Origin of the sequence: Tenacibaculum sp. 190524A02b (genome assembly GCF_964036645.1) — a bacterium.
In the GTDB taxonomy this organism is placed as follows: domain Bacteria; phylum Bacteroidota; class Bacteroidia; order Flavobacteriales; family Flavobacteriaceae; genus Polaribacter; species Polaribacter vairaonense.
The window spans coordinates 4883162-4938055 of record NZ_OZ038525.1 but is presented as its reverse complement, the minus strand read 5'-3'; the positions used below and the strand labels follow the sequence as shown (position 1 = coordinate 4938055).

Annotated in this window: 76 protein-coding genes and 1 tRNA gene (1 of these 77 running past the window's edge); 18 read left to right on the top strand and 59 right to left on the bottom strand. The window is 31.1% G+C overall.

What is annotated here, in order from left to right; genetic code table 11:
• The 4 genes from ABNT65_RS20475 to ABNT65_RS20460 all read left to right on the top strand — a co-directional run.
• Window positions 1-354, top strand: the 3' portion of a protein-coding gene (locus ABNT65_RS20475; RefSeq protein ID WP_348702698.1) for a hypothetical protein. The gene continues 738 nt to the left of window position 1, outside the view; 354 of the gene's 1092 nt are visible here — the last part of the coding sequence; the start codon falls outside the window, past its left edge; the stop codon is at window positions 352-354.
• Between the two features lie 72 nt (window positions 355-426).
• The gene (locus ABNT65_RS20470) at window positions 427-2451 is read left to right on the top strand and encodes a histidine kinase (protein WP_348702697.1); all 2025 of its coding nucleotides are present in this window, start codon (window positions 427-429) and stop codon (window positions 2449-2451) included.
• Between the two features lies 1 nt (window position 2452).
• On the top strand, window positions 2453-3205 hold the full coding sequence (locus tag ABNT65_RS20465; protein WP_348702696.1) for a LytTR family DNA-binding domain-containing protein: 753 nt from the start codon (window positions 2453-2455) through the stop codon (window positions 3203-3205).
• Window positions 3206-3272: 67 nt separating this feature from the next.
• Window positions 3273-3830, top strand: coding sequence for a YqgE/AlgH family protein (locus tag ABNT65_RS20460; RefSeq protein ID WP_348702695.1), 558 nt, complete (start codon window positions 3273-3275; stop codon window positions 3828-3830).
• Here ABNT65_RS20460 and ABNT65_RS20455 read toward each other — a convergent pair.
• Window positions 3827-4660 carry an aminotransferase class IV gene (locus ABNT65_RS20455; RefSeq protein WP_348738142.1) on the bottom strand — a complete coding sequence of 278 codons (834 nt, stop codon included), beginning with the start codon at window positions 4658-4660 and terminating at the stop codon, window positions 3827-3829. The genes ABNT65_RS20460 and ABNT65_RS20455 overlap by 4 nt on opposite strands.
• Before the next feature lie 99 nt (window positions 4661-4759).
• Window positions 4760-5143 (bottom strand): START-like domain-containing protein, encoded by a 384-nt coding sequence (locus ABNT65_RS20450; protein ID WP_348702693.1) that lies wholly within the window; start codon window positions 5141-5143, stop codon window positions 4760-4762.
• Between the two features lie 105 nt (window positions 5144-5248).
• Between ABNT65_RS20450 and ABNT65_RS20445 the strand changes: the two genes are divergently transcribed.
• Together ABNT65_RS20445 and ABNT65_RS20440 are read left to right on the top strand one after the other, a co-directional pair.
• Window positions 5249-5322, top strand: a tRNA-Met gene (locus ABNT65_RS20445).
• A 67-nt stretch (window positions 5323-5389) separates the two neighbouring features.
• The gene (locus ABNT65_RS20440; RefSeq protein WP_348746756.1) at window positions 5390-6694 is read left to right on the top strand and encodes a site-specific integrase; all 1305 of its coding nucleotides are present in this window, start codon (window positions 5390-5392) and stop codon (window positions 6692-6694) included.
• Between the two features lie 90 nt (window positions 6695-6784).
• On the opposite strand, the gene ABNT65_RS20435 is transcribed toward ABNT65_RS20440, so the two are convergent.
• From ABNT65_RS20435 to ABNT65_RS20205, 47 genes are all read right to left on the bottom strand, one after another.
• Entirely contained in the window at window positions 6785-7414 is a 630-nt protein-coding gene (locus ABNT65_RS20435; protein WP_348746755.1) for a hypothetical protein, read from the bottom strand.
• The gene (locus ABNT65_RS20430) at window positions 7411-7830 is read right to left on the bottom strand and encodes a TIGR02594 family protein (RefSeq protein WP_348746754.1); all 420 of its coding nucleotides are present in this window, start codon (window positions 7828-7830) and stop codon (window positions 7411-7413) included. The genes ABNT65_RS20435 and ABNT65_RS20430 overlap by 4 nt, the downstream gene beginning before the upstream one ends.
• The gene (locus ABNT65_RS20425) at window positions 7823-8182 is read right to left on the bottom strand and encodes a hypothetical protein (RefSeq protein WP_348746753.1); all 360 of its coding nucleotides are present in this window, start codon (window positions 8180-8182) and stop codon (window positions 7823-7825) included. The genes ABNT65_RS20430 and ABNT65_RS20425 overlap by 8 nt, the downstream gene beginning before the upstream one ends.
• Window positions 8183-8191: 9 nt before the next feature.
• Window positions 8192-9634, bottom strand: coding sequence for a hypothetical protein (locus ABNT65_RS20420; protein WP_348746752.1), 1443 nt, complete (start codon window positions 9632-9634; stop codon window positions 8192-8194).
• 138 nt (window positions 9635-9772) lie between these two features.
• Window positions 9773-12745, bottom strand: coding sequence for a hypothetical protein (locus ABNT65_RS20415; RefSeq protein ID WP_348746751.1), 2973 nt, complete (start codon window positions 12743-12745; stop codon window positions 9773-9775).
• A complete protein-coding gene (locus ABNT65_RS20410; RefSeq protein WP_348746750.1) occupies window positions 12745-14889 on the bottom strand; it encodes a phage tail length tape measure family protein in 2145 nt (714 codons plus the stop codon). The genes ABNT65_RS20415 and ABNT65_RS20410 overlap by 1 nt, the downstream gene beginning before the upstream one ends.
• On the bottom strand, window positions 14879-15046 hold the full coding sequence (locus tag ABNT65_RS20405; protein WP_348746749.1) for a hypothetical protein: 168 nt from the start codon (window positions 15044-15046) through the stop codon (window positions 14879-14881). Before ABNT65_RS20405 ends, ABNT65_RS20410 begins: the two co-directional genes overlap by 11 nt.
• Before the next feature lie 179 nt (window positions 15047-15225).
• Entirely contained in the window at window positions 15226-15561 is a 336-nt protein-coding gene (locus ABNT65_RS20400) for a hypothetical protein (protein ID WP_348702684.1), read from the bottom strand.
• Between the two features lies 1 nt (window position 15562).
• On the bottom strand, window positions 15563-15946 hold the full coding sequence (locus ABNT65_RS20395) for a phage tail tube protein (protein WP_348738128.1): 384 nt from the start codon (window positions 15944-15946) through the stop codon (window positions 15563-15565).
• Window positions 15947-15976: 30 nt separating this feature from the next.
• Window positions 15977-16339: a hypothetical protein gene (locus ABNT65_RS20390; RefSeq protein ID WP_348746748.1), complete on the bottom strand. Its 363-nt coding sequence runs from the start codon at window positions 16337-16339 to the stop codon at window positions 15977-15979.
• Window positions 16336-16806 (bottom strand): HK97-gp10 family putative phage morphogenesis protein, encoded by a 471-nt coding sequence (locus ABNT65_RS20385; protein ID WP_348746747.1) that lies wholly within the window; start codon window positions 16804-16806, stop codon window positions 16336-16338. Before ABNT65_RS20385 ends, ABNT65_RS20390 begins: the two co-directional genes overlap by 4 nt.
• Window positions 16799-17131: a phage head closure protein gene (locus ABNT65_RS20380; protein WP_348746746.1), complete on the bottom strand. Its 333-nt coding sequence runs from the start codon at window positions 17129-17131 to the stop codon at window positions 16799-16801. Before ABNT65_RS20380 ends, ABNT65_RS20385 begins: the two co-directional genes overlap by 8 nt.
• A complete protein-coding gene (locus ABNT65_RS20375) occupies window positions 17132-17680 on the bottom strand; it encodes a head-tail connector protein (RefSeq protein ID WP_348746745.1) in 549 nt (182 codons plus the stop codon).
• Window positions 17677-17838 carry a hypothetical protein gene (locus ABNT65_RS20370; protein WP_348746744.1) on the bottom strand — a complete coding sequence of 54 codons (162 nt, stop codon included), beginning with the start codon at window positions 17836-17838 and terminating at the stop codon, window positions 17677-17679. The genes ABNT65_RS20375 and ABNT65_RS20370 overlap by 4 nt, the downstream gene beginning before the upstream one ends.
• 1 nt (window position 17839) lies before the next feature.
• On the bottom strand, window positions 17840-19129 hold the full coding sequence (locus tag ABNT65_RS20365) for a phage major capsid protein (RefSeq protein ID WP_348746743.1): 1290 nt from the start codon (window positions 19127-19129) through the stop codon (window positions 17840-17842).
• Complete coding sequence (locus ABNT65_RS20360) at window positions 19129-19728, bottom strand: HK97 family phage prohead protease (RefSeq protein WP_348746742.1); 600 nt, start codon at window positions 19726-19728, stop codon at window positions 19129-19131. The genes ABNT65_RS20365 and ABNT65_RS20360 overlap by 1 nt, the downstream gene beginning before the upstream one ends.
• A complete protein-coding gene (locus ABNT65_RS20355; protein ID WP_348746741.1) occupies window positions 19721-20911 on the bottom strand; it encodes a phage portal protein in 1191 nt (396 codons plus the stop codon). The genes ABNT65_RS20360 and ABNT65_RS20355 overlap by 8 nt, the downstream gene beginning before the upstream one ends.
• A 266-nt stretch (window positions 20912-21177) precedes the next feature.
• A complete protein-coding gene (locus ABNT65_RS20350; RefSeq protein ID WP_348738117.1) occupies window positions 21178-21342 on the bottom strand; it encodes a helix-turn-helix domain-containing protein in 165 nt (54 codons plus the stop codon).
• An 11-nt stretch (window positions 21343-21353) separates the two neighbouring features.
• Complete coding sequence (locus tag ABNT65_RS20345) at window positions 21354-21593, bottom strand: hypothetical protein (RefSeq protein WP_348702673.1); 240 nt, start codon at window positions 21591-21593, stop codon at window positions 21354-21356.
• Window positions 21594-21635: 42 nt separating this feature from the next.
• Window positions 21636-21851, bottom strand: coding sequence for a hypothetical protein (locus tag ABNT65_RS20340; RefSeq protein ID WP_348702672.1), 216 nt, complete (start codon window positions 21849-21851; stop codon window positions 21636-21638).
• A 22-nt stretch (window positions 21852-21873) separates the two neighbouring features.
• Window positions 21874-22110 (bottom strand): hypothetical protein, encoded by a 237-nt coding sequence (locus tag ABNT65_RS20335; protein WP_348746740.1) that lies wholly within the window; start codon window positions 22108-22110, stop codon window positions 21874-21876.
• A gap of 18 nt (window positions 22111-22128) precedes the next feature.
• Window positions 22129-22332, bottom strand: a complete 204-nt coding sequence (locus ABNT65_RS20330; RefSeq protein WP_348738441.1) for a hypothetical protein — start codon at window positions 22330-22332, stop codon at window positions 22129-22131.
• A 56-nt stretch (window positions 22333-22388) separates the two neighbouring features.
• Window positions 22389-22661 carry a hypothetical protein gene (locus ABNT65_RS20325; RefSeq protein WP_348746739.1) on the bottom strand — a complete coding sequence of 91 codons (273 nt, stop codon included), beginning with the start codon at window positions 22659-22661 and terminating at the stop codon, window positions 22389-22391.
• Between the two features lie 16 nt (window positions 22662-22677).
• Complete coding sequence (locus ABNT65_RS20320) at window positions 22678-22941, bottom strand: hypothetical protein (RefSeq protein ID WP_348746738.1); 264 nt, start codon at window positions 22939-22941, stop codon at window positions 22678-22680.
• Complete coding sequence (locus ABNT65_RS20315; RefSeq protein WP_348746737.1) at window positions 22917-23066, bottom strand: hypothetical protein; 150 nt, start codon at window positions 23064-23066, stop codon at window positions 22917-22919. The genes ABNT65_RS20320 and ABNT65_RS20315 overlap by 25 nt, the downstream gene beginning before the upstream one ends.
• A 13-nt stretch (window positions 23067-23079) precedes the next feature.
• Window positions 23080-23340, bottom strand: a complete 261-nt coding sequence (locus tag ABNT65_RS20310) for a hypothetical protein (RefSeq protein WP_348746736.1) — start codon at window positions 23338-23340, stop codon at window positions 23080-23082.
• Between the two features lie 11 nt (window positions 23341-23351).
• Complete coding sequence (locus ABNT65_RS20305) at window positions 23352-23624, bottom strand: hypothetical protein (protein WP_348746735.1); 273 nt, start codon at window positions 23622-23624, stop codon at window positions 23352-23354.
• Window positions 23625-23629: 5 nt separating this feature from the next.
• Complete coding sequence (locus ABNT65_RS20300) at window positions 23630-24355, bottom strand: DUF2786 domain-containing protein (RefSeq protein ID WP_348746734.1); 726 nt, start codon at window positions 24353-24355, stop codon at window positions 23630-23632.
• Window positions 24356-24368: 13 nt separating this feature from the next.
• A complete protein-coding gene (locus tag ABNT65_RS20295) occupies window positions 24369-24497 on the bottom strand; it encodes a hypothetical protein (protein ID WP_348746733.1) in 129 nt (42 codons plus the stop codon).
• 298 nt (window positions 24498-24795) lie between these two features.
• Window positions 24796-25008, bottom strand: a complete 213-nt coding sequence (locus ABNT65_RS20290; RefSeq protein ID WP_348746729.1) for a hypothetical protein — start codon at window positions 25006-25008, stop codon at window positions 24796-24798.
• A 57-nt stretch (window positions 25009-25065) separates the two neighbouring features.
• Window positions 25066-25206: a hypothetical protein gene (locus ABNT65_RS20285; protein ID WP_348746732.1), complete on the bottom strand. Its 141-nt coding sequence runs from the start codon at window positions 25204-25206 to the stop codon at window positions 25066-25068.
• A gap of 1 nt (window position 25207) precedes the next feature.
• Window positions 25208-25375 carry a hypothetical protein gene (locus ABNT65_RS20280; RefSeq protein ID WP_348746731.1) on the bottom strand — a complete coding sequence of 56 codons (168 nt, stop codon included), beginning with the start codon at window positions 25373-25375 and terminating at the stop codon, window positions 25208-25210.
• Window positions 25376-25387: 12 nt separating this feature from the next.
• Complete coding sequence (locus ABNT65_RS20275; protein ID WP_348746730.1) at window positions 25388-25555, bottom strand: hypothetical protein; 168 nt, start codon at window positions 25553-25555, stop codon at window positions 25388-25390.
• Between the two features lie 37 nt (window positions 25556-25592).
• Window positions 25593-25805 carry a hypothetical protein gene (locus ABNT65_RS20270; RefSeq protein WP_348746729.1) on the bottom strand — a complete coding sequence of 71 codons (213 nt, stop codon included), beginning with the start codon at window positions 25803-25805 and terminating at the stop codon, window positions 25593-25595.
• A 67-nt stretch (window positions 25806-25872) separates the two neighbouring features.
• The gene (locus tag ABNT65_RS20265) at window positions 25873-26076 is read right to left on the bottom strand and encodes a hypothetical protein (RefSeq protein ID WP_348738441.1); all 204 of its coding nucleotides are present in this window, start codon (window positions 26074-26076) and stop codon (window positions 25873-25875) included.
• 50 nt (window positions 26077-26126) lie between these two features.
• Window positions 26127-26336, bottom strand: coding sequence for a hypothetical protein (locus ABNT65_RS20260; RefSeq protein WP_348738439.1), 210 nt, complete (start codon window positions 26334-26336; stop codon window positions 26127-26129).
• Between the two features lie 5 nt (window positions 26337-26341).
• Window positions 26342-26569 carry a hypothetical protein gene (locus tag ABNT65_RS20255; protein WP_348746728.1) on the bottom strand — a complete coding sequence of 76 codons (228 nt, stop codon included), beginning with the start codon at window positions 26567-26569 and terminating at the stop codon, window positions 26342-26344.
• A gap of 157 nt (window positions 26570-26726) precedes the next feature.
• Window positions 26727-27374 (bottom strand): recombinase family protein, encoded by a 648-nt coding sequence (locus ABNT65_RS20250; RefSeq protein WP_348704014.1) that lies wholly within the window; start codon window positions 27372-27374, stop codon window positions 26727-26729.
• 132 nt (window positions 27375-27506) lie between these two features.
• Window positions 27507-29246 (bottom strand): terminase large subunit, encoded by a 1740-nt coding sequence (locus ABNT65_RS20245; protein ID WP_348704012.1) that lies wholly within the window; start codon window positions 29244-29246, stop codon window positions 27507-27509.
• Complete coding sequence (locus tag ABNT65_RS20240; protein WP_348704009.1) at window positions 29247-29723, bottom strand: P27 family phage terminase small subunit; 477 nt, start codon at window positions 29721-29723, stop codon at window positions 29247-29249.
• Between the two features lie 113 nt (window positions 29724-29836).
• Complete coding sequence (locus ABNT65_RS20235) at window positions 29837-30151, bottom strand: HNH endonuclease signature motif containing protein (RefSeq protein ID WP_348746727.1); 315 nt, start codon at window positions 30149-30151, stop codon at window positions 29837-29839.
• On the bottom strand, window positions 30151-31530 hold the full coding sequence (locus tag ABNT65_RS20230) for a replicative DNA helicase (protein ID WP_348746726.1): 1380 nt from the start codon (window positions 31528-31530) through the stop codon (window positions 30151-30153). The genes ABNT65_RS20235 and ABNT65_RS20230 overlap by 1 nt, the downstream gene beginning before the upstream one ends.
• A gap of 2 nt (window positions 31531-31532) precedes the next feature.
• Window positions 31533-32279, bottom strand: a complete 747-nt coding sequence (locus ABNT65_RS20225; RefSeq protein ID WP_348746725.1) for a hypothetical protein — start codon at window positions 32277-32279, stop codon at window positions 31533-31535.
• Entirely contained in the window at window positions 32280-32423 is a 144-nt protein-coding gene (locus tag ABNT65_RS20220) for a hypothetical protein (protein ID WP_348746724.1), read from the bottom strand.
• 93 nt (window positions 32424-32516) lie between these two features.
• Window positions 32517-32660 (bottom strand): hypothetical protein, encoded by a 144-nt coding sequence (locus tag ABNT65_RS20215; RefSeq protein ID WP_348746723.1) that lies wholly within the window; start codon window positions 32658-32660, stop codon window positions 32517-32519.
• Window positions 32661-32879: 219 nt separating this feature from the next.
• Complete coding sequence (locus ABNT65_RS20210) at window positions 32880-33077, bottom strand: hypothetical protein (protein WP_348746722.1); 198 nt, start codon at window positions 33075-33077, stop codon at window positions 32880-32882.
• A gap of 139 nt (window positions 33078-33216) precedes the next feature.
• A complete protein-coding gene (locus ABNT65_RS20205) occupies window positions 33217-33435 on the bottom strand; it encodes a hypothetical protein (protein WP_348738421.1) in 219 nt (72 codons plus the stop codon).
• 174 nt (window positions 33436-33609) lie between these two features.
• Here ABNT65_RS20205 and ABNT65_RS20200 point away from each other — a divergent pair, with 174 nt between their 5' ends.
• The gene (locus ABNT65_RS20200; protein WP_348746721.1) at window positions 33610-34020 is read left to right on the top strand and encodes a hypothetical protein; all 411 of its coding nucleotides are present in this window, start codon (window positions 33610-33612) and stop codon (window positions 34018-34020) included.
• Between the two features lie 38 nt (window positions 34021-34058).
• On the opposite strand, the gene ABNT65_RS20195 is transcribed toward ABNT65_RS20200, so the two are convergent.
• The 7 genes from ABNT65_RS20195 to ABNT65_RS20165 all read right to left on the bottom strand — a co-directional run bounded on the left by ABNT65_RS20195 (window position 34059) and on the right by ABNT65_RS20165 (window position 38328).
• Window positions 34059-34226 (bottom strand): hypothetical protein, encoded by a 168-nt coding sequence (locus ABNT65_RS20195; RefSeq protein WP_348738418.1) that lies wholly within the window; start codon window positions 34224-34226, stop codon window positions 34059-34061.
• A complete protein-coding gene (locus ABNT65_RS20190) occupies window positions 34216-34911 on the bottom strand; it encodes a hypothetical protein (RefSeq protein WP_348746720.1) in 696 nt (231 codons plus the stop codon). The genes ABNT65_RS20195 and ABNT65_RS20190 overlap by 11 nt, the downstream gene beginning before the upstream one ends.
• A gap of 22 nt (window positions 34912-34933) precedes the next feature.
• A complete protein-coding gene (locus ABNT65_RS20185; RefSeq protein WP_348746719.1) occupies window positions 34934-35101 on the bottom strand; it encodes a hypothetical protein in 168 nt (55 codons plus the stop codon).
• A gap of 179 nt (window positions 35102-35280) precedes the next feature.
• Window positions 35281-36072, bottom strand: a complete 792-nt coding sequence (locus ABNT65_RS20180; protein ID WP_348746718.1) for a hypothetical protein — start codon at window positions 36070-36072, stop codon at window positions 35281-35283.
• A 141-nt stretch (window positions 36073-36213) separates the two neighbouring features.
• Window positions 36214-36864 carry a response regulator transcription factor gene (locus ABNT65_RS20175; RefSeq protein ID WP_348746717.1) on the bottom strand — a complete coding sequence of 217 codons (651 nt, stop codon included), beginning with the start codon at window positions 36862-36864 and terminating at the stop codon, window positions 36214-36216.
• A 211-nt stretch (window positions 36865-37075) separates the two neighbouring features.
• Window positions 37076-37957: an exonuclease domain-containing protein gene (locus ABNT65_RS20170; protein ID WP_348746716.1), complete on the bottom strand. Its 882-nt coding sequence runs from the start codon at window positions 37955-37957 to the stop codon at window positions 37076-37078.
• Window positions 37957-38328, bottom strand: a complete 372-nt coding sequence (locus ABNT65_RS20165; RefSeq protein WP_348703974.1) for a hypothetical protein — start codon at window positions 38326-38328, stop codon at window positions 37957-37959. The genes ABNT65_RS20170 and ABNT65_RS20165 overlap by 1 nt, the downstream gene beginning before the upstream one ends.
• A 688-nt stretch (window positions 38329-39016) precedes the next feature.
• Here ABNT65_RS20165 and ABNT65_RS20160 point away from each other — a divergent pair.
• On the top strand, window positions 39017-41053 hold the full coding sequence (locus ABNT65_RS20160; RefSeq protein WP_348746715.1) for a T9SS type A sorting domain-containing protein: 2037 nt from the start codon (window positions 39017-39019) through the stop codon (window positions 41051-41053).
• Window positions 41054-41279: 226 nt separating this feature from the next.
• Complete coding sequence (locus tag ABNT65_RS20155; protein ID WP_348746714.1) at window positions 41280-43304, top strand: T9SS type A sorting domain-containing protein; 2025 nt, start codon at window positions 41280-41282, stop codon at window positions 43302-43304.
• A gap of 81 nt (window positions 43305-43385) precedes the next feature.
• Here the strand turns inward: ABNT65_RS20155 and ABNT65_RS20150 are convergent, their stop codons facing one another.
• The 3 genes from ABNT65_RS20150 to ABNT65_RS20140 form a co-directional block, all read right to left on the bottom strand.
• Window positions 43386-44432 (bottom strand): lipid A-modifier LpxR family protein, encoded by a 1047-nt coding sequence (locus tag ABNT65_RS20150; RefSeq protein ID WP_348746713.1) that lies wholly within the window; start codon window positions 44430-44432, stop codon window positions 43386-43388.
• An 87-nt stretch (window positions 44433-44519) separates the two neighbouring features.
• On the bottom strand, window positions 44520-45257 hold the full coding sequence (locus tag ABNT65_RS20145; protein WP_348746712.1) for a head GIN domain-containing protein: 738 nt from the start codon (window positions 45255-45257) through the stop codon (window positions 44520-44522).
• 78 nt (window positions 45258-45335) lie between these two features.
• Window positions 45336-46463, bottom strand: coding sequence for a helix-turn-helix domain-containing protein (locus tag ABNT65_RS20140; RefSeq protein WP_348746711.1), 1128 nt, complete (start codon window positions 46461-46463; stop codon window positions 45336-45338).
• Window positions 46464-46719: 256 nt separating this feature from the next.
• On the opposite strand from ABNT65_RS20140, the gene ABNT65_RS20135 reads away from it, so the two are divergent.
• The 9 genes from ABNT65_RS20135 (at window position 46720) to ABNT65_RS20095 (ending at window position 53954) form a co-directional block, all read left to right on the top strand.
• Complete coding sequence (locus ABNT65_RS20135; RefSeq protein ID WP_348738403.1) at window positions 46720-46890, top strand: hypothetical protein; 171 nt, start codon at window positions 46720-46722, stop codon at window positions 46888-46890.
• A 110-nt stretch (window positions 46891-47000) separates the two neighbouring features.
• Complete coding sequence (locus tag ABNT65_RS20130; protein ID WP_348738402.1) at window positions 47001-49157, top strand: sensor histidine kinase; 2157 nt, start codon at window positions 47001-47003, stop codon at window positions 49155-49157.
• The gene (locus tag ABNT65_RS20125; protein ID WP_348738401.1) at window positions 49147-49791 is read left to right on the top strand and encodes a response regulator transcription factor; all 645 of its coding nucleotides are present in this window, start codon (window positions 49147-49149) and stop codon (window positions 49789-49791) included. Before ABNT65_RS20130 ends, ABNT65_RS20125 begins: the two co-directional genes overlap by 11 nt.
• Window positions 49792-50011: 220 nt before the next feature.
• Window positions 50012-50257: a hypothetical protein gene (locus ABNT65_RS20120; protein ID WP_348746710.1), complete on the top strand. Its 246-nt coding sequence runs from the start codon at window positions 50012-50014 to the stop codon at window positions 50255-50257.
• Window positions 50258-50747: 490 nt separating this feature from the next.
• Window positions 50748-51101, top strand: coding sequence for a hypothetical protein (locus tag ABNT65_RS20115; RefSeq protein WP_348738399.1), 354 nt, complete (start codon window positions 50748-50750; stop codon window positions 51099-51101).
• A 17-nt stretch (window positions 51102-51118) separates the two neighbouring features.
• Window positions 51119-51889, top strand: a complete 771-nt coding sequence (locus tag ABNT65_RS20110) for a hypothetical protein (protein ID WP_348738397.1) — start codon at window positions 51119-51121, stop codon at window positions 51887-51889.
• The gene (locus ABNT65_RS20105) at window positions 51870-52946 is read left to right on the top strand and encodes a hypothetical protein (protein ID WP_348738396.1); all 1077 of its coding nucleotides are present in this window, start codon (window positions 51870-51872) and stop codon (window positions 52944-52946) included. The genes ABNT65_RS20110 and ABNT65_RS20105 overlap by 20 nt, the downstream gene beginning before the upstream one ends.
• An 18-nt stretch (window positions 52947-52964) precedes the next feature.
• Window positions 52965-53513, top strand: a complete 549-nt coding sequence (locus tag ABNT65_RS20100) for a hypothetical protein (protein ID WP_348738394.1) — start codon at window positions 52965-52967, stop codon at window positions 53511-53513.
• Between the two features lie 3 nt (window positions 53514-53516).
• A complete protein-coding gene (locus ABNT65_RS20095) occupies window positions 53517-53954 on the top strand; it encodes a DUF6565 domain-containing protein (RefSeq protein WP_348738392.1) in 438 nt (145 codons plus the stop codon).
• The last annotated feature ends 940 nt before the right edge of the window (window positions 53955-54894 follow it).

Sequence of the window (54894 nt, the reverse complement as noted above, 5' to 3'; positions counted from 1 at the left end):
GCCTTAACTAATGAAAAAGAAAGATATATAGGTGAGCCATACACTACACAATTTAATGTTCCTATTAAATTTGAGTTTAACTATGATAATTCAGATGAAGAAATTCCTTCTTTTACCATGCAAGAAGAAGTCATGGATTGGATTGCTAATGATGAGGATTTAATGAAAAAGGTAAACGAATTAAAAATCCCTGTAGATAAATATAGATGGAATTGGAAAGTAAAAAATAACACCCTAGTTATAAAAGGATTATCAACTGTGTTATGTGTTTTAAAACCAATTACAAAACCATATGGCGATTTAGAACATGTAAAACCTGAAACTTCAAATAAACGTTTGTATGCAAGAATGTAAAATTTTAAAACCGTTATTAGAATAAGCTTCTCTTTTATTTCTAATAACGGTTAATTTAACTAAGTTTGTTTTATGAAGTTTTTGACATACTTTTTGCTATGCTTTGCTGTTTGTTCTTCTTCCTTATTAACAGCGCAAAATATTGTTGGACAGCATACTGTTAAAGAATATACAACACAACATTTTAATAAAAAAGAAGGTCTTTTAAGCAATACTATTAATGGTATTGTTCAAGATAGTGTAGGATATTTATGGTTTGCCTCTAATAAAGGAGTAATACGCTATGACGGTAATGATTTTAAATTGTTTGGTAAAAAACAGCAAATTCAAGCAAATTATATTACCAAACTATATGCTATTAAAGATAGCTTGATTATAGGTTCACCAAACACACTTTTTATAAAATCAAGTAATAAACTTACTTCTTTTGATAGTAAACGTGTTAACTGCATTTCAAAAATTAACAATCATATTTTTATAGGAACACAAAAAGGAATCTATCGTTTACGTGAAGATTTTATTTCTCCACTTCGCACTAACTTTCAAATAGATTTAACGGCTATTAATGATATTCAGTTTGATGGTAAATTCTATTGGGTTGCTACACAGAAAGCACTATGGAAAATAGATGATTTACTTAATCCTAAAAAATTAAAAAGAATAGGTACAGGTAATTATACCGCTATTTTAATAGATAACAACAGAGTTATTGCTACTACTTTAAATAATGGTATTAAAGTAATTACCAGTAATATGCTAAAAACCATTACTTCTTCTACACAGCATATTAAAGGGATTAAAAAAATTAAAAACATGTTTTGGATTTATTCCAATACCGATGGAATTGAAGTACTTAGCAATAATTTTTCTTTCTCTAAAAAAATTAACAAATACAATATCATAAGAAGTAATAAAATCACTGACATTTTTCAAGACCATCAACAAAATATTTGGATTGCTACTAATGATAATGGTATTTTTAAATTAAAAGATCAGCAACCTCCTACTCCATACAAACCATCTATTTCTTTTGAAGATATTGAAGTAGTTTATAAAACTATTGATAGTATTAACCTTAATAATTACAATAAAATACTACAATTACCTTCCGATAAAAACCACATTGCTTTTACTTATAAATCTGTGGATATAAACAACCCTAAAGAGGTTTTTTATCGTTATAAATTAAATGACAAGTACAGTCCATGGTCTAGTAACAACACTGTAAATCTAGCCAACTTAAAAGCAGGGAATTATACTTTTGCTGTACAATCAAAAGTTATTAACCAACAAGAAAGTAAACCCATTCAATTTCAATTTTATATTGATAAACCACTATATAAAAAAGCATGGTTTCAATGGACACTTGCTGGAATACTACTATCTATAATTGGACTCTATGCTTTTAATTACTTAAAACGTTTAAAAGCTAAAAATGCAGCAAAGATTGAAAAACTAGAGTTAGAAAACCATCTATTAACACTGGAACAAAAAGCCTTGCAATTGCAAATGAATCCGCATTTTATATTTAATGTGTTAAATGGTGTAAAAGCTTTAGGTAATTCTGGTAAAAGGGAAGAACTTAATAATACCATTAGTAAATTCTCTAATTTATTACGAGCTATTTTAAATACTTCTAGAAAAGATGAAGTAAGTTTATCTGAAGAAATAAATACCCTGAAGAATTACATTGAATTGGAACAGCAAATGAGTAGACTTGGTTTTTCTTATGAAATTAATACCGAGTTATCTTTTGATACCGAAGAAGTTTTAATTCCTCCAATGCTTATTCAACCTTTTGTTGAAAACAGTATTAAACATGGTATTAAAAACAAAGCTGATGGAAAAATTACTTTGAAGTTTTATAATAAAAAGGATTTTTTACATTGTGAAATAATTGATAACGGCGTAGGTATAAACTACGCTAAAAAAGATTCTAAAACAACGAAACACGATTCTTTAGCTATCACAGTAACGGAAGAACGTATAAAAAGTTTGCACACAAACTCTTCCTTAAAATTAGAAGAACTTTTAGAAAGTAAAATGGTAAAAGGAACTAAAGTTTGGTTTAAAATACCTTTAAAAACAGATTTTTAACATGCAAAAGTTAACCGCTATTTTAGTAGATGATATGCGTTCCGCGCTGGAAATGCTTGAAAATGATTTAACTGTAAATCACCCAGAAATTAACATCATAGGAACTGCTAAAAGTGTAGTAGAAGCTTCTAAACTTTTACGAAAAAAACAACCTGATATTTTATTTTTAGATATCATGCTTGGAGATGGTACTGGATTTGATGTATTAGAAATTCACCCTAACCTATCTTCTAAAGTTATTTTTGTTACTGCTAGTGATGAGTACGCTATAAAAGCATTCAAATTTGCTGCCATTGACTACGTTTTAAAACCATATTCAAATGATGATTTAGACAATGCTATTCACAAAGCAAAACAACAATTATCACCTAATCAAGAACAGTTATCTGTTTTACACGATTCTATTACCTACCCAAACCAACGTCCTAAAAAAATCTCTTTACATACTTCTGATAAAATCATGGTTGTAGATTTAGACGATATTATTCATTGTAAATCTGACAATAACTACACAGAGTTTTATATGAAAAACCAACAAAAATTATTAGTTGGTAAAACTCTAAAATATTTTTCTGACATTTTAAGTGAGTATGATTTTCTAAGAGTCCATCAAAGCCACCTAATTAACTTACAGTATGTCAAAGAGTTCATAAAATCAGATGGTGGTTATATTGTTTTAACTAATAATAGCTCAATTCCTGTCTCGGTTAGAAAAAGAAATGAGGTTATTGAAGCTCTTCAAAGCTTCAGATAAAATATTTCATTGTTAATGTTAAAATTTTATTAATTTTTCCTTATTTTAGTATTTTAAACATGATTTTATGAGTGCATTAACACCTAAAAGAGGCAGATTATTAATAGCTGAGCCTTCTATACTAAATGACAACTCATTTAAAAGAACAATTATTTTACTTACAGAACATTCAGACCAGAGCTCAGTTGGATTTATTTTAAACAGACCTTTACAATACACCTTAAAGGATTTAATACCTGATTTAGAATGTGACTTTAAAGTATATCAAGGAGGCCCCGTAGAACAAGACAATTTATACTTTATTCATAAAGTACCTGATTTACTTCCTAATAGTATTGAGGTTAGTAATGGGATTTATTGGGGAGGCAATTTTGAATGCTTAAAAGATCTTCTAATTAATAAAACAATTAAACCTAGTGATATTCGTTTTTTCTTAGGGTATTCTGGTTGGGATTCAGAGCAATTGGAAAGTGAAGTTGACACCAATTCATGGTTTATTTCTCAGAACAAATACCGAAATATTTTAAATATTAACGACGAATCTTTCTGGAAAAAACTACTCCTTGAAAAAGGAGGCGAATACAAAATATGGGCAAATGCCCCAAGTGATATTCAAATGAATTAACCTGTAATACTAGAAACTCTTAAGCTATTTTTAATTTTCTGAGTTATACTTTTTCCGAATTCTTTTTTACGGTAATGTGTAACTGATTGAATTCCTACTACTGCATTTGTTATAAAAACCTCATCAGCCTTTTGTAATTCAAAAGGAGATATAGTGGTTTCTTCTATTTCAAAATCAGGATGTTTAGAAACAATATCAATTACCTTTTTTCTAATGATTCCTTTTATACACCCTTCACTTAATGCTGGCGTTTTTATTGTATTACCTTTAATAATAAAAATATTTCCATTGGTTACTTCAGCAACTCCTTTACGTTCATTAAGTAAAATACAATTGTCAAAATCATTTTCATCTGCAAAGATAGACGCTAATGTATTTAGCATTCTATTCGTAGTTTTTACTGTAGATAACAATCCTGAGTAATTGTAAAAATCTTTATACAAATCTAATCGATATGTTTCTTTTTCAACAATTTCAATAGGTTTTACATCAATTAAGTAATCTATTTCATTAGTTTCTGGTTTATACAACCCACCATCTTTTCTAAACACCGTTAACTTTACTCTAAAAACACCGTTATTTGAAGTATTACTCGCAATTGTTTTTACTATTTCTTCTTCTAAAAATTCTAACGTAAACTTCATCGGAATTTTCATTCGTAACATTCTCATAGAAGCCATTAACCTAAAGTAATGATCTTCAAAAAACACTACTTTATTATTTTGAACTTTTATGGTTTCAAAAATTCCGTCTCCATATTTAAAAGCTCTGTTCTCGTGAGAAATTTGTAATTCTTTTGAAGAAACTATTTCTCCATTAAAGTTTACCATTGTTTTTGTTTTTAAAGAATGCAAACTTACTAATTTAAGTAGTTTTTAAGCATAAAAAAACTCGACAATTTTGTCGAGTTTTATGGTTAATGTTTTAGTTTATGCTCCTATGGTATGCTTTAACTCTTCAATTTGGTTTTCCCATAACATTTTAGCTTCTTGTACATCATCTTCACTATCTGCAAAATCTGTCACCAAAATAGCTACATCTTTCGTTAAAGGATCTACTTGGATTTTAAATTCAAAATAACTTTCATCTCCTTCACTTTCTGTCCACTTATATTTAATACGTTCATCAGCTTTATTAGCTACTATTTTAGCTTCTTCTTCTGAATCATCCCAAATAAAAGTTATTATTTTACCTCTTGAATTTACTCTATCTGCAAACCACTCTTCTAAACCTGCAGGGGTAGCTAGGTATTGATATAACATGCTAGGTGATGCATGTATTGGGATTTCCAATTCAAATTTAACTTTACTCATCTACTTTTTGTTTATGCGACAATATATATAATTATTCTTTTAAAAAAAAATTAGTTTTTTTTCTTGTTGAAAACAAAAAAACGTCTATATTTGCACCCGCAATCAGGCGAGGTAGCTCAGTTGGTTAGAGCGCAGGATTCATAACCCTGAGGTCACGGGTTCAAATCCCGTCTTCGCTACAAAGGTGTAAAACACCAAAAAGTCAATAACGATACGATTTAAGTGTACTTAAATCGTATTTTTTTTATGAAAAAATTATCATTACTTTTAACTACGGTACACGATTCGGTACACTATTTAGAAAAGATGAAAGAAAAGAAAAAATATTCTGATCCTGAGATTTACACTGGAGGAGTTGATATAAAAAAATGGAATAAACTTCCTCAAGAACAAAAGAAAAAAGCTTTAAAACGTCAATGGTATGTTAGATGGTCCTTTAGAAACCCAGAAACAGGAAACCTAGAACGCCAACCTAACATTAAAGCCGGAAACACATATAAAACAAAAGAAGAAAGACTTGAAATTCTAGAAACCATAAAAAGAAATTTATTTCGACTTCTAAAAGACGGCCTTATAAACCCATATGACGACACGTTAGATGATAAAACACATACAGTCAAAGAAGCTATTGAATACGCGTTAAAATTAAAAAAGAAAACACAAGACAAAACTTCTTTCGGCAATTATGAAACCCGAATTAATAGATTTAAAGATTACCTCTTAAAAAACGGATTCGAAAACAGATACATAACTTCAGTTAAAAAATCTCATGTTGTCGATTACTTAAATACCGTTCTTCTAAAAACAAGCGCCAGTAATCGAAATAACGATAGAGGAGACATATCATCCCTTTTTGGACTACTATATGATAATGAAATAATAAAAGACAATTTTGTTTCAAAAATACCTAACTTAAAATCTCAACCTAAAAAAAACAAAGCTTTTTCACAAGAAGAAGTAAAAGATATATTTGAAAAAGCAAAGGAAAAGGATATTTGGCTTTACTACTTTTTAGCTCATGTTTACTATGGCCTATTCAGAAACATAGAAGTAGTAAGAATTGAGGTTTCACATATCAACATAGATAAAAAAATAATAGAATCAAACACCAAAACAGGGCATTTTTACAAGCAAATTCCCCAAATATTAATTGATGAATTTTACTCAAAATATGATTTTTCAAACTACCCAAATAACTACTTCTTATTCACAAAAGACAATCAACCTAGCTTAAACCTCAATAGAAATAACGAATCTACTAGCGAAAGAGATAGAAGAGGTTACTGGGGTAAAAGATTTACAAAAACAATCAGAAAACCAATGGGATTCTCGCAAGATTATACCATTTACTCCATGAGACACGCAGCTATAGGTCGTTTATTCATTGAAACAATAACAGAATACAAAAAACAAGGAGTCAAAAACTTTGAAGAAAAAGCCTTAGACTTCATCCGATCCATAACTGCTCATACCAATAACGAAACCGTAAAGAAATACTTAAGAGAAATCGGATATTATTTAATAGAAGATTGGTCTACAAAATTAAAATAATTATATTTGAAGTGTCTTAGGAGACGTCCTAAGACTTTCTTTTTCATAGCAATTTTCCCACTCAATTTTTTGAGTGGGTTTTTATTTTATTTAATACTTACTAAAGATATTTTTTTTATAACCTATACTAAACTGGTTTTGAGTATTAGCACCAAATTCTATAATATTTCCTTTTTTATCTTGATAACCTAAATTAAATTCAAATGAAGCTTTTTCGAAATCGTATGAAGTATTTACCTTACCTCCTACTAAAATTGAAAATTTGGGCTTAATACTTTTTGTAACTGTTTTCTCATAGTATGAAACTTTTTGGGGCTTTAGTTTATAATCAAAATCTATCGATTTTAAATACCCTTTAGTTTCAGTAGTGACATTAGCACTAATTATAGAATCTTCAAAATGCTCTTTATAGGTTCTAACTTTAGTAGCCTGTAATAACTCTCGTAAAATAGTAAGAGAATCGGCTTTTTGATTGTATTTCTTTTCAATTTCATTAATTAACTTTTCGTAATTCTTATTTTCTGATATGTAATTGTGTATTACAATAGGTCTAGGCTGTTTAACACTAAAGCCTCCTTTTTTTTCAGGAAGCTTTAACGTAATCTTAGTACTATCTATTGTATCTTGGAAATATTTATTTTCATGACTTTGAAAATCACATTTAAAAAAAACAACTATAATTAATAGTATTACACCAATATATATTAAATCTTTTTTCATAATCTTCTGTACTGAAGTAATCTGTTTATAGGGTAAGCTATAATACAAACACTATTTCTTTGATTACCACCAAGAATATAAATGTGTCGATTTGTTTTCCTGATGAAAAAACCAACATGTCCCTTCCAGCTATTTGGCGATTCTCTCCATAAAACTACAACATCACCCATTTGCGGGCTTGTAACTAGTCTACCTACTTTTAACCAGCTTCTGGCGTTTAACTTTCCGCTGATAACTTTCCCTGCTTTTTTAGCAACCCAATTAGCAAAAGCACTACACCAAGCAGTTTCATCTTTTAGCTTTTCCCCATTGAAACCTATCTCAGTAAAATATTTTACTATTTGCGGATTGTCTTTTTTACCTTCAATTTCCTCAACCCCATATTGACTAAAAGCCACTTTCAAAATCTTATTCATTTTCTATATTTTTATTATTTTCAATTTCTTCATATTTGACAGGGACAGAATTAACATCTATTTTCATTCTATCTGTTATGATTGTTTCTTGCTCAACCTCTTCCTTACCCTTCTTAATCTCTTGGATATTCAATACATGTTGTTTCCATTCTTTAGAAACCCTTCCCAGAAGAATTACAACACCATAAACAATTCCTAGAATCATAGCTGTTTTACTAGGTATTGCGTTTAATATGGTTGTAAAAAAATCAACTTGCGTTAACTCCTGTTCTATAAAAGCTAATGAACTAATAGTCAATGAATATCCAAATGCATATTTTAAAATCGTACTATTCGTAATAAGTGTAATCATGGGGAATATTTAAATTAACACTCCTTGGTATTTAACCCACTGAGTATCTGTTATTTTTTGGTATAATTCAGGTTTAGCTTTGTTACATACAAGATCTCCAATTTGCGCATCAGGTCTATCACGATTTAAAAGATCTGACGTGATTTCTCTGGAGTTTTCGTAAACTTTTATCTGTTTATTTACCTTACTAAGTTCTGTTGCTAAAAACTCTTTATTCACCAAAGTTTTTTCAGAACCATTAACAATCTTAATAGCATCAACATTCATTTCTATTAACCCTGAAAATAAACTTGGAAGAGTTGTAAGAGATTTTATAAAATGAGCAGTGCCTTCTATTGGTGGTAAAGCATCATTCCCAGCTTGGATGTAAGCCAAATCACCTGTAACCTTACAATCACCTGTTGATTCATAATCTATATCTAGATAAAGTACATGGGAATCTTTTATAGTTCCATTTACATACTTGATAGTAGGGTGCATACCTTGTGCATTGTTAACTGTAATATTTGGATTGTCAATTAATAAGTGAGGTGATAGCCCCCTAGCATAATCAACCACACCAACTCCTGTTCCTTTAATTTCTAATTTATGAGATGTTGGCAACATAAAATCTATGTTTCCACTACCGTTATAGGTTGATTTAAAAAGTGATCCGTATAAATAATCAGCATTCCCACCACCCACGTGATTCGCCACATAATTTGCCGCAATCAAACCTTGGCTATCAAAATTAGATGCATTTTTTAAACGAACTACTGAACCATAGCAATCACTTGTTGCGTTAGTAGAAATGTTTCTATTTACATCTATAAAAGCCCCTACATCTATACCCGGTACCGTAGAATCTTTTTTAACAGTAAAAATAGAATTAGCTATTCCAGATAAACTTTTATTTTTATCAATCACCAATCCTTCTTCAAAACTTGATAATTTCTCAAAAAAAGCTGTATCTCCAAATCTCGCTTCAGCATCGTGATAGGAACCTCCATAAAATTCAACTTCATCGTCGAATTTCACTGTTCCATTAAATATTGATTCTCCCTCAAAAATCATATCCCCAGTAACTGTTCCTCCAGACAACTTCAAATACAACCCTAAAGCACTTAACAACCCATCTACCTGACTTATTGGCAACTGAGGTAGAAAACTTAATTTAATTTTACCTTCCCCATCAACACCAACAAAACCTATTTTTTCCCAATTACCTGACAAATCTGGAGCTTCACCTACCTTCGTTGTAGTTGGTAAAAAACCAACATAAATAAATAAAACCCCATTATACACTCTGTAGAACGGCGCTTTATCTTCATCTAAATACTCTTCAGGTTTCCACTGCCTTAACGAACCGTTCAAAAACTCAATAGCCTTATTTATTTTTTGCCCTGCGCCCCTTAAAGTATCTCCAGTACCATCATTTGGCTCAAACCCTAAATTTATCTTATCTAAACTCACTTTCTATCAAACTTTTTTATTGTTGAACTAAATCTAATTTTAGTAGAATCAAAAGTTACCTTACCAGAATCATCTTCAGAAACCACCCAAGACCTTTTTTTAAACCTCAAAACATGTATTACATTATCCTTTTCCATCCTACCAAAAAAATCCTACACTAATTTTATTAGACTCAACACCATCTGCAACCAACCAAACCTTATAACTACCTTCACTCAATGTAACCTTATGAGTAGAAAGCGAGCTATCTACATCTGTATAACTAGCTATTCCATCTGGAGTACCTATAAATGGTTTAAATTTTTTAACACCAATTTTTAAGCTATCAGGAATAAAACCAATATACTCTACATTAAACACAAGCTGTTTAGTTGAGTTGTTTATTGATTTTTTAGAAATTTTAACCTCACGAATATCTTTTATTGGATTAACTTCTAGGTACTCAACATTCGATTCAACACCATTTTGATGCATTACTACCTTATACCAACCTCGTTTTGAATCTTCCATTACAGACGGAAAGTAATACTCTTTAAAACCATCACTATCATCAATATTAATCTCAATTTTATATCCAGTTTCAACACCTCCATTTAAAACTGAATCATTGAGATGTCTTAATTCCAATTTTGCATCAATCAAACTAATATTAAAAACCTGATAGTTTACCCTAACCCCCCAATTTGGAGAAGGTATAAGCGCATTTGGACTATACAACACTGTTTGAATTTGTATACTCGGAGGATCTTCTATAGGAGAATCATCAACTTCAAAATCACGTATTTCAACACATGTTAATTCAGAAGTTCCTTCGGTTAAATCCAATACCAAATTAGATATGAAAAAATCATTGGCATTTTTATAGTCAAATAACACTAAATCAAGCGGCCAAACTAAAGACATTGCAATACCAGTTACCCTAAAAAAAGTACGCTTTTGCAACTCTTTATACATCAAACCTAAAGCCTTAGCATAAGTATTACTCTCTTTTTCATCAACACCAACTCTCACCCATTTATCAATCCAATAATCAACATAATCCACAACACCAGAAACAGAAGAACTAAGAATAAACAATTCATCTGATTGATTAATTAAAAAATCATCTGGAAAAGCATTAAAAGCTAATTGCCTTAGCTCATACCCAGTAGATGAACTTATTAAATTAAATTTTGAAGACTCAACCTCAATTAAACCTCCTAAACCGTTTATCTTTCGATATAATTTATATCCATCACGAAGCTTCCTATAATCATCCTTGAACAACCCTATAGACACATTTTGATACCAAGGATGAACTCCATTATAAATTTGAACTTTATTGTAGAACCTAATTTTAACCTCCTTAGAAGTTGTAATCAGCCCTCCAGAATCAAAAGACTCTTGTAAATTTTGGTTAAATACAAATCTTCTAGTAGATAAATTCATTCTTGATGTTGAATGAAACACCTCTAATTCTTTAGAGGTTGTAAAATCACTTTCATCATCAAACTCATACAATTCACCATCCACCTGATTTAAACACAAACCTAACTTTGTAAATGTTAAGTTTGACGCCAATAATGGATGGTATAAAAAAGGATACAATCTTAAATTATAATAACCATCATCTAAGAACATAAACTTCTCTATTTTCAAACTTCCTTTTACAACAGGTAAATCCTTTACTTTATCTACCGTAAACTCCAACTCATAAAACTCATCAGGAATTTTATCATCAAACAATGCAAAAACTTTCTTCTCTTCCTCTTGAGTTAAATGCTCTTTAAAATAAAGAGCCAGGTTAAACAAAGAATCAAATTCTTTATTTTCAATAGCCTTATTAACCCTACTCATCAAATCATCACTACCAACCTCTAACTTAACATTAATATAAAATTCAATTTCTAAAGTTGCATATTCATCTAAAGAACTACCCTCATAAGTAAAAAATGGCTGCTTTAAACTTAAATAGTTATCTTCATAATTACCTTTATCAATAAAACTATTCTCTAAAATACCTGCTCTATTTTCTACAATAGAACTAGACAACACTACAAAAGGACCATATATCAACTCATCGTACTTACTTTCACGTGGAAAAACTTTTACATTAAAAATATTACCCGGATCAGAAACTACATTCCCTTCAAAATTTGCTAGTGTAAAACCAATAAACCTTGAGTCATTTGAACTCACTTCCCAATATTTTAAAGGAAAAGAAGTTTTTGAATAAGTAGGAGGCACGAAGTCATCATTAAAAACATTTACAGCATCTTCAGGAATTAAATACTTATCAGAATCATTATCCCAACTAACTAACATTTTATCCAAATAAGGCAAAACATTTACAATTGGTGCTGATTCCCATTTTGGATTCACCCGCAATCGAACTAGATCATCCTCTCCCAAATACTCTAACGGATTAAAAATATCAAGATTATTATACAGATAAGAACCTCCAGATATTACCTCTTCATTAAAGCGATTTAAACCAATCAAACACCATTTACCATTATACTGAAACAATCTACAACCTAAACTCGTTATTAAATTAACCAACACATCATAAGCATTCATTTTATCACCATCATCAACATAACAACTACCATCAACATCTAAATCTTTATAATTTAATGTAAACCCAGAGTTTTGAAGAGAAGGAGCAAAAAACAATTTTAAATTTAAACCTGTCAGATTCAAACAATGCATTACTACCTCCAAAACACTTTTTTTTTGAACATAGTAATTAGGTGACATTTTTTTTTGCTTTAACCTACCAAAACCATCTGTAGAAATAAAATCAACAAAATAATTACCGCCATCCCAAGGTTCTTGAAATTGCTCAGGTAAAAGAAAACCCTGCCACAACAAAGACACAACACCATCATGCTCCCCTTCCAATAACACCTTATACCTTGTTTCACTACCTGTAAATAAATGATAAAAACTTTCACCTCCATGCTCTACCAAAAAATTAAAATGCAATTCGGAAGACATCAAATTTTTAAACTTCTCGTCACTACCATTCCATACTAACTTAGGTGAATTTATTTGAGTGTTTTCATTTATCAAAACCCTATCATTCTCGTGGGTATCTATTATTTTGATATTAAAAAAATCAACCTTCATCAGCCTCTTCTATTTTTTTTAGCTTTATCCTTCTCTAATAAAACATTCAACTTACCTGCATCAGTTGTCAATTTACCTTTTAAAACAACATTCACAGGAGCAGTATTTGGACTAGAAATCATACCAAATAAACTTCTTTGTTGTTGAGTGTTTAAAATCAACTCACCGGAATTTACTCTTGCCAAGATCTTATCACCATAAAAAGAACTACCACCAACAACACCACCAGTTTCAAACTTAGGTATTGCAGCAAAAGCAGCAACAACACCACTTACAGCAGTCGCTATAAATGCCGGTGTAGTAAATATCGCTGCTGGACCCGTAGACATTCCTGATTGTGTAGCTCCTGTTATGCTATTAGCTATTGAGTTAGCCAATAACATACTTATCAATTTTGTAACTGTTTTTCCTAAATTTTTAACAAATCCTTGAAAACCATTATCAGCTAAATCAAAGCTAGCTATCATATTATTCCCCATCGTTTCAAAAGCACCAGATATACTTGAAGTAATCTCCGCAGCCGCCTCTTGAAAAGCTGTTAGTTTTTTCCTAAGTCCATTTACAGTTTCATCTATTCCTGAACTAAAATCAGGCTTAACCGAACTACCTGTACCAAAACCTGATATTTCCTGACTTACCTCCCCGTTAACACCTCTTTTCCCATTTAATACATCAAACACTTGTTTACGTTTCTTTTTACCACCAAGTACCACAGGAATATTTAAAGGAGAAACACTTTCCACCTTCTTTAAAACACCACTTATATCAGTATTTTCTTTAAGAAATTTAATCTTTGCTCTTTTCTGAATCTTGTTAATTGCTTTTTCAGTATCATCAGAAATATTCAACAATAGTCCTGACCAGTTCTTCCTTAATCCTAAAGTAGTAGATGAAAAGCCGTTTTGCAATTCTTTTCCAAAACCCTTTATTAATTCTGGTATCTTACTAAACTCACCCGTTAACACTAACTTAAAAATAGAACCAAACAATTTAAACTTACTAACAAACGAATCAACAAAACTTAGAAACACCTCTTTTAAAGAACTAAATACGAATTTAGCAATCGACCACATATTTTTAAAAGCCAGCACCACTCCTTCAACACCCACCCTAAAAACCGTAGATTCATTATACAAGTCAACAAAATAATTTGCAATATTTACCAGCACCTTTTTTATTGGAACCCAATTTTTATAAACTACAACCCCTACCGAAGTCAAAGCTGCTAACACCAGACCTATCGGCCCCATTAAAAGTGTAAAACCAGCCGAAATAGCAGGTAACACTGTACCAGCTAAAGCCAATAAGGGACCAATAACCGCTGCCACCCCAGACAACAAAACAATAAATTTCTTCGTAACAGGACTTAAATTAGAAAAACCCCTTACCCATTCCTTTAAAACATCAACAAAAGGCAAAATTGCTTCGCTTATTATCTTACCAAACTCCTCTGACAAATCTCCTATAGAATTAGATAATTGTTTTAAAGCACCTGTACCCGCCTTAGCCGCCGCCGCCGCACTACCACCATACTGCTTTTCTAATTCATTTAAAATTAACGTTTGTGCCTCAGCCAACTTATTAGTTTCTACTAAGGTTCTTATTGTTTTTTTCTGAGCCTCAGAAAACTGAATCCCTGACTTACTTAACGCAGACAACCCCTTAACTGGGTCATTCAATGCTTTACCCAACTGAATACTAGCCCCCTTTAAATCACCATCTAATCTTGTAGCTAAATCCAAAGCTGCTTGCTGAGTTCTTTGAAATTGGACACCAGTAATATTTGTAAACGTTAATAGTTGAGAAGTAACACCTTTTAAAATTTCTTCATCTCCAAAAAGAGTATTGTTTTGCAAATCACTTGCCATCTTTTGCAATTGAGTTGATGTATACCCCACCGCATTCCCTGTAGAAATCAAACCAGCTTCCACTTGAGCTATTGCTTTTGCTTGAGTATCCCAATTCTTTAAAGATAATGCAGAAAACGCTAAAAAAGGAGCAGTAACACCTACCGACATAGTTTTACCTACATTCTCAAGCTTCTTCCCTACAACCTTAAGTTTTCTGCTAACTTTCTGCATTTGCGAAACAAACTCATCAAGCTTTACTGTAAACTTTATATTAATATTAGCACTACTCGCCATTTCTTAAATTATCTTTAAAATAATTTTCCAATTCTTCTCGACTACTTACACCAGAATCTCTACTCTTTTCATCTTCCCACGGAAACACAAATAAATCCTCTGGAGCTATTTGGTTATTTTTATCCAAATAAGGCAACACTGTAAAATACATCTGCATCCTTGACCTTTCCCAATCATCTTGATAAACCAACCTCTCTTTCTCCCTATAACCAGTTAGTGTATTAAAAAACTGTCGAGAAGTCAAAGAATAAAAATACTCTAAACTTAACCCCAACTCCCCCAGAGCCAACTGCTCCAACTCATCAAAACTAGGGTCGAAAACCTCAGTTTCCGACCCTACTGGTTTCCCTCCCCTTCAGTTTCTTTAGGAAAAGACTCTAATAAGAGATTCAATACACCAATAGTATCTATACCTCCTTTTAAAACTTCATCCAAAATATTATCAGAAGTTAAACTACAACCTTCATCTACTGACCTTATACCCGCCAATATGAGATTCCCTATAAAGTCCAATTGCTCAAAAGTTGGATCTTGGAGCGATGAAAAATTATGCTTTCGCATTAACTCATCAATACCTCCAAGTGTTTTATAACCATAAGACTCGCAAAGAAGCCTTAAACATTTAAAACCAAACTTTACTTGATACTCTACACCTAATACCGAAACTCTCATATTAACTAGCCACCTTAGTAAGTATCAATTTACCATCTCCTTTTAACGTATAATCAAAAGTCACCACTTCATCTGTGGTAGATTTAATTGAAAAATTTGAGATAAAAGCATTGCCCGAGTAAACCACATGCCCTATAGCCCCATCTGTAAAAGCCACAGACACTTTCTTTTTTAGTAAAGCTACATCTGTTAAAACTTTAATATCCAACTTGGTATCCTCAGTATTTTTCACATAAGCACTACTAGACAAACTCCAAGAATCTTTACCTGGTGAATTTTCAACACCATCTGTATCTTTAGATGCTATTTCTTTGAAATCCACATCATAACTAAGTGTAGCATCTGTTTCATGAAAAACATGATAGCCATCTATAGTTATTCTCATTTTACTACCGTTATAAAATCCCATTTTATATTATATTATTATGTTAAATTTTTGCTCTATATACAAGAAACCATCGCTAGTTCGATTTGGCTTCCCACCAAGAGGTTTATATTCATTTACCGAAGCTCTCAAAACATCTGTAACTGCATCAGCTACAACACAACACGAATCGTAATCCTCTGCAAAACTTAAAATATTTACACTCCAACCATTAGCCAAATCCCTTGTAGTCCCACCCAAATTTTCAATAAAATAAATAATGAAACTACCACCTTCAAGATCCGAGGGTTGTAGAGGGTAAATAGAATCTTCTTTACTAGACAACAACTCGATTAATTTTACCCCAGACTTTAAATCCCCATAAATCATAGATGAAAACTTACTAAAACTCATAAACTATCTATTCTTTTTTGAAAATAGCGAGCCACTCTTTTCTCTGCATCCTTTACAACACCTCCTTTAGTCTCCTGATATGCTTTATCCAAAAAAGGATTCGCTTTAATTTTTTTAGTACCTCTAAGTACAAATTGCCTTAAATACCAACCATCAGCTCTTTTTGTACTTGTTGGGCTTACATAAATCATTGGGTCACTCGCCCTTTTCATGGACTGTTTTCCCAACGACCTTTTCCCTGTTCCTGGTGATATAACCACCCCAAATATTTGCCCTTTTCGCTTTTGATAATGAGCTTTAGAACTAACAGGAGCTAACCTTCTAGCCGCTTTAAGAGTAGGATTAGCTACTTGACCAAGAATTTTAAGAACTTCTTTTCTCTTCGATTTATCTTTACCTAATCTTTTTATCTTTTTTTGAAGTACATCAAAACCCTCAACTTCAAACAGTGTTTTTGTTTTACTCACGATGAACTCCTTTCAATTTTAAATACCCTTTCCCTTGAGCCAAAACAGAAATAACTTCATAATTCAATCCTTTATACTCAATTTGCATTTCCTGTAAAGCACTGCCCAACCTAACATCATGCCTGATGATAAAATCTTTTACATTTACATAAACCACCTTACCATCCAACTTCTCACTGCTAGAAACATCCACTACTTTAGCCCAACACTCTTTAAAAACTATCAGTTTTTTAGTTGTTGAGCCACTTACATCCGACTTAACATCATTCTTTTTTTTAATAAAAATTCTTTGATTTAACTGACCTATAAATGTTTCTTTTTTCATTTAACAAGGTTTTCTATGAGTACTCAATAAGTTACTAACAGCATCATTAGATTTAACCATACGATTTGACCTAAACTCATAAAAATCACCCATCATTAATAAAATAGCCTGTTTAAATACTTTAGGTACTTTTTCTAACCCAACAGTACACTCAACAACTACAGCCTTATGACTACTAGCAACCTTAGGCAAATCATTCAAAAACTCAATTTTATTTTCAAACTTATCAACCTTTACCAAGCGATACATTTCATTACTCATTATTTCCTCTTCTCCCGACTCACTTAAATACCTAATACTTAAAATACTTCCTACTAATTCCCTTGAAAATTCTTCTACCTCTAAAAAACTAGAACTATATATAGTACAATTGTTTTTTAAAACCTTATACCCTAAAAAACTCTCTAAATAACTAACACAAGAATCTAAATACAGAAGAATTAAATCATCATCAATAGAAAAATCTTCTTCAATTTTTAAATGCTTTTTAGCTTGATTCAAAGAAATCAAAGTATTTTCTGCATTTTCATCAATTAAATAATGTGTCATTTTTTCACCTCCTCTGCGTACTTAGAATCAATCAATTCTAATCCTAAGTTATAATCTAAAGTAACCTCTTCCCCTACACTATAGGGAAGTAAGAACTTACCTGCAGGAGAAAGCAATATCTTTACCGTTATGGATTTTTTATCAGATTTTTTAGCCATATTATAAAACTTTAAACTTCTTATTAAACGCAAAAGCCTCAGGATGCACCACTTGCATATCAGCATAAGCATTTACAACTAATCTTATTTTCCCTGATGCAACTTGAGTTAAATTATCAACAGTAATTGAAATTCCACCCCATGACCCAGTAAAAACCTGAGACCAATCACCAAAAATCAAAGGATTCCCTCCAGATAAATCTGGTATTATATTTGTAGACACTAATTTACTCTCATTAAGAAGCTTACCATCTGAAAGCATTACACTATCTGTTCCTTTTACTTTAGCAGTCACCTTCAACTTCCCTTTTAAAGCTTTATTAGTAACATATGCCAAATTATTATCAGTAGCATTATTTGACTCTATTGCAGTTTCAAGAGCTACAATATCTACATACGAAGGATCTAATAAATCCGTAACCCCTCTACCCAAATCTAACACTCCTTCAAGATTAAGAATGCCTGTTGGAGCCTTACCCCCTGGTCCATTTAAAATTGCCGCAGCCAAAGATCTTCCGTAAGCATTATTCAGTAAATTAATTATAAACACCTCTATATTAACACTACTTTGAAACATCAATTGATGAGAAATATCTACTATAGCCACTATCCTTTTAGGTTTTAATACTGGCCCATCAAAATCCGCATCAGTACTTGTAGAAACTTTTTCATTTTCAGAAGCCCAATAAAACTCCACATCAGTATTAGACAACAATGGAACATTACCTTGCAAACCCGACAAATGAGTTACCCCCAATTCAGACAATGGATTATTAGGAAACAATGGAGCTACCATTCTTGGAGCTTCAGTCACTACTAACTTACCTCCTTTTTTTCCGTCATCACCAAAAACAGATTGACTCCTATCCTCAATCATTGAAGAAGGTATGCTTATTACATTTACCTGAGGAGCATCTAAACCCAGCCCTGTTAACTCATTCCTTGACTCTTGCCAAGCTTCTAATTCAACACCAGAAACCTTACCATCATTAACTACAGATCTCATTGCACGAGTTAAACTAAAAGTCCTATCTTCTTTTTTACCAGTATTAATATTTGGAGCGGAAATATTCTCACCTGTAGACCTAGCTTCCTCAGCCTCTATTTTTCCAATCAATTTAGCTCTTGCTATTTTAGGATCTAAAGCCTCTATTTGAGACTGATAATCATCAAACCTTTGCTCTTCTTCTGGGGTTAAATCTCTGTTTTCTTTTTTAGCTAAGTTTACCAAAGACTCTTGCTTACCCAACAAACCTCCACGCTCTTCTTTTAATTCTTTATATGTTTTCATTATTTAATTTTATTTTTATTAATAATTAACTCAAATTGCCTCAAATTCCTACCAGAAAAAGCTTTATCCTTTTCTCTTTGATCGTACGACCTTTTTGCCACACTTGTATCTTCATATGCAGGATAGGTTACTGGCGCAACATCATACAAAGCACCTACTTTCTTAATCTGCCTTATATCTAAATCATCTTCCTGTTCAATCCATATAACCTCCTCCGCTCTAAATGAAAATGAAGAACCAGAGACATCACCTGACTCAATTGCATCTTGTAAGTCTATTCCAAATGTTCTATTTGGGGTTAGGTATTTATATTTTAATCCTTCATCATCAACCCAAATATCAAGTGTCCCCGATTTTGTTCTTCCCAAAATTTGATCAGGATTATGATTCAATAAACATCTAACATCATCATCTAAAACCCCATCAAAAGCACCAGGTAAAATTTCTTCATAAAACCAATTTCCAATTTTGGTTCTTTTATTAAATTTCGCTGCTGTTCCTTGAATCTCTCCTCTAGAATCATCCTCCTCACTTCTATTTTCCACCTTCAAACTACCCCCTGAAAGCATTCTTCTTTCCTGCTCTACTGATTTACCCATCTTGTTTTTGTTTTAACAATGCATCTATTTGTTCTAAAATATTTGTATTTACCGGAGTTAAAGGAGAATCTAAACCTTCTAAAGCATTAAGTTCAAACAAAGCTCTAACTTCATTCCTAGTATACACTCCAGCATAAATCATTTTAGAAAAAAACTCAGATTGCGCCTTTAAGTCTGCCCTTAATAAGCTTTTAGTATTGAATTTTATATAATACCCTTCAATCTCTTCAGCTACAGAAAGTAACTTAACTGTATATTCGTTTTGAAACTTTAAAGACCAAGGCAAAACACTATCTGAAACATGCGCTATTTCTTGATGTTCTATATTACTAAAAGTGGCATTTTCTAAGGATTTCAACTTGTGCGGAGGCAAATTCAACCAACGAGCTACCTCTAACACACCGTTAGAATTGGTTTGTAGAAATTGACTTTCCTGAGGTGTTAATTTTATATGCTGAAATGTATTCGACTCATCTAAAACAGTTGCTTTAACCATTCCTTTTTGACTAAGCCTACTTGTTATTGCATTTGACAACCTAATTTTAGCGTCCGGATCCATAGACTTACTTGAAGTTACTACAGCTATACCTTCTCCTTTGGAATCATAATACTCATCTGCAAAGTTTTGTGATTTTAAATTAACCCCTAAACTTTTTGCAGCAAATGACACAACCCCGATCCCCGTAATTCCATCAAATGAAAACCCCGGAACATGAATAACATCATCTGAACTATACATCTCCCCATCAATCTCATAATATAATTTCCTGTTCTTCTTCCAAACAGTAACAGAGGTTTTATCTTGCTCTACCAAATGTAAAGCAACCACCTTCTCTTTATAATCACGTTCAATAATTGCGTAGGCATTTCCTTTCAAAATTGCATACTGAATCATCATTTTATCAAACATAAAAGACGTCATAAGTTTATTAGGACGTCTTGAAAGAATATAATTAATTGAATGATCTGGTTTTTTTTTACGATCACCCTCTATTTTTTGATAAAGAGACTTAGGAAGTTTAGCAAAATCATTGCTTATTATATCCACAGCGTTATAAAAAGCAGAAAGAGTTAATGCAGAATTAGTGTTAACAACCGAACTACTAGTAATACTTGGCCATAAACCAAAACCAGAGCTAACCGACTGTCCTTTAAATTCATTTTTTAATGCTTGGAATAACATTTTTTACATCTTTTACGATGTAAAAATCATAAGTTTTAGTAGTTATATTATTAACTATTGATTAACTATTGGTTTACTAGTTTTTTTTTAATAAATTTTTCACCAAAAGAAAACCAAAAAACAATTCTAAAATTATCAATAATACAACTAAAAAAAACCTAACCACATTCTGAAAGAGCTTTAACTCTAACAATAACGAGGTAACAAACGCTAATAAAAAAGTACTCAAAACTATCAACAATAGTTTCATATTTGGAGTTAAACTACTACTCATTAATCGTTAAATTTTTTATATACTTATTAATTACTCTAGACACTGTTCTTTCGTCAAATCCCAACTTTTTTGAAATTGCAGGAACTGTATTATTCTCATCATTTAGAAAAGCATCCAAAACCAAAGCTTCTCTTTCATTTTTTAAATCACCAACCATATTTAATACTTTTAAAACATCTTTTTTCTTTGATTGAGAAAAGAGTGATAACAATTATACCTAAACTCATCATAAATCAAGTAATGAATCTGATTAACCAACTCAAAAGCTTGCTTTTGAGAGTTACAACGAAGCACTATTTTAAAATAGTACTCAAAAAAACCATTACGGGTACCTATTTTTTTAGCTAAGTCATACACCCTCGACTTAACATTCCTTTCTTGCTGTTCCGCTATTAATACTTGACTCATTATTTTATCTTTTTTCACAAGAAGATTATTGTAGTTAAAATTTTAAAAACCATCGAAGTTTTCGAAACGTTCTAACCTCGACAAACTAATATCTTTTTCTTTTATTTTTAAATTAACATTATCAAAACAATCATTATCCAACCAATCATTGAACATTATTCTTAAATCCTCCTTATTTTTACTTAATACTATCTTTTTTCCATTTACATTAAAAACTATACATCTTTCAACCTCTTTATTTTTTGATTTTATCTTCATTTTTTTTATTATGTTATTTTAATTACTGTTTTAAAAGGTGTTTCGTTTGATTATAGATGTCCAGGACATCATTGTGTCCTAAACTTATTTTTAGATTTCTCTTATCCGTTTTTAAGTGAACCTTGCAATGAAGATGATCCGCCCATTCTGTAACTAATATCTTATCGGTTGTCAATTCCAAACTTTCGCGAATCGAAATAGATGGAGGATTAGCAACCTTCATATTTTCCCTCGGTGTTGTATTTTCAATTATTGCCATAACTACAGATTATTTAACCTATTCCAAATGAGATTGTAAAATCTTTCCTTCCTTGTCTTTTATTCCTTTGTCTTCTTGAAGAATTTCCAACCAACAATGTGCTTGTTCCAAAAGAGCTAACACATTTGATATTTCTTTTGGATTTTTCAAGTCATCTTTTGCTAAATTCACCTCTCTTATAGCGTCTGTTATTTTTTCTTCTACTTTTAATAATCTTGTCATTTTATTATTCTTTTTATTTCTCGATCACTTAAACAGGCTGATCGATCAACCTACAGTTATTCTTTGTGATTAATTGTTTCTCTTTTAGATCGACCGTCAATTAATCTGTTTACTTCATTAAAAATTTCATTTACACTTTTAGCTGTGAAATATTCTGATATTGGTTCTTTTGAAATATCATCGTATCCACCTCCTAAATGAACTGTAAAAGTGGTTTTATTGAAAATACTTTCTGCCTCCCATTTTACGTTTGCCCAATGTCTAGCACAATCTGGAAAAAGCAATTTTGATTTTTTCTCTAGTTCTTTTATTAATTTTTGAGTTGTCATAATTTCTACACTTTGTTTATAATTTATATTTAAGCCCTCTCAAAGCTTCAACTATGAAGTATGGTAATATTTCCCATTCTTTCAATCCATCTCTAACATCTCGTAAAATGTTTTTATAATACAAGTTTGGCCTATTCAATTTTAAAGCCCATGTAGAAGAAATTACTTCTATATGTTCATTTGTTATATGTTTAATTTCTTTCATTTTCTTAGTGTTTACGGTAGAGGCCAGAAAATCAATTCTTGGCCATTTAACTACAGGTTTAATTTGTTTAAGCATTTTTTACAACTAACAAAATCTTTATCGTCAGTTACGTTTTCACTTCCAGAACCACATATTGGTTCGCTATAAATTGGATTGAATGAGTTTTCTAAATCTTCAATCAAAGCAAAATGAGTTTTCATAATTTCTACAGGTTTAAAAAAAAGTGTAACTATCATAATCCCCATGACTAAATTTATTTGGTACAGGAATCATTCCTAGATATATTAAATATCTGGACTCTATGCCATTTACTACGTCTGCTTTGTTAAAAGGTTCTGGTAGATTTACTGTTTTAAATTCAAATTCACCATTTGAAAGATGATTTTCTAACTTTTCTTTGAGTTTTTTGAGACTTAGCTCGTTTAGATTTTCAAACGCTTTTATTGCTTTTGTTTTATATGTGTTTTGTGTCATGATTTCTACAGTTATTCTTTGTGATTAATTGTTTCTCTTTTAGATCGACCGTCAATCAATCTGTTTACTTCATTAAAAATTTCATTTACACTTTTAGCTGTGAAATATTCTGATATTGGTTCTTTTGAAATATCATCGTATCCACCTCCTAAATAAACTGTAAAAGTGGTTTTATTGAAAATACTTTCTGCCTCCCATTTTACGTTTGCCCAATGTCTAGCACAATCTGGAAAAAGCAATTTTGATTTTTTCTCTAGTTCTTTTATTAATTTTTGAGTTGTCATAATTTCTACAGGTTTAATGATAAGGTTGATTGCTTCTTACTTTGATTTACACCTTGAACCAGATTTATATTTTTCCCTATTTTCTTTCCTTGGTTAAATGCTGATTCTTCAGCAATTATTTGCTTCATAGAAACACTCTTAATTTTCATATTCAAGCTTTCAAACTGATCCTTTACCTTTGTTTTTTTATCAATAACCATTAAACTATATTTTTCGCTTGATAGTTCCGTTTTTCTATCATTATACATTTTATTCATTTTGCTAGAAATCCCATTAATAAAACCTTTTATAAATGAAGCTGCTAGAGTTCGACCATGGTACAGTTGTTTTAAATAAGCATAATCTTTAGATTTCATATACTTTGCCTTTTCTTTAAGACACGTTTTAACTATGAAGTTGTAGAAGTAACCGCAAAGCTCTGTATCTTCTTCAAATCCAAAAAACGCAATCCTTTTACTATTGTAGTAATAATGACAATCAAACAACCTTGTTAAACTATTGTAAAAATTAGTTAAATCATAGCCTGATTTCACTAATGGAACTTCCTTCAAAACACATTTCTCAGCTATATAAGGGTCTTTTAAATCATGCTCCGATATAAAAAAACTAACCATTAATTGATTTGCTTTTGAAAGCGCTGCCTCCATTTCTTCTTTACTAGCTCCATTATCCGTGGTCTTAGCTAAAAGAGCTTTAATTTTTGCCTTTATTTTTTCTCTCTTACTGTTCATGGTAACTACAGTTTTAAAGTTCGTTTAACACCCACCTAAGTGAGTATATTTTAGTCATAATAATGTCTTTGGCTGAACCTTCATCTAAGAGCTTCTTTTCAAACTCTTTTACTTTAGATTCTATTTCTTGCTTTGTTTTCATTTTCTACAATTAGTTTTTAATTTGTTTGTTTAATTTTGCCTACAATGGAAATACTTATAGGTTTACTTTTACTTTTTGTCTTTGTTATTGGGATAATTTCATTAATTAAAATATTTATCTCATTTTTAACAGACTCCGAATTAGTGAGTAATTGGTTTGATGAATCTGAAATCCCTATAAAAGATCGACCAATGGTTAAAAACATTTTCATTTACACTATTATATTTCTTGTTATATGCTTAATTGCTCAGCTCTTTATTTAACTACTGTTAAAATGAACGCCCCGAAGGGCATTCGGTTAATTACAAACTTCCCATTTATCAGAAAACAATTCTATCATTGTTTCTTTCCATGGCACATTACCAAATCGACTTTCAACGTATAAATACGGAGCTGTCATTTTGCTGTTTTCGTCTGGGTACTGAGCTTTAATTTTCACATCTTCACTCCATTGTGGTAATCTCATTGATTTACCTTTTTTTACTTGCTCGAAAGCTTCTCCAAATACCATATATCTAGGTTTTAAATTAATATTTGCGTTAATACTTGCGTAAGTGAAAACCTACAATTAGTTTAATATTTGATTATCTGTAAATTCTTTTGCTAACATCATTAATTCTTCTTGAGTAACATTTTTTAAAAACTTCCTACTACTTTTTAGAGACTCTTTTTGTTCGTCAGAATACTCTATTTCTTCAATACTTTTCATACTACACTTTAAGTTTAATTCGTTTATCTTCTTTTACGTAGTATTGAGTATTGCATGTTTGACATACATCTTCCATTTCAGTACAATTGCCATCAGTTGCGCTTTTCAACTTCTCTAAGAAAATTCTGCGTTTTTCACATACTGGGCAATATTGTGAGTGGAATCTCATAACTACACTATTTTAAATACGTCCTATACACGTTGGTTCGTCTTCATCTAATGCTATCCAGCATAAGGTGTCCATTAACACACTTTCCCAAATTGTTAAATCGTCTCCGTCATCAATCTTTGCTTGTAATTGGTCAATGGTGTTTTCCATTGCTTCTAATTTTTCTGGTGATATTTCCATAATTACTGTTAAAATGAACGCCCCGAAGGGCATTCGGTTAATTACAAACTTCCCATTTATCAGAAAACAATTCTATCATTGTTTCTTTCCATGGCACATTACCAAATCGACTTTCAACGTATAAATACGGAGCTGTCATTTTGCTGTTTTCGTCTGGGTACTGAGCTTTAATTTTCACATCTTCACTCCATTGTGGTAATCTCATTGATTTACCTTTTTTTACTTGCTCGAAAGCTTCTCCAAATACCATATATCTAGGTTTTAAATTAATATTTGCGTTAATACTTGCGTAAGTGAAAACCTACAGATTATTTAACCTATTCCAAATGAGATTGTAAAATCTTTCCTTCCTTGTCTTTTATTCCTTTGTCTTCTTGAAGAATTTCCAACCAACAATGTGCTTGTTCCAAAAGAGCTAACACATTTGATATTTCTTTTGGATTTTTCAAGTCATCTTTTGCTAAATTCACCTCTCTTATAGCGTCTGTTATTTTTTCTTCTACTTTTAATAATCTTGTCATTTTATTATTCTTTTTATTTCTCGATCACTTAAACAGGCTGATCGATTAACCTACAGGTTTAATATTGATATAATTGTTCTTTTGATTGAATTGAAGTTGTACTTTTCAATTCCTTTTGCTTGCTCTAAAGCAAAAGCCATTTTACCTTCTAATTCTTCACAATGCTCAACTAATCTTCCAAAAAGGTCTCCTTCATCAATAAATCCGTTTTCTACACCTTCATCCCATTCTTGAACTATTTCTTGTAATTTTTGACTCATGATAATTACTGTTTGATTAATATATCCTTCTTTCTTGGTTTGAATGCTGTTGTTCTTATTGGTCTATTACTTAAATCTTCAAATACAAGTGAAGCTCCACCATAAACAAATGATCTTGGACCATAAACAACTACATCAATTACCTTTTTATATTGATAGTCCCCAGGAACTTTACAATATTTCCCTACCCACCACCTTTTGTATGTTTCCTTAGCTTTTTCTATACCATCCATAATTCCTACTATTTATTTAATATCTCCAAAGAAGGTAGGCTGTTAAAACTGTACTAGTTATTCCTAGTACAAATCCTATTACTAAGTATTTTTGTTTCTTCATTATTTATTCTGTTTTAATCACCACCCACCTAAAATGGGTGGCTTGTTATTATTTTTATTTCAGCTTATACGCTGCATTTTTATTCCCTTTGTTCTTGTGCTGTTTCTTGTAATCATAACCTTCATGTTCAAAACACCTATAAACAGAACCTTGTGAAATATGTAAAGCATTCATAATATCTTTAATTGACACGTCTGGATTCTTATGCATGATAACCGCTAAGGGAGCTTTCTCTTTTAATCTATCACTAATCCCTTTTGGACGCCCTCCAAACTTTCCTCTTGCCCGAGCGGCTGCTAATCCTGCTTTTACTTTCTCATTACTTGATTTCCTAAAGTACTGACCTAACGCCCCAAATATTAAGAATATCAATTCTCCTTCAGCTGTTCTGGTACTTTCTGTGTTGATAAACGGATTAGTTAAATCCTGAAAGTCAACACCCATTTCATAGAAATGCTCTACTAATGTGATTAAGTACTTTAAATTTCTTCCCAACCTTGTTAGATCATAAAAGATTACTTTATCTCCTTGCCTTAGTTTCCCCAAGAGTTTTTTTAACTCTTTACGATCGTCATTTTTCCCTGAATCTTTATCAATAAAAATGTTTTCATCTTTAGCACCTAATAACTTTACTCTGTCAAGCTGCATATCGACATTTTGGTTTTCGGTACTCACTCTTAAATAATAAAAATCTTGTCTCATAATTTTGGATTTTAAATGTTACGTAATCATTCAAATCCATGTCTTGAGACTTCTTTTATTATATTATTCTATGCATCATAAAATGTATTTTTCTAGTTTGATTTACCAATATTGTTTCTTAGAATTTGTTTTCTAAGCCCCTAATACTATTGAACTTTCAGGGTCGTTGTATTTGCTTTCCTCATCTTCTTTAACTGAGAGTGTACCAGCCAGCGCCATAATTGAAGCAATAATCGGATCAATCCTTTTCGTTGCTTTTGCTTTTGTTAACCTGACATTTTCATTATCATCATATTTAGGTACACACCCACTTAATGCGTACTTTAAAATTGGATTATTCCCTACTCTTAACTTCCCACTTCTTACCAATCTATCAAACTCTTTTGTTGGGGAACTAAAATTCATTATCGTTTGTGAAAATGGACTCATCTCAATATTCTTTTCAGTAAAATTATTTACAAGCCCTCCTGAAAATTTACGGTCATACTCTACCCAATCAGTTTTATACTTAAAATAAGCCTCACCAACCACCGAAGCCAAGACCGAATAATCAACCATGTTTCCTTCTGTAGCAATTAAGTAAGTATCATTTTCATCTTTTGCATCATCCCTAAGCATTGATGCCCAGTACCTATACGGAACACCATCCTCCTTACTCCTTTTATCAATGGTATCTTTGGGGCAAAAACACCATACTTTCAAATCTCTCACACCGTTTTCATCAGGATTAGAAATAATTGCGTAAGCTGTAATATCTGTTGTAGTGGATAAATCCAGCCCACCACAATTTCCATTTTTAGCAAAGTTTTCTTCAATTATTAAATCTGTACAAGCTTCCCAGTATTTTGAATCTATCCAAACTTCAGGCGCATCAACCCACATATTCAAATGCTTTGTTTTAAAGTTTGGAATTTTTGAGGGCTGATTTTTAGCCTTTTGATATTCTCCCATCAGATAATCCATTGAAACTGTAACACCTAAGTTTGGATTAGCTTTAACCCAAACTTTTGGATCCTCCCAATCATCATCTTCATCTAAGTCATGAATCATTATAAAGAAACTATCATCTTCATCTACTCCCTCTAGAATCCTCTCACAACTTTCTTCAAATTTTTTACAGACACCGTGCACATTAAAACCTGCTGTTGTAATAGTTTTAGTTAATGGCTGCTTTCTAGCTGCCGAAGAAGATTCTAAATTTTCTTTAACCGTATCATCTCTATGAGCATGATATTCATCTATAATAGTTCTGTGGGAATTAATACCATCCTGTGTTTTACTATCTCCCCCTAGAGGCTTCATAAATGAATTTGTAGGAATAAATCTTATTTCTTTTTGATAAACTACAAACCCTAACCTTTGAAGTAAAGTTGATTTATTTATAAATTCACCAGATTGACTAAAACACAACTTAGCCTGCTCTTCCTTGGTAGCTCCAATATAAACCTCTGCTCCTTCTTCTAAATCGAAGGACATTGCAAAAAGGCCGTCACCAGCTTCAACCGCAGTCTTCCCATTTTTTTTAGCTACCTTCTCATAAGTATTTTTAATTAACCTTATTGCCTCACCAAATTCATTACGCTTTTGCCAAGCGTAAATATTATACAACATAAACTGCTGATGAGGAGCTAAAATAAATTTTTGCCCTGCTGACTTTCCTTTTGTATGAACTAAAAAATTTTCAAAGAACTTAATAACGGCAAAACCCTTTTTATGGTCCAACCAATAACCTTTTTCATTTGCATTCTCAATTAACCTAAAGAATCTTTTTACAGCAAGTTTTATTTTTCTTCCTGTAACAATCTTTCCACTTTCAACATCATTAGCATATTGAAACGGAATTGAGTTCTTTATTTCTTTAGGTATTTTCATTTAACCATATATCTTTTTAACTACTTGATCAAACAATGATAATTGCTCCCCTGAACTATCATCTGTTTTTAATTTTTGCCTGTCTTTAAAAGACAAACCAAAATGTGCTGACACTTCATCTAAATGTTTATCTGCCTTTTCAATGACAGTAACATGAGCTGAAACATTTGAGGCTCCTGATTTAAACTCTTGAACCAATCCTCCAAAATACCCTCGTTCATTCACCTTCTTAATTGCCTTACATCTAGCATCCATCCAAAAGGCTGCTTTTTGCAAATGCGTTAAGTCTAATTTTGAAAATTGCCTAGTTTTTAAAAACTCATTTCCAAACCAATACCACCATATAACCTGGTCAGTACTTAATCCTGAAGCTTGAATTGGTTTTGGTAACTCCTTCAATGCTTCATATAAAGTTGATTCTTCTTTTGTTAATGGAAGAACCTTTGATTTTCCTACTTCGTTATGTTTAATTTCCATTTGATTTCTTTCTATTTTTACCCCCCCTACTCAAAATTATCCGTGAGTAAAATTCTCTCTAGGAGGCGATGTAGGGTTATAGACCGCCTCAGAGATTACACCCCATATCCCCTTTAATTTTCTTTGTAGCCATGAGCCTCGCGCCCAGACTTACTATTATGACATTTTACACATAAGGGCTGTGTATTTGAATCTAAATAAACTTCTCCTCCATCTTCTATCCTCACAATATGATCTAAAACCTTTGCCACAACTACCAACCCCTTCTCATCACATTTCCTACAAAGCGGCTCTTCAGCTAACCTTTTCTTCCTATACTTACGCCAGCTCCAACTATTATAAATAGTTGAATTATCTACTGTTCTCTCATGCATTTGCTTAGGTTTCACATGCCAAGGCTTTCTTTTAGTTACTGGTTTATTAGGCATTAGACTAAAGAGTTTGATTCAACAACACCATCTACATACTTGGTCTTATCTTCGATATACCTTAAACCTACAGTTCCTAGTGAACCATTCCTATTCTTCTCTACTAACAAACACGCATTCTCTTCTCCATACAACCCCAACTCTTCATACAAACCACTATAATCTTCTGGGTTATATCCGTAGTAACTAGGCCTATACAACATACCTATCACATCTGCTGCTTCTTCTATTGCAGAAGCTTCCTTTAAATGATACTTCTTAGGTAAATGATATTTACTCTTCCTAACTTCTCTACTTATTTGCGACAACGCAATCACTGGAATATCTAATTCTTTAGCCAAATTTTTACACTCTCTAGCCGCCTCACCTATATTCAACCTTAATTCTTTATCCCCTGAAAACATTTGTATAAAATCAATAACCAATATTTTAATACCATGTTTACGTTTTAACGACCTAGCCTTTCTTTTCATTTCAGCAACAGTTAAAGCTGGCTTGTCATCAATATGAATTGGATACTCCTTCATCTCATCTACTACCGAATACAATGATTGAAAATATTTATCCTTATCAAAACCTGTCCTCATCAACTGATTCATATGAAAATTAGAATTAACAGCCGCTGCTCTAATAGCAAGTTGCTTAACACTCATTTCCATACTAAACATCCCAACCGAATCTCCACGCTGCGCACAAGCCAACATTGTACACATCACAAAAGCAGTTTTACCCATTCCACTATCACCTCCAATAACTATAAAATCTTGCGGCTGCCAACCAGAAAAATGATTATCTAATGCTTTCAAACCAGTTGGCAAACCCGTAATTTCTCCATTACTATTCGACAATCTCTGAACATGCTCAGGTAAACTAACCATTGCTTCTCTCCAAGTTACAGCCGAAGACTCAACATTTAAAACATCATCTACACTAGACAATTCTTGCCCCATTAACTCTAAAAGTTCATTTGGTGAAACCTCCTCATTATAAGCTAATTTTGAAATCCTGTTTGAAACTTCTATTACTTTTCGTTTTACATACTTCTCTTTAAGAACCTCCGCATGAAATTTGATGTTAGCCGTTGAACCTACCGACTGTGTTAACTCAACCAACAACATCACCCCTGAGTCTTTTAACTTACCTAATGATTTCAGCTTTTCTGCAACTGTTTGAAGATCTATAGGGTAGTTACTTTCAAATAAACTTTTCATAGCCACAAATACCTCCTGATGTTCTGGGAGATAAAAAACCTCTTTAACCAATATACTTTCAACTTCCCCGAAAGCCTTGCTATCAATCAACAAAGCACCTAAAACTGTTTTTTCTAAACCTGTTGCTTGTGGAGGAATCAAAACCGAGTGAGAATTTTTTACGCTCATAACTAACCAATTCTTTTACGTCTAACTGACGGTGTTTCTGATTTTAAAACTTTAAACCTTGAACTATTCGTTATCCAATTTCTAGTATATTTTGACAACCTTGCCAATAATACCTTCCCATCATAAACCAACTGCTCAACATCAACCGTATCATTAAAATCACTTTTAAATTTTTCTATGTTTTCAATCTGAGTTTTATTTTGCATCTCCCAAACCTCCATTTCATATGTTTTTTTATCTTTTAAAAAATCCCACGCTCGCGCGTCTCTCTCTGATATATTGGTTAATTGATTATGATACGTCGACGTATTTGTCGAACCTTGAACAACACTTTCAGTAACAGCAACGGATACAGCCGTTTTTTGAGGTTCGTTGTTTTTGTCGAACCTTGTCGTTAAATTTGTCGAACCTTGGTGAGGTTCGTTATTTTTGTCGAACCTTAAAACCCTCTTACCTTTTGCAGATAATCGAACATAATTATGTTGAGTTCTCCCTACTTTAACTTGCTCAATAAAACCCTTCTTTTTTAACTCAAGAAACGCTCTGTACGCCTTATTTGAAGAAGAAAACACAATAGGCAACTCTTCTGAAATTTTTTCAAATGTTATATTGTAATAAATCTCCTTTTCATAAACTATTGAAGTAGCCCAAGTGCTAAGCTTTCCTAAAAACTCTAATTGAACACCTTGTTGAAAAGTTAAATTATACTTACAACACATAGCCTGATTTAAAAGAATTACAAATTCCATTTACAATATTTTTTTACAAATTTTACATTGCTCTAACACTCCAAAAAAACCAATAGGCGCGCACATTTTTTTCTCGGCGCAATCATCATTAAATGACACATTTTCTTTTGTTTCTTCTACCTTATTCCACTTTGAAGTATCCATTATTTTAATTTTATAATTAGCTTTAAAAAATATGCTGGGAAAGCAAAGGGAATCTACTTTACCCAGCATACAAATTAGAAAACCAACAAATCACTACATCTTAATATGTTTACGTAAAAACCTATTTTCTCTATAAGTTAAATAGAGAAAAAGCCCAGTAAAAAACCATCCTAAACCACTACCAACCATCAACATTGCCAATTCTGGAGCTTGTATATTTTCTAAAATTTCAATCATAATTCTTTCTTTTTAAAATGAGGGCAGCCTCCTTACAAAACCACCCTCAAAAAATCAACTAACCAAACTTCCTTAATTAAAAGAGTGGCGCAGGGAACCACTCCTATTGAGGGGAAAACTTTAAAAAATCAAATAAACAAATTACTTCCTGCCTTTTTTTAACCTATTACTAAGATGATTACCCCTAATCATCAAAACATAGTAACACATAAACACTAACTACCTTCTCCCTCTCCCAAACCTACTTAGCAAGTATTCTGTAGCATCAGCATCCGACAATAAAGGCTCTTTCTCCTCCTTCTTCTTTTCTTCTTTAACATCTACGCCTAAAATTTTATAAAGACGAGATAGTTCTTTACTAGAAAGAGCTTTTATTACATTATGTGCTGTTTCAGCTGTCATTTTTTTTACCTGCATGTACATAAGCCTTTTACAGACCTCACACACTAATTGTCAATTAATAATTTTACAAAATGAGGGAAGCGGTATAAAAACCCTCAATACTTTACGTTTTAAGAAAATAAACAACTTATAGCCTTAATACCGCTTTTTAATTTTATCCTATAATTACTCCATTTTGGAGTTGAATATATTTCTGCATAAACATTATAACCCTATCCTCTACACCATATTTTTTTGGCACTTTACCTCTTGAAAACCAATTGGTCTCAACTGTACTCACCTCCACATTAAACTCATCAGAAATTTTCTTAAAAAAATCCTTCCTATCTTGAATTTTAGTAAATAACTGTTTTATGTTTTCTGATTTATCCATAAATTTTTAAAACATTGTAATACAATATTTATACACAACTTTACTGTATTTTTACATATATTTGCATTAATAGTTGTAGTATTACAACACAAATATATAAAAGAGTTATGCATAAAACAAATAACTTTTATACATAATTATAAATTCATTCAATCTTAACCAATAAAAAAGGTAATGAGATCAGCCGAAGAAATACGTAAAATACTGAAAGAAAACAACATAAGCGGATACAAACTTGCAAAAGACTTAAAGGTAACCCAAGTAGGTGCTGATAAGTTTTTAAATGGAGAAACAACAAAACCGTACAAAAAAACATTATTAATGTATGACGAATACATTAATAATGGATTCAAAACAAATAACTCTTATGTAAATGAAACTGAAGAAGATTACAATTCAAATGAAATCTGTGAAATTGACGGAGTTAAAATAAAACTTAAATCATTAGTATCTTATATCGCAACTAACGAAGAGAAATTTATGAATGAAAAAATATTCTCTAATATTATAGAAATAAGAGTATCAAGAAAGTTAGCAGAAATTACAGCTTCAAAGGAAAACTTATATAAGTATCTAAAAATTTAGGTTACTTCGTAACAAATCACAAAGTAACCTATATTTTATTAATCAAAATAACGTATTGACTTTAATTTTAATAAAGAAAAATTCTTATTCTTTTCAATTTCTTCCTCTTGTCGCTCTAGAATATCTAACTGCTTTTGTTTTTCATTAATTGAAACCTGACAAGTTTCCCCTAATCTACCTAAAATTTCTTTTTTCCTATTTTCCATTATTAGATATTTTTTCAAGTAAATCCCACTTCTCAACCTCTTTAGCTTCTTTAGTATTTTTCAAAACAAACCCAACTAAATCTCGTATGTTTTCTAAATGCTTTTCATCTATAACAAACGTTCTTCTTAAAAAATGATAAATAAAATAAGATATAGGCAACAATACAGCTAAAAGATACAATGTATAAACAGATATAGGAAAATCTTTTGTGACGTTAAAAACAGTATGATATAACCAAAATAATGAAACTGTAATAAACCCAATAGAAGCATGGGGCTCATACCATTTTAAAAGACCAGCCTTTTTCAATCTAGCATCTTTAACTGCAAGAAAACAGGAACTAACAAATAGCGTCATTAATATACCAAACACCCAAAGCCAATGGTTTAAACTATTTCTTCCATTAAATGAAAATGAATTTGCAATTTCTTTTCTTTTTTTACTTATTTTTCTAAAACCACTTTTCCTCTCCTTTTCATTGTAAGCTTTTATAAAAAAGTACTCTTCTTTAGTTATCTGATTAGACTTAAACAAATTATCATGCTCTAATTCTACTCTATTCCATTTCTTTTTTAACTCATCCCTTTCCTTATTCAACTTATAAATTTCTGGGTTCTTAATAGCAGGTGTAAATAAGCGATGTGGAAAAGATGCAGTTATACCTACTAACAAAAGTATAACCACAACTATACCTTTTGAATACCTTTTAACCTTCCCCGTCGTCGTCTGGATCGGTTTCTCTAATATCTCCGTCGTCCCCTGGTTCTGTAAATTTAATTTCATTCTTTTTAGTTTCTAATTCTTCTAATGTATTATCAGTACAACTGATTAAAACTACACTAGATAATACTATAAATAACAATGCTTTTTTCATTCTTTATCTTGTTTATATTCAATGAACAAAAGTAACGATTATTATATACCACCTGTGTAACTATAAGTGTATTATACTCAATAAAATTTTCAGTAAAACACATAAGAAGGGGTTTTCTTAAGTGTTCAATTTTTTTTTCTTAAAACGTATCGTAAATTTAAAACAAATTTTCAAACTGTCTAAACATTCTTTAATTTATTTATACCTTGTTTTATCTCTTTCCCGTTATTTAAATCTTCTACCATATTTAGAATTTCTTTTCTGTTTTCTTCCGTATTTGCACTTAATAAAGCTTTTTTACTTATATGATATAAGTAAAGTCTTAATCTATTAATATTATGGTCTTGATACTTTGTTCTAAGCTTTACAAATAATACTAATATGAAAAGAGAAAATACAGATACAATTGAGTAGGTAAAAACACTATAGTCACTATAACTTTGAAATACCCAATAAAACTTAAATAATGAAATGAATATTATAAACCCATGTAGAACCTTAGAGCTAAAGTTCTTTCTTTCAAAGTAAAATGACTGAAATAAATTAAATACACCGTAGACAAAAAGACACATTGCTATACCAAAATGGTACAAAAATATTTTTAAGTTTATAAAACCAAATACTTTTTTAGATTCCTTTATTTCTTTTAGTTTTTTATAAGCTAAATTTTTCTCTTTATTTATAGATATATACTCTTTGTATTCTGAAGTATCTTTTGTTAATTCTTTTAATTTCCCTAAAGCTAAAGTGTTTTGTTTTTTTAAATTATCAAATTCAGTTTGGGCAATAAACTGCTCATCACTTAAGTTTGGTATAAACTCAAATGAGAAAAATATAACCCCACAAAACAAGGCTAATATGTATGTTATATAGGTCTTAGTCTTCCGAGTTGTCGTCGTCTCCACCTCCACCTGACCCTGGTGCTGTAATTTTGTCTTTTTCGACTGCGTTAATTTTAAGTAACTCTTCATGTTCTGTTGTATTGTCAGTACAAGAAGTTAAAACTAGGCTTACAATTGCGAATACAAATAATAATTTTTTCATTGTTATGGGTGCATTTTAATTAACCCATAAAGATAACAAACCTAATTAACTGTGTACCTGTGTTTTTTTTAATAATTGTTCCTAAATAATTTCTTAACTAAAGCTATGTTATTTTTTACATTAGCTTTTTCCCTAATCCTTTCAATGACTGTGTAAAAAGAACTTTTAGATATCTTTAGCTCTTGTACTATTTCACTTGTGTCTTTTTCTTCTACTATTAACTCTAATGTTTTAAGCTCATTTGGTGATAAGGGTTTACTAAAATTCATTATTTTACTAGCCCTTGGCTTAAATAAATTGCTTTTATCTATAATTTCCTGAACATAATCAGGAATAAATTTTTCTCCTTTAGCTGCTGCCAATACTGCTTTAGGCATATTAAACGTTGGGTCTGACTTGCACACATATGAAAGCGCACCACAATCAAAAGCAATTTTAATTAAACTCTCATCTAAATGAGAAGTAAAAACTACAGTAGGTATATTAATATTCTGCTTTTGCATATACTGAAAAGCTTCTAATCCATTTAACAACTTCATTGATATGTCAAGCAATAAAACATCTGCTTCCTCTTTATTACTTTCTGCCCACTTTATTGTTTCTAATCCGTTTTTACTAACACTAACTATTTCACAGTTAAATTGACTTAAAAGAGCTTTATACCCCATCAATGTAATGTAATGATCCTCTGCAACATGAACTCTTACAACGTCTTCCATTTTATGTTAATTTCTTAATGAGCTACAAACATAAGTGATTTGAAAAAATATTTTTGTAGAGGAAACCCTTAGACGAGCTATTTTTCTATAAAAAAAACACCTATTTATATTGACTCTAAATAAAAAACACTGATTTACAATGAAAAATAAAAAAAAGACACCTAACCTAGATGCCTTTTTCCTAAAACGTAAATACCTTACCTTACTAAAATCATCTCAACACCTTCTCAACATTAGACTCATAAAGAGCAAGAAAATCAGACTCTTTAATAACCCTAATACTTTGCCCTTTAGCTTGTAAGTTTTCAGCTTTTAAATGTTTTGAGCTTTTCTTTTTCCCCGATAACTTAGTAATATCCTGATCACCAACAACCAAAAGAGTTGTCTTTTTAGTAACACTATTATCAACCTTACACCCTATTTCAGACGCAAGCACAGACGCCTCTTTTCTAGGTATTTGTAAAGAACCCGTAAATACTAATACCTCACCATACAAGTTACCGTTAGGATTTCCTTCTTTTGAAATAGAATTATCATAAGAACCACCATTTAATGAAATTGGCTTATCAATTCTAATAATCCAATCATCTAACGTATTCTCTGTTTCTTTAATAGCAGAAATTAGAATATGTGCCGCCGCTTTTGCATCTTCTAAAGCATCGTGATGTTTAAAAACATACCCTAACTTATCACAAACATTAGCCAATCCATAACCTTTATAAGAAAATTCACCCCAACACCTTCTTGCAACCTTAGCTGTATCCACCCATTTAACTGGAATTATTGGCAAACCATACTTCAGACAAACCTTATTTAATGAAACCCTATCAAAATGTGTATGACAAACACCAACATTTCCTTCCAAGTGTTCTTTTAAAAAATCATAAACATCAGGAAAAACAGGACTCCCTTCTACATCACTTTCAGTAATTTTATGAACTGATTCGTTCCAATAATCAAAATAATCCTCCGGATTAATTAAACTAGACCACTCCTTTACTATTTCACCCTTATCATAAACTACAAAACCTATTTGACAAATAGAAGCCATATCCGAGTTTGCAGTTTCTACATCTATCGCTAAAAAATCCATTATGATAAATTTTTTAGTTTCTCTAAATCCATAGTAAACAACACTCTTACACCAGTTTTACTACAAGTTAAAACCAGTTCTTTATCTAGATCAATATCTAAATCTTCACCTCTAAGAGCCTGCCATTTCGCTACATAATTCAAAGCACCTATTTTCTCTTTCATTTTTAAAACTTTATCGACACCACCTTTATACCCTAAAGCTGGCAACTCTCCTCTTTTAGCTTTTTCAACTAATTCAGGGTATTTCAAACCTAGAGACCTTCCTATTTCATAATTCTTAATCAATCCCTTATCTTCTTTTTCCCATGTTTCCTTCCAAGTTAAATTCTCCCTATCAGGCTCTTTAAAACTTCTATAAATTTTTGTCATCTTATAATTTGTTTAGTTATTGATTTATATCTACCGAATTTAACTATTTCACCACCATTAACAAAATATTTAAATTCTAATCAACTAACCTTAAAAAACAAACACTAAAAACAACTTAAACCAATTCTTTTTTATGAAAATTACTCAAACTATTCCACATTTTTTTTTATTATAATTTCCTATTTTTACATCTTAATTCAGTACACTATTTGGTACACTATTTGACTTAAAAACACATAAAATCGATGTTTATATAAACGTAAATACTGGGCTTAACCCCCAAAAAAGTACGACATCGCTTTTCATAACCCTGAGGTCGGCAGTTCAAATCTGCTCCTCGCTACTACAAAAACCATTAGTTTTTACTAATGGTTTTTTTTATGCTTTTACTTTTAAAAACTACTCAATTTTGCTACTTCCTATTAATAAACTTAACTTAATACTAAATTATTTCACTCCTTAAGACGAATAAAAAGTAAAAAAAATTGTGATTACATAACAAAAGCGACTCTAAGTTAAAAAAGAAAAGTTTATTAGTTAATAAAGATAAAAAAACTTACATATTAAAACCTTAAACACTTAAAAAAAACAAAATTAAAACATAGATTAAATTACCCATATTCACTTTTTTGTTAGGGTAAATTAATTCCTAACTGTTTAATAGCACAGAAACGAAAAATATTTCAACATGATTTTAAAAAACTATATTTTATTTATTTTTTTGATCATCGTTGGCATTTCAACCCCCTTAAATGCACAAACGAGTGATGAACAAATTGACCCAGGACTTGCTGGTAGTTTTAATGTAGAAAAGTTTGACTACTTACTAGATGAAAAAATTAAACTTCCTGGACTTGCTAACTTTGAAAAGTACAACATTAGAATTAGAGCTAATGTAAGAGCTCCAAAAGCTAACGGAACATTCCCTTTAGTTCTTATTATGCATGGAAAGCATAATACATGCTATGTAAAAGAAGGGTCTAATGGATTTGAATTATTTCCTTGTGATGGACCAAACTTAAACTCTTTAGGAGACTCTAAGGAAATTCCTAATCATGCTGGCTATGACTATTTATTAGACTTCTTAGCATCTCATGGTTATATAGCTGTTTCAGTTGACACTAACGATATTTTAATGGCTAACTTTATTGAAAGAGGTAACCAAAACCCTTTTAGAGATGAAGCCATGCAAGCTAGAGCTGAATTATTACAAGCACACTTAGATCTATTAAAAAATGCTAATAATAATGCTCAATTATTAAATGGTAATTTTGTAAGCAAAATAGATTTTAATAACATTATAACTGTAGGGCACTCTAGAGGAGGAGAAGGTGTTGTTAGTCATTTTATACACAACGCAAAACAACAAAACCCATATAGTATTAAAGGTGTATTTGCAGTAGCCCCAACAAATTACAATAACTTTAGTCATCCAGAAATGACCTATGCTGTAATGTTACCTTATTGTGATGGTGACTTAACTGATTTACCGGGTATTTGGAATTATGACAGACAAACTGAAGTTAGTAATAAAGCGGCTCATCAAATCTTATTAAAAGGTGCCAATCATAACTATTTTAATACTGTATGGACTCCTAATATGTTCCCTGCTGCTACTTTTGATGATTGGGAAAGTTTAACTAGGAACGACCAAAACAAAGGTGCTTTCTGTGGAAACAACAGCAACAGATTTGGTCCAACTAAACAAAGAAATATTTTAAAAGCGTATTTGCATTCTTTTATAAAGAAATATGTAGATAACAACAATAAATATGCTGAGCCAATTTTAGGAACTAACATTGAAGCTCCTTCTACTACTCAATTAGTAAATAACGAAGTGCATGTATCTTACCAAGCTCCTAAAGAAGAAAAAGTATTAATTCATAGAGTAAAGGACGCTCAAACAACCAGTCAAACTTCTACTGGAGGAAGCATTACTCATAATGGAATTAATTTAAAAGTTTGTGGAAATACTTTATGTGGTGATGCTAGATACGATGATCACAATAACCCAAATGAAAATGAAGGGCTACCTCGTATTATTGCTTCATGGGAAAATACTAGAGAGGGATGGTTTGAATTATCTATACCTAATAGCTTGAGAAATGCTAGCAAGTATACACACTTAACTTTTAGAACAGGTTATACTGCACAACCGCCTTGGCAAATAAATAGAAACAACGGAGATCCAAAGGATTTTGTAATCAAAATTACAGATTTAAACGGTCAAAGTACTGAAACAACAGTTACTAAGTTTTCATCTGCATTATACCACCCGCAAGGAACTTACGGTAATGTTACCCCTCATAATGTAGCAAATACTGTTGCTATTCCTATGGAAGCATTTCAAGGAGTTGATTTTAGTTCTGTAGCTTCAATTCGATTTGTATTCAATCAATCTGATGCTGGTGAGGTATACTTTACTGATTTTGCATTCACTAATTACAATGGTGGTTCAGGAGATCCTCTTAGCACTGAAGATAATTATATAGTTGACAAATTAGCTTTAAACTTATTCCCTAACCCAGCTAAAGATATTATTAATATAAGACATGGAGCAGAAATAAACAGTGTTAAAGTGGTTAACTTAAATGGTCAAGTTTTATATACCAATAAATTTGAAGATCATAAAAAGCAAAAAGCTATTACTGTAACAGATTTCGCTAGAGGTATTTACTTAGTGATCATTAATAATAAACATCATAAAAAGCTAATACTTAACTAATAGCTTTTAATACTCACAGTGAAATAAACAACAAGTTCACTCTATAATTCTAGATCCAAGTTCAAGAAACAGGAAACCTTTAGCCGGTGTGTTTCCTGTTTTTTTATGCACTCTTTCTAATCAGAAGTTCAACTTAACCCAAACTTTGTACTACTTCTTTTTATGTAAAGACAAACACCTTACTTAATCGTTTTATCAAAACATAAAAAAACTAAACAATCAGTTTATGTTAAACAAATTAAAATTTTTAACCCTTTTATTAATTATTTTAGGTGTAAGTACCTCATTAAACTCACAAACTAACCCCAAACAAATTGACCCTGGACTTTACGGGAACTTTAAAGTAGATAATTTTGACTACGAATTTGGAACTACAAAACTCCCAAGCCTTCCTAACTCTAATAAATATGATATAAGAATACGAGCCAATGCAAGATTTCCTAGAGGAAATGGCTCCTTTCCTTTAGTTGTAATTATGCATGGTAAACACCATACCTGTTATGTAACTGGAAACTCGAAAAGCTTCCCTATCTTTCCTTGTGACGGTCCAAACTCTAGCTCTTTGGGGAATTCTCAAGAAATTCCAAATCATGCTGGATACGACTATTTATTAGACTTTTTAGCTTCTCATGGCTATATTGCTATTTCTGTTGATACTAATGATATTTTAACAGCTACTTATATAGAAAGACCTGATTTCAGTAATACTTTTAGAGATGAATCTATGAAGGCAAGAGCTGAGTTGCTTCAACAACACCTTGACATCTGGAAAAAAATAAATGATACTCCTGGTCAATTTAATAACAAAATAGATTTCAATAATATTGTAACTGTAGGACATTCTAGAGGAGGCGAAGGTGTTGTTAGTCATTTTATACACAATGCCAAACAAAAACATCCATATAATATCAAAGGCGTTTTTGCTGTTGCTCCCACTAATTATAATAATTTTAGTCATCCAGATATGAACTATGCAGTAATACTTCCTTACTGTGATGGTGATTTAACAGATCTACCTGGCTTATGGAATTATGACAGACAAACAGAGATCAGTAATAAACCTGTGCATCAAATTTTATTAAAAGGAGCTAATCATAATTATTTCAATACTGTTTGGACTCCTAATTTATTCCCTGCTGGAACAACTGATGACTGGGAACATTTTACAAAAGACAGCAAAGAAAAAGGTGCTTTTTGTGGTAATGATAAAAATCGGTTTTCTGCTTCTAAACAAAGAAATGTTTTAAAAGCATATTTACACTCGTTTCTTAAAAAGTATATTAATAATGATAACCAATATAGTGAACCTATTTTAGGAACTAATAAATCTGCTCCAAAATCAACTCAATTAGGTAACAACGAGGTACACATATCTTACCAAGCTCCTAAACATGAAAAAGTATTAATACACAGAGTTAAAGATTCTCAAAATTCATTTAATACATCTAGTGGCGGTAGAATATCTCATAATGAATTAAAATTAAAAGTATGCGCAAACGGCTGCTTAAGTGAAGGGTTGGATGACCATAAATCCAATTTCAATCAAGGTCTTCCACGTATTATTGCTTCATGGCAAAATACCAAACAAGCATGGCTTGAATTATCAATTCCGTGGAGATTACGAAATATTTCTAGATACACACATTTAACCTTTAGAGCTGGTTATACAGCACAACCACCTTGGAAAATTAACAATAATGGACCTAATGAATTCACCATTAGAATTACCGATACCAACGGAAGAACTTCTGAAACTACGGTAAATAAATTTTCTTCCGCTTTATACGCTCCTCCAGGAACGTTTGGTACAGTAACCCCGCACAATATTGCTAATACTGTTGCCATACCAATGAGTGCTTTTAAAAATATTGACCCAAGAAATATTACCTCTATTCGTTTTATCTTTAATCATTCAATTAGTGGTGAGGTACATTTTACAGACGTTGCTTTTGCTAATTATAGTAACAGAAGCAATCGTAACTTCAAAGAAACTGCTAACACTAACGATTATAATATAAGTGATAGATTAGATTTAAACATCTTCCCTAATCCTGCAAAAGACTTAGTCAATGTAAATCATAATTCAACAATAGAAAATGTTTCAATTGTAAACTTAAACGGACAAATTTTATATAAAAATGAATTTAAGAACAGTCAAAACAAACAATCTATACCTGTTAATAATTTGGCAAGAGGTGTTTATTTAATTGTAATCAATAATAAACATCATAGAAAACTAGTTTTAAACTAAGATTCGTATAATTTAAACTTAAAAGCAGGAAACTTCATAAATTATGATTTGTTTCCTGCTTGCTTTATCAAACTAAATAATTTAATCTTTTTCTTTTGGTATTGAATCACTACTCACAAACCATCCTTCAGGACTAACTCCCAAGGTAATTCCTCCCCAAAAGTGAACATCTTTACCATTTATGTATTCTTTTGTTCTTAATGACAATGCATATTTCAAATAAAATCTATTTGCTATTAATAGGTTTACACCTGCATCAAATTCAAAAATAAAGCGTTCCATATCTTCACGTGCTATTTTATGTACACTATTATCATTAAACAACAAGCCCTCTAGAGCTGTATTATAACCAACATACCTAACTTTTGGTCGCATATATAAATTGAGTCGAAAGTTTTTATTTCTACGACTTCCCCCATCTACTTTATTTAATGGCATAACCACATTATTTATACCCAAAGTAGGATAAGCATTTATATTCAATAACTCCAGAAATAAACCAGCATCAACATTTATCATATAACTTCCTAAAGCACCACCTAACATCAACTTAGGCTTAAAATAATTCACCGTTTTTTCGCTATTTAAATCTAGCAAAGACCTAAGGTATCTTATGTTATAATTCATTATAAAAGCGCCATCAAAACCTATTTGATTATTCCAACCATTTGGATTAGGCCTTGTACTACCAAAAGCATTTACATCGTGTAAAAAATATTGAATTTTTCCTGGTCCCGAACTCCCTACTAAACCAAAGAAAAGTTTAGAGGAAATACTGCTTTTTCCATCAGCAGACATTGCTAGTTTTCCTAACGAAAAATATACCAATGAAGAATAGGGCCTATCATCGTATAAAACTTCAGTCGCCTCTAGGTCTCGTGGTGTATAACCTAAACCTCCTAATGAGATTGTTTGATAATTTGTTCCATTTGAAAAACGAAAAAAAGGCTGCCATACATTTATTTCTTTAAAAACAAACTCCAAGTTTAAACCACCTGTATAATTTTCATCTCTATTATTTAATCCCAAAAAGTCGTTTTCATGTGTTATAAAAAATTGTAATCCGCCGCTCTGTGAATAAGAATAACTACCTATAAACATTAATAATAACAATGCTATTTTCTTCATAATAAATGGTTAGTTTCCATAAATTTAAGAAATCGAACCAGTTAAACCAAAAAGGATTTTCATTCTCTACTACAATTAAATAAAGGGTTAATTTGCATTTATCAGAGCTCCAGAGCCAGGGTTACTAAATGAAATTTCAGGGGTTCCTTTATAATAAACCCTTCCACTTCCTGGGATAGAAACTTTTAGTTTAGAACTCACAGACACTTCACATATACCACTACCCGGAATACTTACATTGCAATTTTTTGTCAATGCATTATACCCTTTATAATCTCCACTTCCTACAATACTTATACTAGTATTTTCTATTTTTAATTGCTTATTTAACCTTATAGAACCTGAACCAGTTATACTAGACCTTAATTCTTCTACTCCTTTAAACTCATTAAGTATAATGTCTCCACTCCCAACTAATTCAAGGTATAATGCAGACTGTTCTTTAAAATTTTCTATGCGTATTTTATCTGAGCCATAAGATCTAACATCTTTTAAGGTTGGAAGTGTTAATCTTATATTTAAGTTATAATCATTAAAACAATTACTTTCTAGCTTTATATAGCAAGCATCCTTAACTACATTAAAACTTAAATACTCATCAACAATGTTAGCGTCACCATCTACCTCAACTTTAAATTCATCTCCTTGCACAATAGTTATATTAGATTTATTATAGCTAAAAATTCTGGTAAAAGGTGATAATGTTATCGTTTTAGATTTTTGTTCTCCACTTCCATTAATACAGTCCTCATTACTACAAGAAGTAAATGTTGTAAGTACAATAGTTAATAGAAAAAAAGCGAATAGTTGTTTTGTTATATTCATGATTTTGTTTTTTGAACAAAAAAAGTATAACTAAGACTAATCAACGTCTCACTGCTTCCCATGAGACAACTAAAACAACTATTTAACAGTATTTTTATACTGTGTAGGAGACATCCCTGTTTCTTTTTTAAACACTCTATAAAAACTAGCCTTAGATTTAAATCCACATTCATAAGCCAATCCTTCTATCGTTAAGTTTTTATACTCCGAAAGATTGATATATTGTTTAAACGTTTTTATCCTATGAGAATTTATAAAATCATAAAAAGTAGTACTTAAGTATTTGTTAAATAAAGCTGATAGTTTTTTATTGGTAGTTCCTATTTCTTTTGCCAATAGATCAAGTGTTAATTCTGGATTTAAATAGAGCTTCTCCTTACCCATTACTTTCTGAAGTTTTTCTTCCAAAACCTTAAAGTCTGTATTCAAATTTGAATTTACAGACTTATTCCCTACTCGTTCCTTTTTTTCTTCTAACAAAAAATATGGTATTAAAATAGTTGACTTTTGTGTTCCGTAGTATGCCATAATAAACAAGCTAATCACCAAAGAAGACACCACTAAGTTTTGAGTTCGAAAATGAAATATATCAAAAAGTATTTGTGAACTAGCAAAAAAGATATCTAGCGAAATTACAACAATAATAAACGTAAAAACATACCTAACCCAAATAAAATTACCTTCTATTTCAAATGACAGTTTATTTTTTGATAAAGCTAAAGCGTTTTTTAATTCTCTCAACCCTAAATAAAGATATGTTAAAAATATACAATCAGAGAAAATCCTAACCACACCATTATAACCACTTATAATTTTTCCAAAAAAAACAAAACTAGCTCCATCTGAAACTTTGTATATATATATTGGTATCGCTAAAAAAATGAGAAACACCAAAAATGGGGTAAAAAGCCTCAGTTCTTTTACCAAAAATTGGCTTCTTTTATAAAACAATGTTCTTACATATAATAAAAGTAAAGGACCAATAATTAATTTAGCAGTATAAGCTGGTAAGAAACTTATCAATGCTCCAATTCTTAATTTATGGATATAAGAATACGATTCAAGCAACACAAAAAATACTAAAACAAGGATTCCCATTAAAATACTTTTAGAAGCTCTTTTTTCTTTTGATTTAAACAAAATGAATAAGTAAACCCAAACGGTAAAAAAACCTAGTATAAAAATAAAGTCATAAAACAATTTCATATTTAAGCTCATTTTATTTTCAGCAAATATAATTTTCTTCTAAAAGGAAACTAAGGTTTTAATGTTAAAACAAACAGCTCTATTTATTTCATAGAATCCTCAATAACCTTATATAAACCTCTCCTCTTTTCTCTTTTGAATATTAAGTTTTATATACCTCCACAAATTTGAGGAGTCATAATTTCCACAATATACAGGATTGACAACACTGACTTATATTTTGACATTTGTAATCAAATATTTAACAATAATAATTATGAAAACCACAATTACAATTGAATTCGACAATCAAAAAGAAAGTATTGAAAAAATGCTATTAAGTACAGATCCAAATGAAAAAGAGGACCCTAAACCAGAAGAAGGAGATAATACAGTAAATGCAGGAGAACCAGATGACGAAGGTGACATAAAAGAATTTGATGAATAAATAACTTTAGTAACCGCAATGGATCTTGAAAAGGCTTTACGTATCTTTAAAACTTAAGAAAAGTAAAAGCCTTTTTTATATTTGTAGTTACCCCCGAAAAAAAACAAATCATGAAACAAATACTCTTTCTATCATGCTTTTTTCACTTCTTACTAGGATCTGCCCAACAACAAGTTGATAGTTTGCAACAAGTATTACCACAACAAAAAGGGTCGGAAAAAGTACAAACATTAAATGAGCTATCTTGGTTACTGAGAAAAAAGAAAGATTCGTCTGGAATTATATATGCATTAAAAGCCTTACAATTAAGTAAACAGCAAAATTACTATTTAGGAATTTCAGATGCTTACAATCGTTTAGGAGGAATTTCTAAACAACGAGGTCATCTAATACAATCAAAAAAATATTATGAAAAAGCCTTACAAATTGATTCTACCCAAAAATACACTTACGGAATTGCCAGAGCTAACAATCAATTAGGTCGTATTTTAAGTTTACAAGGAAAAAAGTTAGCCGCAATAGCACATTACACCAATAGTTTAGAAGCGTTTACAACACTTAAAAAAAACAAGCAAGCAGCTACTGTTGCTATAAACATTGGTACTTTATACAGCACATACAATGCACATAAAGAAGCGTTAACTTATTATTTAAAAGCTTTAGACTTTAGTAAAAAAGAAAGTAGCCCTCTACAAATCGCATATATTTATAGATATTTAGGGTTCACTCAAAAAAGGCTTAAAAATTATACAGAAGCACTAACCTATTTTCAAGAAGCAGCAACAATATATCATCAAAAAAATAGCTTAGAAAAAGTTACTGATATGGAAATCAATATCGCTGCTACTTACGATCATCTTAACAAAGATCAACAAGCTTTAGAGCAATATTATAAAACATTACGTTTTATCAATACACATAATTTAGGTGACAAAGGTGCATTATATCATAATTTAGCTACACTCTATAGAAAACTAGAAAAAAGAGACTCTGCTTTTCACTATTATAAATCTAGCATACAAGAGTTTTCAAAAACAAAAAACGAAAACAAATTGCTGGTCTCTTATAACAATATTGGAAACTTATTTTACGATGATGGTAAGTATACAAAAGCCCTAGATTACCTTAACAAGAGTTTAGATTTACAACATAATAGTAAAGATTCTTCTATGCTAGGATACACCTATACTTCTATATCTAAAGTGTATCGAAAACTAAACAATTACCCAAAAGCTTATGCGTATAAAGATTCTAGTTATCAAGTTGAAAAACAAGAGTTTTTAAAAATTAAAAAAGCAGACCGTTATGAAGTTGCTTATATTAATGAGAAAAAAAAATTAGCAGCAGCCATTAGCAAGCAAAAAATTACAGAAACACAAACAGAAAAAAAGAACATATTTATAATAGCACTGCTAATTACAATAGTGCTACTAGCTATTTTATTTTTTTACATGGTAAAAGCTAAAAAACAAAAAGAACAAAAACTAATTATTGCTCATGAAAAAGAAATTCAGGAACAGGAGTTTCAAGAATTGATAAAAATGCAAAAACTAAATGCCATAATACAAGAACAAAAACTTACAGAGCTATTAAAAACTCAAGAGCTTGATATTATGCATGCAATGATTAGCGGTGAAGAAGAAGAACGAAAACGTATTGGTAAAGAACTACATGATAACCTAGGTAGCAAACTATCATTAGTTAAAATTTACTATCAAGCTGCAACTAAAAATGCGAATACTAGTACACAAGATGCTTATATGAAAGCGCACCAGTTACTAGATGAAGCTTGCAAAACAGTACGTGACATTTCTCATAATATGCTATCAGGAACTTTACCTAATTTTGGATTAATGCCAGCTTTACAAGAACTCAAACAAACTTTTGAAAACGCTTGTGTTAAACAAAACAAAAAAGCAATAAATATTCAATTAACTTCTTATAAGCTGGATGACCGATTAGAAAGCTCTATGGAAATACAGATTTATAGAGTCATACAAGAGTTACTCAATAATATTTTAAAACACGCGCAAGCAACGCAGGTAGCCATACAATTATTAAAGCGTGAAGAAGAACTAAATATTGTTGTTGAAGATAACGGTATTGGCTTTGAAACTACCCAACAACATAAAGGAGTTGGACTAAAAAATATATATTCCAGAATTCAAAGTATAAAAGGAACTTGTAACATAGATTCTGGAAAAGGAAATGGTACTACCATTACTATTGATATCCCTATAAAAAACACCTATACCAATGAAACTTAAAACTCCCATACATATTATTATTGTGGATGATCATAAAATGTTTATCCAAGGACTAAAAGCCTTACTACAAGATCACCCACATATTATAGTATTAGACGAAGCTTATAACGGAGAAGACGCCATAACTTTATTAAAAAAACATCAAAAAGAAGTAGACATTTTAGTTTTAGATATTGAAATGCCTATAATGAATGGTGTGGATACACTTAAAACGATAACAAAGTTAGCCCTACCTATTAAAACTCTTATGCTTACCACACACAGTGAAGGTAATTTTATAAAACAATTAATTAGTGCTGGTGCTAATGGGTACATGCTTAAAGATAAAAGTGCCGAAGAATTTGTAAATGCTTTAGAAGCGGTAATGTATGAAGGTAAATACCTCAAAGGTGAAGTACTCGACAAATATATCAAAGCCAATGAAACACCTCAACCTAAGCCATTACATTTAACCAAGAGAGAAGTAGAAGTATTACAATTAATAGCCACAGACCACACCTCTGGAGAAATTGCACTTAAACTGCATATAGAAGTTAGTACAGTACAAACCTATCGTAGAAATTTAATTGAAAAAATAGGCGTTAAAAGCTCACACGGATTGGTAAAGTTTGCTATTGAACGAAATTATATATAGGATTATTTAGGATTAAAAAAATAACATTTTGTATAACCAAACTCTTATAGAAAACTTATTTTTCGCATCCTACAAAAAAAAACACAAAACACTGACTTAAAACACATTAAACACAAAAACTAGGCTTTACGGTTGTGACTTATATCATTTTGGAATGTATTCACAACGAGTTAGGAGTTGTCTAGCTGGTCCATTTTGTTGTGACTCACATCAATTTGGAATGTATTCACAACTAAATATTAATTACTTGCAACTACTTTTTCGTTGTGACTCACATCAATTTGGAAGGTATTCACAACACCTCATAACAATTGCCACCTATCCAATAGGTTGTGACTCACATCATTTTGGAAGGTATTCACAGCAATATTTAATTATGAATAATAAAAACTCACGTCACTGCGAAAAACGTAATGAAATGAAGTTTTGCGGCAGTCTACCTCTTAAAAAACAGATTACTTCATAGCTCCATAAATTACGCTATTCGTAATAACTCATTTTTACGTTGTGACTCATCTCTGTTTGAAAGATACTCTCAACGGAGAGATGTAGAACGATATTCTGGCAGAAGTTGTGACTCATCTCGGTTTGGTAGGTATTCACAACAAACCTCACAGGTCTTTGAGACCTGTGAGGTTTTTTTATATCCAAAACTCAATCCAACACCTTCAAAAAATATTTAAACACCCAAAACTCCTCAAATTTGAGGAGCCTTTTTCCTCCCCAATATTGGGCTGTTCTCATGTTATCATTTCTAGCAAATTTGTAATCATAACAATTAACTACTTAACCATGAAAAGCGCATTATTGATTAAAACAAACCACTACGCTACAAATCCTTTAAAACATGCATTAGTAAAGCTAATCGTATTCATCTTGGTTTTTTACTAATGAGGAAGCCCGATTAACCACTTCTAAAACATTGGAGACAATTAAACAAAAAAACAATTTGTAACATGAAAGATACACTTATTTGCTACGGTGCTGGTATAGGCATTCCTAAACTTATCTTTGAAGTAAAAATAGCTATTAGTGATTATGATGGCGCAGCTGCAATAACTTCTTGTTTAAAAGATGTATCCATGCGTATAGGTATGGAAGAAGGTATTGGTGTTTTTGTAGGAATTGGTATTATCACCTACCAATTAACCTCCTACCTTATATCACATTATTACAAAGATAAAATAGAAAGAGATCGCTTAGAACTCAAGTTAAAAGACATTGATGCTGTTCAAGCACAAATAGACACCTATCTAATATCTAAACCCTTACGAAAAAAGCTAAAATCAAATTACTTAGTTCCTAATTAATCAAAATTAACCATAGTATGAGTCCTACAGAAAAATACCGATTAATACAAGACATCTATTTCTCTTTACAAACTACACTTAGTATTGAAGAGATTATTGATATTCTTGGTGGTTATGGAGTAAAAACCATCCCAACAAAAACCTATACCCAAAAATCGTTAAAGCAATTATTAAATCACCAAACCGATGATAATATTATCATTGCCATAGCCAACGATTTGGATTTATCTACCCCTTATCTAAAAAAGAAAGCAGAAAATCAACCTAAAAAGAAACAAGTATCTCTAAGAAAGATTTTTATTAGTCATGCTATAGAAGATAAAGAAATTGTTAGCAGCTTTATTCAAATCTTACAGAGTATTGGCATTGATTCTGAAATTATTTTTTGTGCTTCTTTTGAAGGTTATGGAACAACTTTAGGTAGTAATACTATGGAAGATATTAAAAACAAGCTAAACGACAATGTTTTAGTTTTTTTCATACTGTCAAAACACTTCTATACCACCTCTATGTGTCTTATGCAGTTAGGCGCTGTATGGGCACTTACTAAAACACATATTTCTGTAGCCATTCCACCTTTTAAATTAGAAAAAATGAGAGGTGTTTTTCAACATTTTAAAGGAATGTATATTAATGAAGAAAAGAACCTTGACTTACTAAAAGATACCTTAGAAAGTCAATTTAATCTTACGCCTAAGCGTCAATTAGTTTGGACTCCTACACGGGATATACTTTTAAGAGATATACAGCAACAAATACAATTACATCATGGGAAAGATAATTCATAATGCTATTGCTACGTTTTTTAAACTATTTGTTCCTATAGTTTATATTACCTTTATTTTAGCGGGATTAGCATGCGCTTTAGTATCTGCCCTCATAGAATATCAAGTATTTTCTGAGCTCTTTAAACTTAGTAATTCTGGAACTTTATTACTATCTGTCTCTTTTTTATTGGTCTTTGCTTTCGAGTCTACCAAAATCTTTTTAATCTTTTTACACAAGCAATATTCTATTACAGGGAATAGTGCTTATATAACGGACAAAAGAGGATTTGTAGGGCTTCGGTTTATGCTCATATTTATTTCTATTGTAGCTACATTAATTTTTTCTTTCTACAATTTACAAAACCCTGAATACGATAAACAACTTACTTTAAGTAAAGACGATATGCAACTACAATATCAATTTGATTTGAAACAACTCAACAACTCTTTTGATACACAAATTGCCATACAAATTAAGTCTGTTGATGCTGCTATACAAAAATACGAGCAACGTATGAAAGCTGAACAAAAACACCTTTTTAGAGATAGTAAAGAGTATAGAGGTCCAAGATATTTAGCTGCTAAAGAAGCCAAAGAGAAACAAGAGCAATTACGCATACAACTCATTAATGATATTGATGAAAAACGTAGGATAGCGATTAAACAACTTACACTTGAAAAAGGTGAAAAATTAAAACAAGCTAAAGGAGACTTAACCACATTCCAAAATGCAGGTAATAAAATGCTTCTTGCTACCCTACGCATTGTAAATATGAGTAATACCTTTCCTGATGTTCAGTATGTATTAATTGTTGGACTTATTAGTTTAATGTTAAGTATAGGAATGGAATTTATTATATGGTCTTCATTTACAGTATTAGCCATTCATCATGGAGATATTTTCGATTTCGGCATTCAAACACAAAAATTTAAAACCGCTTCAGAAGCTTCTTTAGACATTGATAAAACCGAAGCAGAAAACTGGGTAAAAAGCGCACAACAAAAGGCAAAAATCATTGTGAACGGTGTACGCAAACAATCAAAAAGCACCGTAAACAATATCAAAGATAATCTATAACACTAAAAACAAATACTTATGAATAATGAAATTACCAATACCAATAATAATGGTTTAGTTAATCAAGAAAACTCTGCTAATGAAATTCGAAATAAAAAGGAGATTGCTCAACAAATTTTAAATAGAAAAATATCCTTTTTAGACCGTATAGCACCTAGCAAAGAAATCAGAGAGACAATGAAATACAAAGCCGATGTACTCATGCAAGAAGCCAAATCAGATTTAGAAACTCGAAGAATGCACAATGAGTTTTTTCGTCAAGGACTTGCAGAAACATTTAACAAAATTCTTATTGAAGGAAAAAAAGAAATTAGAGGTAAACTTACCCGAGATGGGGTAAAAATGAAAGCGCAATTAGATGAAATTGTTAATGAAATATCCATACTGTATTATGATAAAATGGAAAAGTTAGAAGAATCTATTATGCAAACCAAAAGTGAAAATATGCGAAATAGAAAACTACAAATGTTAGAAGATCGCCTCAATGAATTTGACATGACCGTTAAAATTTTAATGCAAAAATATCAGGACATCAACAACGAAGGTGTCGATAAAATCGGCTATTGATTTATGAAAAATATACAGATTAAACTACTTATAAGTATACTATTATTAGCATACACTGCTTGTAATAATCCCAAAACCAAAATAGATTACTTAAATGAATACCAACAATTTATTTTAAAAATAAAAAAAGAATGGTCTTCTTATGATACTGACCAATGGAATCATCAAAACCAAATAAATAAAAAATATAGCATTGACTATTTAAATACCTTTTACCATCAAATGACTCCTTCAGAAATCATAAGAGTAAAACGATATGATTTAGCTTTTCATTTTTATAAAGGAGATATTAATATTAAAGCTTTATTATCTGGAAAATACAACTTCGTTATTCAAGAATATCTCAAAGAATTAAAAGCCATTAACTGGGAAATTATCACTGGTATAAATGAACTACAAAACGAAGAGCTAATTACCTTTATAGATCGTTTATCACAATAATGCTCTTTGTTCTATTTACGTTGTGACTTATCTCAGATTGGTAGATACTAACAATAACAAAAAGTCACTGCGAAAAATGTAATGAAATGAAGTTTTGTGGCAGTCTGCTTCTTAAGAAACAGATTACTTCATAGCTCCATAAATTACGCTATTCGCAACTACTGGAGCTTCTAATCGTTGTTTTTTCCGTTATGACTCACATCATTTTGGAAGGTATTCACAACTAGATCTTGTTGTATTTGTCGCTTTTCCTGGTTGTGACTGATCCCTGTTTGGAAGGTATTCACAGCTCGTTCATTGAAGAGACGTTTCTAGTCCAGGTTGTGACTTATATCAATTTGGTAGATACTAACAATAACAAAAAGTCACTGCGAAAAACGTAATGATAATGAAGTTTTGTGGCAGTCTGCCTCTTAAAAAACAGATTACTTCATAGCTCCATAAATTACGTTATTCGTAACGACACTTTTTTTACATTGTGACTTATATCAGTTTGGAAGGTATTCACAACTACCACATTTCAAGTATGGTAAAAAATATAGTTGTGACTCATCTCTGTTTGGCAGGTATTCACAACACTACTTCAGGATTATGAGGATGAAATATTGTTGCGACTGATCTCAATTTGGAAGGTATTCACAACTCAAAGCTTCTTAAATCGCAAAATAAATAGGTTGTGACTTATATCATTTTGGAAGGTATTTACAACTAATTCGTTTTTAATTTATCTTCTACTACCGTTGTGACTTATATCAATTTAGAATGTATTCACAACGAGTATTTTTTTAAAATATAAATTATTTTCGTTGTGATTGATCTCTATTTGAAAGGTATTCACAACAAACCTCACAAGTCTTAAAGACCTGTGAGGTTTTTTTATACCCAAAATGCAATTCAACACCTTCAAAAAATATTTAAACACCCAAAACTCCTCAAATTT

Coding starts and splice junctions, on each gene's coding strand:
- ABNT65_RS20470 (WP_348702697.1), top strand. CDS start 427: ATGAAGTTTTTGACATACTTTTTGCTATGCTTTGCTGTTTGTTCTTCT.
- ABNT65_RS20465 (WP_348702696.1), top strand. CDS start 2,453: ATGCAAAAGTTAACCGCTATTTTAGTAGATGATATGCGTTCCGCGCTG.
- ABNT65_RS20460 (WP_348702695.1), top strand. CDS start 3,273: ATGAGTGCATTAACACCTAAAAGAGGCAGATTATTAATAGCTGAGCCT.
- ABNT65_RS20455 (WP_348738142.1), bottom strand. CDS start 4,660: ATGGTAAACTTTAATGGAGAAATAGTTTCTTCAAAAGAATTACAAATT.
- ABNT65_RS20450 (WP_348702693.1), bottom strand. CDS start 5,143: ATGAGTAAAGTTAAATTTGAATTGGAAATCCCAATACATGCATCACCT.
- ABNT65_RS20440 (WP_348746756.1), top strand. CDS start 5,390: ATGAAAAAATTATCATTACTTTTAACTACGGTACACGATTCGGTACAC.
- ABNT65_RS20435 (WP_348746755.1), bottom strand. CDS start 7,414: ATGAAAAAAGATTTAATATATATTGGTGTAATACTATTAATTATAGTT.
- ABNT65_RS20430 (WP_348746754.1), bottom strand. CDS start 7,830: ATGAATAAGATTTTGAAAGTGGCTTTTAGTCAATATGGGGTTGAGGAA.
- ABNT65_RS20425 (WP_348746753.1), bottom strand. CDS start 8,182: ATGATTACACTTATTACGAATAGTACGATTTTAAAATATGCATTTGGA.
- ABNT65_RS20415 (WP_348746751.1), bottom strand. CDS start 12,745: ATGAAGGTTGATTTTTTTAATATCAAAATAATAGATACCCACGAGAAT.
- ABNT65_RS20410 (WP_348746750.1), bottom strand. CDS start 14,889: ATGGCGAGTAGTGCTAATATTAATATAAAGTTTACAGTAAAGCTTGAT.
- ABNT65_RS20405 (WP_348746749.1), bottom strand. CDS start 15,046: ATGCAGATGTATTTTACAGTGTTGCCTTATTTGGATAAAAATAACCAA.
- ABNT65_RS20400 (WP_348702684.1), bottom strand. CDS start 15,561: ATGAGAGTTTCGGTATTAGGTGTAGAGTATCAAGTAAAGTTTGGTTTT.
- ABNT65_RS20395 (WP_348738128.1), bottom strand. CDS start 15,946: ATGAGAATAACTATAGATGGCTATCATGTTTTTCATGAAACAGATGCT.
- ABNT65_RS20390 (WP_348746748.1), bottom strand. CDS start 16,339: ATGAGTTTTAGTAAGTTTTCATCTATGATTTATGGGGATTTAAAGTCT.
- ABNT65_RS20380 (WP_348746746.1), bottom strand. CDS start 17,131: ATGAAAAAAGAAACATTTATAGGTCAGTTAAATCAAAGAATTTTTATT.
- ABNT65_RS20375 (WP_348746745.1), bottom strand. CDS start 17,680: ATGACACATTATTTAATTGATGAAAATGCAGAAAATACTTTGATTTCT.
- ABNT65_RS20370 (WP_348746744.1), bottom strand. CDS start 17,838: ATGGCTAAAAAATCTGATAAAAAATCCATAACGGTAAAGATATTGCTT.
- ABNT65_RS20365 (WP_348746743.1), bottom strand. CDS start 19,129: ATGAAAACATATAAAGAATTAAAAGAAGAGCGTGGAGGTTTGTTGGGT.
- ABNT65_RS20360 (WP_348746742.1), bottom strand. CDS start 19,728: ATGGGTAAATCAGTAGAGCAGGAAAGAAGAATGCTTTCAGGGGGTAGT.
- ABNT65_RS20355 (WP_348746741.1), bottom strand. CDS start 20,911: ATGTTATTCCAAGCATTAAAAAATGAATTTAAAGGACAGTCGGTTAGC.
- ABNT65_RS20350 (WP_348738117.1), bottom strand. CDS start 21,342: ATGGTTGGTGATTTAAAAAATGAAAGAGAAGCTTTGGTTTTGGATGCT.
- ABNT65_RS20345 (WP_348702673.1), bottom strand. CDS start 21,593: ATGAGTCAAGTATTAATAGCGGAACAGCAAGAAAGGAATGTTAAGTCG.
- ABNT65_RS20340 (WP_348702672.1), bottom strand. CDS start 21,851: ATGAAGATAAAATCAAAAAATAAAGAGGTTGAAAGATGTATAGTTTTT.
- ABNT65_RS20335 (WP_348746740.1), bottom strand. CDS start 22,110: ATGGCAATAATTGAAAATACAACACCGAGGGAAAATATGAAGGTTGCT.
- ABNT65_RS20330 (WP_348738441.1), bottom strand. CDS start 22,332: ATGACAAGATTATTAAAAGTAGAAGAAAAAATAACAGACGCTATAAGA.
- ABNT65_RS20325 (WP_348746739.1), bottom strand. CDS start 22,661: ATGACAACTCAAAAATTAATAAAAGAACTAGAGAAAAAATCAAAATTG.
- ABNT65_RS20320 (WP_348746738.1), bottom strand. CDS start 22,941: ATGCTTAAACAAATTAAACCTGTAGTTAAATGGCCAAGAATTGATTTT.
- ABNT65_RS20315 (WP_348746737.1), bottom strand. CDS start 23,066: ATGAAAACTCATTTTGCTTTGATTGAAGATTTAGAAAACTCATTCAAT.
- ABNT65_RS20310 (WP_348746736.1), bottom strand. CDS start 23,340: ATGACACAAAACACATATAAAACAAAAGCAATAAAAGCGTTTGAAAAT.
- ABNT65_RS20305 (WP_348746735.1), bottom strand. CDS start 23,624: ATGACAACTCAAAAATTAATAAAAGAACTAGAGAAAAAATCAAAATTG.
- ABNT65_RS20300 (WP_348746734.1), bottom strand. CDS start 24,355: ATGAACAGTAAGAGAGAAAAAATAAAGGCAAAAATTAAAGCTCTTTTA.
- ABNT65_RS20295 (WP_348746733.1), bottom strand. CDS start 24,497: ATGAAAACAAAGCAAGAAATAGAATCTAAAGTAAAAGAGTTTGAAAAG.
- ABNT65_RS20290 (WP_348746729.1), bottom strand. CDS start 25,008: ATGGTATTTGGAGAAGCTTTCGAGCAAGTAAAAAAAGGTAAATCAATG.
- ABNT65_RS20285 (WP_348746732.1), bottom strand. CDS start 25,206: ATGAAAAGTATTGAAGAAATAGAGTATTCTGACGAACAAAAAGAGTCT.
- ABNT65_RS20280 (WP_348746731.1), bottom strand. CDS start 25,375: ATGAGATTCCACTCACAATATTGCCCAGTATGTGAAAAACGCAGAATT.
- ABNT65_RS20275 (WP_348746730.1), bottom strand. CDS start 25,555: ATGGAAATATCACCAGAAAAATTAGAAGCAATGGAAAACACCATTGAC.
- ABNT65_RS20270 (WP_348746729.1), bottom strand. CDS start 25,805: ATGGTATTTGGAGAAGCTTTCGAGCAAGTAAAAAAAGGTAAATCAATG.
- ABNT65_RS20265 (WP_348738441.1), bottom strand. CDS start 26,076: ATGACAAGATTATTAAAAGTAGAAGAAAAAATAACAGACGCTATAAGA.
- ABNT65_RS20260 (WP_348738439.1), bottom strand. CDS start 26,336: ATGAGTCAAAAATTACAAGAAATAGTTCAAGAATGGGATGAAGGTGTA.
- ABNT65_RS20255 (WP_348746728.1), bottom strand. CDS start 26,569: ATGGATGGTATAGAAAAAGCTAAGGAAACATACAAAAGGTGGTGGGTA.
- ABNT65_RS20250 (WP_348704014.1), bottom strand. CDS start 27,374: ATGAGACAAGATTTTTATTATTTAAGAGTGAGTACCGAAAACCAAAAT.
- ABNT65_RS20245 (WP_348704012.1), bottom strand. CDS start 29,246: ATGAAAATACCTAAAGAAATAAAGAACTCAATTCCGTTTCAATATGCT.
- ABNT65_RS20240 (WP_348704009.1), bottom strand. CDS start 29,723: ATGGAAATTAAACATAACGAAGTAGGAAAATCAAAGGTTCTTCCATTA.
- ABNT65_RS20235 (WP_348746727.1), bottom strand. CDS start 30,151: ATGCCTAATAAACCAGTAACTAAAAGAAAGCCTTGGCATGTGAAACCT.
- ABNT65_RS20230 (WP_348746726.1), bottom strand. CDS start 31,530: ATGAGCGTAAAAAATTCTCACTCGGTTTTGATTCCTCCACAAGCAACA.
- ABNT65_RS20225 (WP_348746725.1), bottom strand. CDS start 32,279: ATGGAATTTGTAATTCTTTTAAATCAGGCTATGTGTTGTAAGTATAAT.
- ABNT65_RS20220 (WP_348746724.1), bottom strand. CDS start 32,423: ATGGATACTTCAAAGTGGAATAAGGTAGAAGAAACAAAAGAAAATGTG.
- ABNT65_RS20215 (WP_348746723.1), bottom strand. CDS start 32,660: ATGATTGAAATTTTAGAAAATATACAAGCTCCAGAATTGGCAATGTTG.
- ABNT65_RS20210 (WP_348746722.1), bottom strand. CDS start 33,077: ATGCAGGTAAAAAAAATGACAGCTGAAACAGCACATAATGTAATAAAA.
- ABNT65_RS20205 (WP_348738421.1), bottom strand. CDS start 33,435: ATGGATAAATCAGAAAACATAAAACAGTTATTTACTAAAATTCAAGAT.
- ABNT65_RS20200 (WP_348746721.1), top strand. CDS start 33,610: ATGAGATCAGCCGAAGAAATACGTAAAATACTGAAAGAAAACAACATA.
- ABNT65_RS20195 (WP_348738418.1), bottom strand. CDS start 34,226: ATGGAAAATAGGAAAAAAGAAATTTTAGGTAGATTAGGGGAAACTTGT.
- ABNT65_RS20185 (WP_348746719.1), bottom strand. CDS start 35,101: ATGAAAAAAGCATTGTTATTTATAGTATTATCTAGTGTAGTTTTAATC.
- ABNT65_RS20180 (WP_348746718.1), bottom strand. CDS start 36,072: ATGAAGAGTTACTTAAAATTAACGCAGTCGAAAAAGACAAAATTACAG.
- ABNT65_RS20175 (WP_348746717.1), bottom strand. CDS start 36,864: ATGGAAGACGTTGTAAGAGTTCATGTTGCAGAGGATCATTACATTACA.
- ABNT65_RS20170 (WP_348746716.1), bottom strand. CDS start 37,957: ATGGATTTTTTAGCGATAGATGTAGAAACTGCAAACTCGGATATGGCT.
- ABNT65_RS20165 (WP_348703974.1), bottom strand. CDS start 38,328: ATGACAAAAATTTATAGAAGTTTTAAAGAGCCTGATAGGGAGAATTTA.
- ABNT65_RS20160 (WP_348746715.1), top strand. CDS start 39,017: ATGATTTTAAAAAACTATATTTTATTTATTTTTTTGATCATCGTTGGC.
- ABNT65_RS20155 (WP_348746714.1), top strand. CDS start 41,280: ATGTTAAACAAATTAAAATTTTTAACCCTTTTATTAATTATTTTAGGT.
- ABNT65_RS20150 (WP_348746713.1), bottom strand. CDS start 44,432: ATGAAGAAAATAGCATTGTTATTATTAATGTTTATAGGTAGTTATTCT.
- ABNT65_RS20145 (WP_348746712.1), bottom strand. CDS start 45,257: ATGAATATAACAAAACAACTATTCGCTTTTTTTCTATTAACTATTGTA.
- ABNT65_RS20140 (WP_348746711.1), bottom strand. CDS start 46,463: ATGAAATTGTTTTATGACTTTATTTTTATACTAGGTTTTTTTACCGTT.
- ABNT65_RS20135 (WP_348738403.1), top strand. CDS start 46,720: ATGAAAACCACAATTACAATTGAATTCGACAATCAAAAAGAAAGTATT.
- ABNT65_RS20130 (WP_348738402.1), top strand. CDS start 47,001: ATGAAACAAATACTCTTTCTATCATGCTTTTTTCACTTCTTACTAGGA.
- ABNT65_RS20125 (WP_348738401.1), top strand. CDS start 49,147: ATGAAACTTAAAACTCCCATACATATTATTATTGTGGATGATCATAAA.
- ABNT65_RS20120 (WP_348746710.1), top strand. CDS start 50,012: ATGTATTCACAACTAAATATTAATTACTTGCAACTACTTTTTCGTTGT.
- ABNT65_RS20115 (WP_348738399.1), top strand. CDS start 50,748: ATGAAAGATACACTTATTTGCTACGGTGCTGGTATAGGCATTCCTAAA.
- ABNT65_RS20110 (WP_348738397.1), top strand. CDS start 51,119: ATGAGTCCTACAGAAAAATACCGATTAATACAAGACATCTATTTCTCT.
- ABNT65_RS20105 (WP_348738396.1), top strand. CDS start 51,870: ATGGGAAAGATAATTCATAATGCTATTGCTACGTTTTTTAAACTATTT.
- ABNT65_RS20100 (WP_348738394.1), top strand. CDS start 52,965: ATGAATAATGAAATTACCAATACCAATAATAATGGTTTAGTTAATCAA.
- ABNT65_RS20095 (WP_348738392.1), top strand. CDS start 53,517: ATGAAAAATATACAGATTAAACTACTTATAAGTATACTATTATTAGCA.